Here is a 56,971-nt window from a genome sequence, read left to right as displayed (position 1 = left end):
ACCGGCGAGCAGCTGGGCGTGCTTCGGGGACTGGCCGCCGTTGCCGCCGACGTACAGGTTCCAGCCGTTCTCGGTGGCGATGACGCCGACGTCCTTGCCGCGTGCCTCGGCGCATTCGCGGGCGCAACCCGAGACACCGAACTTGAGCTTGTGCGGGGACCGCAGGCCCCGGTACCGGTTCTCCAGGTCGACCGCCATGCCGACGGAGTCCTGCACGCCGTACCGGCACCAGGTGGATCCGACGCAGCTCTTCACGGTGCGCAGCGACTTGCCGTAGGCCTGACCGGACTCCATGCCCGCGTCGACGAGTCGCTTCCAGATCGCGGGTAGCTGTTCGACGCGGGCGCCGAACAGGTCGATGCGCTGACCGCCGGTGACCTTGGTGTAGAGGCCGAAGTCGCGGGCCACCTCGCCGATGACGATGAGCTGTTCGGGCGTGCATTCGCCGCCGGGCATCCGCGGCACCACCGAGTAGGTGCCGTTCTTCTGGATGTTGGCGAGGAAGTGGTCGTTCGTGTCCTGCAGGCCCGCCTGGTTGCGGTGCAGGATGTGATCCGAGTCGGTGGACGCCAGGATCGATGCGACGACGGGCTTGCAGATGTCGCAGCCCGACCCCTTCCCGTACTTCGAGATGAGCGCGGAGAACGTGCGCGTGTCGGTGGCCTGCACGATCTCGAACAGTTCGGCGCGGGACTGCTCGAAGTGCTCGCACAGCGCCTTGGACATCACCACGCCGGACGACGCGAGGAGCTGCTTGATCGTCGGCAGGCAGCCGCCGCACGTCGTTCCGGCGTTGGTGCAGCTCTTGACCTGCGCGATGTCGCAGGCACCGTCGGCGATGGCCCCGCAGATGGAACCCTTGGTGACGCCGTTGCAGGAGCACACCTCGGCGTCGTCGGGCAGGGAGCCGGCGCCGGGCTTCTCCCCCGCCGGTGAGATGAGCGAGGCCGGATCGCCCGGCAGTTCACGGCCGACGAGCGGGCGCAGCGACGCGTATGCGGACGCGTCGCCGACGAGGATGCCGCCGAGCAGCGTCTTCGCGTCGTCGGACACCACCAGCTTGGCGTAGGTGCCCTTGGCGGCGTCGCTGAGGACCACCTCCAGGGCGCCTGGGGTCTGAGCGTGCGCGTCGCCGAAGCTGGCGACGTCCACACCCATCAGCTTGAGCTTGGTGGACAGGTCGGCGCCCGGGAACTCCGCCGCCCCGCCGAGCAACCGGTCCGCGACGATCTCCGCGGTGGTGTAGCCGGGTGCGACGAGGCCGTAGCACCGTCCCTCCACCGCGGCGCACTCGCCGACCGCGTAGATGTTCTCGTCCGACGTGCGGCAGCCGAGGTCCGTGATAATCCCGCCCCGCTCGCCGACCTCGAGTCCGGCGTCGCGGGCCAGCTGGTCCTGCGGCCGCACACCCGCGGAGAACACCAGCAGCGCGGCCTCGATCACCGAACCGTCGGACAGTTCGACGCTGATCCCGTCCGGACCCTCGGTGATGCCTGCGGTGCCGACACCCGTGTGGACGGTGAGACCCAGGTCGGTGACCAGGTTGGCGAGCAGCGCTCCACCGCCCTCGTCCACCTGCAGGGGCATCAGCCGGGGTGCGAACTCGACGACGTGCGGTGTCATGCCCATCAATTTGAGGGCGTTCGCGGCCTCGAGTCCGAGCAGACCACCGCCGACGACGACACCGACGGCGCCGGGACCGGCCGCGTCGGCCCGCTTCCGGATGCCGTCGAGGTCGTCGAGCGTGCGGTAGACGAAGCACTCCGGCCGGTCGTGCCCGGGGATCGGCGGCACGAACGGGTACGAACCGGTGGCCATCACGAGAGCGTCGTACGCGACGACCTCGCCCGAATCGGTGGTGACCTTGCGGGACTCCCGATCGATGGTCGCGGCCCGGCGGCCGATCCGGAGATCGACGAGAGCGTCGTCCGGGTAGTCGTTGCCCGCGAGCGCAAGCTCCTTGTGGTCCCACGCCCCCACGTAGGAGGACAGTCCCACCCGGTCGTACGCGGGGAGGGGCTCCTCGCAGAGCACCGTCACCGACCAGTCGTCCGACTCGTCGCGCGCACGCAACGCCTCGACGAATCGATGTCCGACCATTCCGTGTCCGATGACCACTGCTGACTTGCGGCTCATGCCGTCGCTCCTTCTAGCTGAATTACTCGAGTTCATGCGGTACTGCGTGAGGTCACGCCGAGACCGACACCTTTTCGTCGTCGCCGGAGACGGTGAGCCCACGGGTGACGGACGGGCGGCGCAGGAAGACGAACCAGGTGACGAAGATGCAGGCGATGTAGAAGGCGAGGAACACCCAGAACGCCATGGTCGCCGACTTCGCGGTGCCGCCGTAGGACGCGCGCAACACCAGGTTGATGCCGACGCCGCCGAGGCCACCGATGGCGCCCGCGAACCCGATGAGCGCGCCGGACATCGCCCGCGACCACGCCGCCTTGGCGTCCCGGCTCAATCCCTCGAGTCCCTGCGCCTTGGCCTCGAAGATCGACGGAATCATCTTGTAGACCGAGCCGTTGCCGATGCCCGCCAGCAGGATGAGGGTGATGAAGCCGAACACGAACGCCACCAGCACTCCGGCCGTGGCCGCGCCGGGCGTGCCGTCGTCGATGGTCCCCGCGGTGACCAGCACTGCGGCGGCGAGCGCCATGGCGACGAACGTGTACAGCGTGATCTTGCCGCCGCCGATGCGGTCGGCGAGCTTGCCGCCCATCGGCCGCGCGATGGAGCCGAGCAGCGGTCCGATGAAGGCGATCTGCGCGGCGTGCAGCGCAGCCGCGGCGGGGGTGGCGCCGCCGGCGAGGAAGTTGATCTGCAGCACCTGGCCGAACGCGAAGCTGAAGCCGATGAACGAGCCGAACGTGCCGATGTAGAGGAAGCTGATGACCCACGAGTCGGAGAACTTCAGCGCCTTGGCCATCGACCGGAGATCGGACTTCTGGTTGCCGAGGTTGTCCATGAACAGGGCGGCGCCGACCGCGGCGACGGCGATGAAGACCAGGTAGACGGCGCAGACGATCCACGGCTCCGTGTTACCCAGGGTGGCGATCACGAGCAGGCCGATCACCTGGATCATCGGGACGCCGATGTTGCCGCCGCCTGCGTTGAGGCCGAGCGCCCAGCCCTTGAGGCGCTGCGGGTAGAACGCGTTGATGTTGGTCATCGACGAGGCGAAGTTGCCGCCGCCGACGCCGGCGAGGGCGGCCACGAGGATGAACGTCGTGTACGACGCGCCGGGGTTCATCATCAGGTACAGCGTGAACAGCGTCGGCACGAGCAGGACGAGGGCACTGAAGACGGTCCAGTTGCGGCCGCCGAAGCGGGCCGTCGCCACCGTGTACGGGATCCGCAGAATCGAGCCGACGAGGGTCGGGACCGCGACGAGGAAGAACTTGCCCGCCGCGTCGATGCCGTAGATGTCGGTCGGCATGAACAGGACCATGACGGACCAGATCGACCAGACGGAGAAGCCGACGTGCTCAGCGACTACCGACCAGATCAGGTTCCGCTTGGCGATGTCCTTGCCGCCCGCCTCCCAGGCGTCGACGTCTTCCGCGTCCCAGTGCTCGATGTAGTGCTTCTTCACCCGGGCCTCCTCGTTGTGTGGGAGACCCAAAGGTAGAAAACCGGTGTTGCGGCGGTGCTGCGGTCGGTGACCGCAACGTCAACTGATCCTCACTTTTCAGCTGGGCCGATGTGAGGTTTCCTGCATGTTTCCTAGACGTGTCGAAGAGCGTCCTGCGGCTCCGAATCGACGTGCCAGCTGTCCTCGAGCATGCGCGGCTTGCATGCCTGGAACGCTGCGATGAGGAGGATCACCACGCCGCACGTCAAGAATCCGAACGACAGGGTCCACCCGCCGGAGGCATCGTGGAACACGCCGAACAGTAACGGACCGAGGCACGCGACGGCGTAACCCACACCCTGGGTGAAACCGGACAGCGTCGCCGAGCCGAGATGGCTGCGCGTGCGGAGATTGATCAGTGTCAGCGACATCGGGAAGGTGCTGGGCCCGAGCCCGAGCAGCACGATCCACAGGATCGGCGCGCTCATCGGGGCGAGCAGGAGTCCGCTGAAGGAGACGAGGTAGCAGACCGCGCACCCGATCACGATCGGGAACGGGTTGCGCATACGCGCGCACAGCGTGGGGGCGCCGAACGCCGCGACGAGGCCCATGAACGAGAACAGTCCCACCATGGCACCGCCGAACGCCTCACTCGCACCGGCGTCGGACAGGATGTCGGGAATCCAGGTGAACATCGAGTACGTGATCATCGACGTCATCCCGAACATGCCGGCCATTCCCCAGCCGACGGGCGATCGCCAGGCCTTCCCGTGGGGACGCTCGGCCGGAACGTCCGCCGGCGGCTGCGCCGTCACGACCACGGCGCGACGTCGTTCGCGGGCGAGGAGGAAGATCCACGGGACCGCCGCGGCGAAGCCGAGGAGCGCCCACACGCCGATCGAGAACCGCCAGCCGAATGCCTCGGCGAGCGGGACGGCCACGAAGGCGGGCGCGATGGTGCCGATCTGCACGCCGACGATGTACACCGAGCTCATCACGGCCAGCCGGTCGGAGAAGTAACGCTTGACGAGCGGCGGAATCACCACGTTGCCGATTCCCATGCCTGCCAGCGCGAGCGCCGACAGTGCCAGCAACGACCAGGTGTCGCTCATCAGGGCTCTCGTGAGCATGCCGACCGCGGCCATCAGCATCGCGACGAGGGCGGTCCGTTCCAGGCCCCACCGCTTGGCGATGAGCGGCGTCCCCAGTCCGAACAGCGCGAACATCGCCGTCGGCACCATTCCGAACACCCCGACGACCGTCGGCGAGAATCCGATGTCCTCCCGGATCTGCGAGGCAAGCGGGGTGAACGAGGTGACCGCCAGCCTCAGCACGAGAGCAGACATGGCGATCGCGCAGAAGACGAGGAGGCGGCCGCGTAGAAGAGTCACAAGAGAAATCATAGGATGACAGGATGACCTTTGGAAAACCAGTGCGCCGCTCGAGTCTGATCTCACAGGTCACCGAGCAGCTGCGCGACGAGATCTGCAGTGGTCGGTGGGCGGTCGGCGCGAAGATCCCCACCGAGACCGCGCTGTCCGAACTCACCGGAACGGGACGCAACACCGTCCGCGAGGCGGTGCAGGCCCTCGTCCACACCGGCCTGCTCGAACGGCGGCAGGGATCCGGCACGTACGTCGTCGCCACCTCCGACGTCGGGGGCACACTCGGCAAGTACTTCGCCGGCGCACACGAGCGCGACGTCACGGAACTGCGGCAGGCGCTCGACGTCACCGCCGCCGCGCTCGCCGCCCGGCGCCGCACCCCGGACGACGTCGCACGCCTGCAGAGCCTCCTCGACGAACGCTCCCGGTGCTGGGCCGAATCCGACACGGAGGCCGCCGTCGCGGCGGACGTCAGCCTGCACCGCGCGATCGTCGAAGCGAGCCACAACGCCGTGTACCTGGAGTTCTACGACTCGCTACTGCCCTCGATCGCCCAGACCGTCGACCGGCACGTCCACGCGACCGGTGCCGGGTTCCACGACGAGCACGGGCGTCTGATCCAGGCGGTGGTCGACGGGGACGAGGCTGCCGCGACCACGGCCGCCCGCGATCTGTTCGCGGAGCTGCTCACCTAGAGCAGGAGGCGTACCACGTCGGCCGTGCGGGCAAGTCCGGGAAACGCCTCCGCGGTCGAGCGTGGGTGCAGCACGTGGACGGCGAGCCTGAACAGCACCGCACGCAGGAGCATTTGCGGCCATTCGGGCAGATCTTCCCAACGGCCGATGAGGGCCTCGTCGGCTCCACCCCAGGAAATGGCATCCACCACGGCCACCGCCGCCGCCCACGACGCGGGACGCCAGTACGGAGTGATGTCGGTGATCCCGGGCGCGAGGGCACCGGCGAACAGGACGGTGCCGAACAGGTCTCCGTGCACCAGCTGGTCCGGGCCCGTGACGGGCTTGCGCAGCGTCGCGAGTCCGGTGATCAGTTCCAGGCTCTTGCGACCGTCGGGGGACGGCGTCTCGAGCTGTTCCGCACCCTTCGCGCTGCGCAGCGGGATCTTCTCCCAGGCGGCGCGATCCGCAGCCACGAACACGTCGACCTCGGCCCACGGCGCAACCGGGGGCTGCACGAGGAACCGGGGACGGTCGAGCTGCGAGGTGGCGGCGTGAAGCCGCCCCGACATCGACACGACCTCGTCGTGACGCGGTTCGGGCGTGCCCTCGATGAACGTGTCGGCCCGCCACCCGGACACCACATACCGGCCGTCGGTGGACCGCACAGGACGCGCGAGCCGCACCCCGTCCACCTCCAGCGTCTCGCGGATCTTGGCGGACCACGCGGCGCGCGCGTGGTCGGCGACGGCTGACAGGACTACGTCTCCACAGAGCCACCCGCCGTCCCAGTCCGCACCGAGTGGGATGGGCTCGACTTCCCGGAGGCCGAACGTGGAGCACACGTGTTGAGGGGGTTGGCCTGTGCTCACGGACTCAACGCTACCGCCGGGTGGGCCGGTGACACTGCAAGGCGCGCTGGCCCGGGCACGGGCAATCACGCCACGACGAAGGTCAGTAGACGGGCAGGCTGGTGTCCACCTGTTTCGCCCACGCGATCACGCCGCCCTGCAGATGTGTGGCGTCGGAGAAGCCGGCCTTCTTCAGCGCGGCCAGCGCTTCCGCCGAGCGGACGCCGGTCTTGCAGTGCAGCACGATCGGCTTGTTCTGCGGAAGCTCCGACAGCGCCTCCCCCGACAGGATCCGGTCCTTGGGGATCAGCACGGCACCGGGCAGGTGGACGATGTCCCACTCGACCGGCTCGCGCACGTCGATCAGTTCGATCTCCTTGCCGGAGTCGAGGAGATCACGCAGCTCCGTGGCCGTGATGGTCGAACCGGCCGCCGCCGCCTGACCCTCGTCGGACACCACGCCGCAGAACGCGTCGTAGTCGATCAGTTCGGTGACCGGGGTCCGCGCCGGATCCCGGCGCAACGTGATGGTGCGGTAGGTCATGTCCAGTGCGTCGTAGACCATCAGCCGTCCGAGCAGCGACTCCCCGATGCCGGTGATCAACTTGACCGCCTCGGTGGCCATGATCGAACCGATCGACGCGCAGAGCACACCGAGCACACCGCCCTCGGCGCACGACGGCACCATGCCCGGCGGGGGCGCCTCCGGGTACAGGTCCCGGTAGTTGAGTCCGCGACCGTTCGGCGCATCCTCCCAGAACACGGACGCCTGGCCCTCGAATCGGTAGATCGAGCCCCACACGTACGGCTTGTGCGCGAGGACGGCGGCGTCGTTGACGAGATACCGGGTGGCGAAGTTGTCGGTGCCGTCGAGGATCAGGTCGTACTGCTCGAACAGTTCCACGGCGTTGTCGGGCTCGAGCCGGAACTCGTGCAACCGGACGTCGACGTTGTCGTTGATCTCGCGGATCGAGTCGCGCGCACTCTCGGCCTTCGGACGGCCCACGTCGGACCGGCCGTGGATCACCTGCCGCTGCAGGTTCGACATGTCGACCTCGTCGAACTCGACGATGCCGAGCGTCCCCACACCCGCCGCCGCCAGGTACAGCAGGGCGGGTGACCCGAGGCCGCCCGCGCCGATGACGAGGACCTTCGCGTTCTTCAGACGTTTCTGCCCCGCCATACCGACATCCGGGATGATCAGGTGCCTGCTGTACCGCGCCACCTCGTCGCGGGAAAGTTCGGCGTCCGGTTCCACCAGCGGCGGCAGTGCCTCGGTGGTCTTCACAGAACGGTCAAGCGACACGGCCCACTCCTGACGTTGCGCGACAGCTTCCGATGCGTCGGACAGCATTGACTTCAACGCTCCGACAGGGTCCATTCTTCCCCTCCCGCCGGCAGTCGCGCGGGGCGGCCCCTGCTCACGCCCTCGGGAACGGCCACGGATTGAAATGGCAGGTCAGACCGTTCATCGGGACGATACCCTCGGGGTCGAGCTGCGCGATGTCGTTGTTGGCCGTGCCGAACGTCTGCTGCATCATCACCGGCGCGAGGCCGCCCTCGGTCTCGCACGGCTGGTGGTCCTGGTAGCCGATGGCGTGCCCGACCTCGTGGTTGATCTGGTACTGCCGGTACGACCCGATGTCGCCCTGGAACGCGATGGCTCCCCGCACCCAGCGCGGCTCGTTGAGGACGACGCGATCGATGCCGGGGTTGTAGCAGGACACCTCCAGCTGGATGTCGTAGCCGCACGCCTCACGGATGGTCATCTGCGACGTCAGCGACACCCGGAAGTCGGGGTCGCCCTGGTCGACGCGGCGGAACGCGAACCGCGGGTCCTTCGTCCAGCTCTTCGGATTCGACAGCGTCTGGTCGACCATCCGGCCGAACGACTCGTCGCCGCCGAACCCGGACGTGTCGACCCCGTCCTCGATCTCGACGCTGTACGTGAATTCGCGTTCGGTGCCCTGCCCGATCTTGGTTCCGCTTCCGGGAACCACGTGCCAGGTGCCTGCGCCGACCGCCGTGAACGGACCTCCCTCGGGCAGCGCGCCCGAGGGAAGTTCGGCGGCGAAGTTACCGTCGGCCTCCGGCGGGATCCCGATGACGCTCGAACCGTCGGTGTCGCGGGACAGGGTGCCGAATCCGGGGGTGTCGGTCTCGGCCGTCGTCTCGCTGCCGCCGCCGGTGTCCCGGACCGCGTCGACCACCACGAGAACGGTGACCACCAGCAGGATCGGGATCGCGTAGGCCCGCCAGCCGTAGGTGGAGACGAACCGGCCGATGCGGCTCTGCTTCCGCGCCTGCCGCTCGGGGCGCGGGTTCCGGGGCCTGCCGACGTCGCGGCTGGTCGGGTCCCATTGCGCACGGAGCGGTTGATGCGACTGTGGTGCCGACTGCGAAGTGTGGGGACGGACGTCACGCTGGTCGATGCTGCGCGATCGTCGCTCCCCGTCCTCGGAGCTCTGGGGAGCCCGGCCGCGAACACGCGGTCCTCCTCGGTCAGTCACGCAGCCCAGAATCTCACAGTCCGGCACCGCCTCGTCCCAGCGCACCGTCCGCAGGTCATTCGGCGTGTCACGCAGAGGCGATCCGCAACGTCGCGGCTACCCGGGCGACCAGGCGCACCCGACCGCCGCAGGGTCCCAGTTACCGGTCAGGCAATATCCTTGACCGGGCGAGTCCAGCGAGTCCACCATGAACGGTTCACTACGCGCGGGTATCGTTCACACAGTTACACAGAATGTGACGCGGAATACTTGTGCAGATTGGAAGCGCTATGACTGAACTCGCGGATCGGACGAACTCCGATCGCGATGCCACCCCCGGAAAGGGCACCGGGGCCCGTCGCAGCACGCGACTCCCCCGTGACGCCCGGCGACTGCAGCTACTCGCCGCAGCCAGCGAGGTCTTCGTCACACGCGGATACCACGCTGCCGGTATGGACGAGATCGCCGAGTGCGCCGGTGTGAGCAAGCCCGTCCTCTACCAGCACTTCCCCGGCAAGCTCGAGCTGTACGTGGCGGTGTTGCAGAGCTATGTCGACAGCCTGATCTCCGGCGTCCGGCAGGCACTGCGCTCGACCACGGACAACAAGCAGCGTGTCCGCGCCGCGGTGCAGGCGTTCTTCGACTTCGTCGACAACGACTCGCAGGGTTTCCGGCTCGTGTTCGAGTCGGACCTCATGGGTGAGCCCCAGGTGCAGAGCCGCGTCGAGCAGGCCACCGAGGCGTGCGTGGACGCCGTGTTCGACCTCGTCAGCCACGACTCCGGTCTCGATCCCTACCGCGCCCGCATCCTCGCTGTCGGCCTCGTCGGCGCCAGCCAGTTCACCGCGCGGTACTGGCTCGAGGCGTCGCGCCCGATCCCGAAGGAAGAAGCGGTCGACACGACGGTCACGCTCGCGTGGGGCGGTCTGTCCCGCGTGCCGCTGCATCCCGAACAGCGCTGACACCGTGCACGAGAAAGGGCCCGCAGTCGAGTCGACTGCGGGCCCTTTCTCGTGTGTTCACTTGGTCGGAGCGAATCCGACCTTGCGGATATCGGACGGGCCGATCTCCACGTAGGCGATCTTGCTGGACTGCACGAGGTACTTGCGTCCCTTGTCGTCCTGCAGAGACAAGATCCCGTCGCCACCGGTGAGGGCGTCCGAGACCAATGTCTCGACCTCGTCCGGGGTCTGCTCGCTGCTGACGATGAGCTCACGCGGGCTGTCGATTACACCGATCTTGACCTCCACGGTCAACCTCCGAACTCTCCGAGAAACATCAGCTGTCCTGGCAAGGCTAATGCAGTGGCCGCCGCCGGTGCGCGTCCGTGGGCTGTGCCCTGAGCGAACATGCCGTCACACCTCACACAAGCCCGAGCACGGCCATGCGTTCGGCGTGCATCTCCTGCATGCGGTCGAACAGTGCGACGACGCCGTTGAGGTCGCCGGACGCGGAGATGACGAGTTCGGTGAGCGCCTCCCGCTGCGCGAGGACGAACTGTGCCTGGGTGATGGCCTCGCCGAGCAGTCGCCTGCCCCAGAGCATGAGGCGGTCCTTGTCGCGGTTGCTGGCCTTGATCGCCTGCTGCACCTCGTGGACGACGAACTCCGAGTGGCCGGTCTGCGAGAGCACCTCCTCGACCGTCCGCGAGACCTCGGCGGGCAGCGAGTGCCCGATCTCGCGGTAGAAGTCGGCGGCGATCCCGTCACCGACGTAGGCCTTCACCAATGCCTCGAGCCACGTCGACGGTGTGGTGGACGCGTGGTAGTTGTTCAGGGGGCGGACGAACGGATCCATCGCCTCGAAGATGTCGAACCCACGCGCGGTCAGCGCCTTCTCGAGCATCTCGAAGTGGCCCATCTCGGCGGCGGCCATGCTTGCGAGCGCCACTTTGCCCTGCAGGGTCCGCGCCATCTGCGCGTCCTCGGACAGCCGGTAGAACGCGGAGATCTCGCCGTACGCGAGGACCGCGAAGAGTTCACTGACGCCGGGGTGATCAGCGGGAATGGTGGAATCAGAGGATGCAGGCGTGTTGGGCTCCATGGCGCCACAGCCTAGTGGGTCACCCAGTGATGTTTGCCATGCGTAACCGGTTGTGGGGCGTTCTCCGGCTACAATGATCATGGGCAACCGCTCGTCACCACGTTCGCCTCCACGGAGAACGCGGTTTGAGTGATGATCGATCACGATCCGATCAGCGGTTCCCACCGATAATGTGCGCGCACCTGATCGACGGTCCCAGCCGCGCCTCGCCGAAATCTTCGATTTCAGCGCTGAGGCAGTGGCAGGATCGACTCGGAAGAGGACATCGACGAGCGTCGACTGGGAAATCGGGCCGACCAGCGGCCTGGCCCTTACCTCGTGCGTGCGTGCAGCTACGAGGAAGGCCAGTCCCCTGAGCAAGATCACTGTCGACCATGAAGACGACGCAACCGAGACCACGCTGTCGGCGCAACTCGACTCCACGCACGTCGCCCCCACTTTCGCCGAGCTCGGAGTGCGTGACGAGATCGTCCGCGCTCTCGACGAGATCGGCATCGAGCGGACGTTCGCGATCCAGGAGCTGACGCTCCCCCTCGCCCTCGCCGGCGACGACCTGATCGGTCAGGCCCGCACGGGCATGGGCAAGACGTTCGGTTTCGGCGTCCCGCTGCTCCACCGCATCTCCAGTGGCACCACCGGGACGGCCGCACTCGACGGCACTCCCCGCGCGCTGGTCATCGTGCCCACCCGCGAGCTGTGCATCCAGGTCACCAAGGACCTCGAGGGCGCAGCGAAGTACCTGAAGGGCGAGAAGAACAAGCTCGAGGTCCTCGCCATCTACGGTGGCCGCCCGTACGAGACGCAGATCGCGACGCTCCAGAAGGGCGCCGACGTCGTCGTGGGCACCCCGGGTCGTCTGCTCGACCTCGCCAACCAGGGTCATCTGATCCTGGGCAAGGTCGAGGTCCTCGTTCTCGACGAGGCCGACGAGATGCTCGACCTGGGCTTCCTGCCCGACATCGAGCGCATCCTCGGAATGGTGCCGGACAAGCGCCAGACGATGCTGTTCTCGGCGACCATGCCGGGTCCGATCATCACGCTCGCCCGCACGTTCCTCACCCAGCCGACGCACATCCGCGCCGAGCAGGCCGACGACTCGGCGGTGCACGACCGGACCAGCCAGCACATCTACCGGGCGCACGCGCTCGACAAGGCGGAGATGGTGGCCCGCGTGCTGCAGGCCGACGGCCGCGGCGCGACGATGATCTTCACCCGCACCAAGCGCACCGCCCAGAAGGTCGCCGACGATCTCGCCGAGCGGGGTTTCTCCGTCGGCTCCGTCCACGGCGACCTCAATCAGGTTGCTCGCGAGAAGGCGCTGAAGGCGTTCCGCACGGGCAAGATCGACGTGCTGGTCGCAACGGACGTCGCGGCCCGCGGCATCGATATCGACGATGTCACCCACGTCATCAACTACCAGTGCCCCGAGGACGAGAAGACGTACGTCCACCGGATCGGCCGCACCGGGCGGGCGGGCCGCACCGGCATCGCCGTGACGCTGGTGGACTGGGACGACATCCCCCGCTGGCAGCTCATCGACAAGGCTCTCGGCCTCGGCATCCCCGATCCGGCGGAGACGTACTCCAGCTCCCCGCACCTGTTCGAGGAGCTGTCGATCCCGGCCGGCGCGACCGGCACGATCAAGCGCCCCCGGGTGGAGAAGGCCGAGAAGGTCGCATCCGAGCGGAGCGAGAACACGGGCGCCGAGCGGAGCGAGAACACGGGCGCCGAGCGGAGCGAGAGCTCCGATATCGAGCAGGGCGAGAAGGCCGAGCGCACGGAGCGTCCGGCACGCACCCGCACCCGCCGCCGCACCCGTGGTGGCCGCCCCGCGGACTCCGTGGGCCCCAAGTCCGTGTCGCCGGAGCCGACGGCACCCGAATCCGCTGCTTCGAGCGGGGACACCGACGGCGAGGGTGCCTCCAAGCCCCGCCGGCGTCGTCGCCGCCGGACCACGAAGGTCGGCGCCGCCGCGACGAACGCGGAGTAAACAACCACCGTGCTCGCACCTGAGCGGCGCTCGCGCGCCGATCTCGTCGTCGCTGCCGGAATCGCCGTCGCGGTCGTGGTCGCCCTCACCGTGGTGTGGTTCCGTAGCGATGCCCGGGGCACCACCTCGGTCACCGCCGCCGAGCCGCCGCCTGCGCTCATCACGGCCCTGACGGTTCCTGAGACGCTGAGCCCGATCTGGGACGCCGCCAGTTCCGCCACCTCCGCACCCCTCGTCGTCGCTGGTGCGGTCGTCACCGCCGACAGCGGGGACGTCGTGGGACGGGACCGGATGTCGGGTACCGAGCTGTGGCGGTACGAGCGTGATCTCGACCTGTGCGGTGTGACGGCGTCGTGGGAGAAGGTCGTGGCCGTCTACCTCGACGACCGCGGCTGCTCCCAGGCCACCGAACTCGACGGCGGTACCGGTGAGCGTCTGGCCCAGCGGAGCAGCGACGCCGATTCCGAGGTGACGCTGAAGGCCGACGGTACGTATGTGGCATCTCTCGGCGACCGCCGGCTGGAATTGTGGCGCTCCGACCTCGTCCGCACCGTCGAGTACGGCCGGGTGGACGCGCCCGTGAACCCCAGGAGGCAGCCACGCAGCGGATGCACGCTGATCGACGTCGGTTCGAGTAGCAGCAGGCTGTCCGTTCTCGAGCGCTGTCCCGGCGAGGTAGCCGATCGTCTGACGGTCATGAACCCGTCGCCGAAGGACAATCAGGAACCCGAGGAGTACGGGTCGAGCGTCCTGGCGGGGGTGGATGCCGGCGTCGAGGGCGCTCGCATCCTCGGGGTGTCCGGCGAGACCACGGCCGTCTACCTCCCCGCCGGCCCGTCGTACGGACCGCGGATCGGCCTGTTCGACGGCACCGGCAACGCCGTGTCCGAATACGCGCTCACCGCCCGGGTCGGCCCGGACCCCGTCACGTCGACAGGCAGTTCGGCGGTCACCTGGTGGACCGGTTCGGACGTGGTGTCACTCGGCGCCTCCGATCTCGTACCGCGCTGGATCTTCCCGGGCGCTCTCGGCCCGGGAGCGGTGATGGCCGGAAACCTACTGGTTCCGGTGGAATCCGGCATCGCCGTGCTCGACTTGTCGACCGGCGCGTTGCTTCGCACGATCCCGGTTGCGCGTGACGCCGCGGCGGGGCCGATCCTCACGACGGTGGCCGGCGACGTCGTCCTCGAACAGCGCGGCGATGCTGTCGTGGCGCTGCGCTGAGATCGCCCGTCACGCCGGTTCGGCGAACACCACGAGATAGCCGTCGAGGTCGCGGATCCAGATCTCGCGATGTCCCGCATTGGGATTGACGTGCACGTCCGTGACCACGTCGGCACCCGCCTCCCGCACCCTCGCAACGGTGCCGTCGAAGTCGGGGGTCTCGAACCAGATCGCCACCCCGTTTCCCCGCGGGAGCGAAGGATCGCCGAGGGGGCCGTGGTGGTGGCCCTCGTCGAGCCGGTGCAGTTGCAGGATCATGTGCCCGTCGACGAGGAGTTGCTCGTAGTCCCGTCCACCGTGGCCGCTGCGCGCGTCCAGGACCTTCCGGTACCACTCGCCTGCGCGTTCGACGTCGTCGACGGCGAGAAGCGGCTGAGCCCGCATCGTCAGGGTGTTGTTTCGAGGCGTGTCCGAGACTGTCATGGCCTCGACGTTAGCGCCGCGCACTCCCCCGCACTTGGACGAATGAGCATGCCGTCAACGGAAAGTGGCGCGGTACGCGGACGGTGAGACGCCGACCGTGCGCGAGAGGTGTTGTCGCAGCGACGTCGCGGTGCCGAATCCCGCGGCCGCCGCCACGTCGTCCACCGGCAGGTCGGTGTTCTCGAGCAGTTCGCGGGCGCGGATGATCCGCTGTTCGAGAACCCACTGCGTCGGCGACATCCCCGTCTCGGCCCGGAATCGCCGGGTGAACGTGCGCACGCTCATCGACTCCCACGCGGCCAGCTCCCGCAGCGACAGCGGTTGATCGAGATGCGACAGCGCCCGCGCCCGCGCTCGCGCCGTGGACGCACCGTCGGCGTCCGGGACGGGCTCGGTGATGAACTGCGCCTGACCACCGCTGCGATGAGGCGGCACGACCGTTCCCCGCGCCACCTCGTTGGCCACCGACGCACCGTGGTCGAGACGAATCATGTACAGGCACAGATCGATTCCGGACGCGACGCCGGCGGCGGTGAGCACGCCGCCGTCGTGCGTGTAGAGCACGCCGGGGTCCAGGTGCACGTCCGGGTAACGCCGCCGGAACGCGTCCGCCGACTTCCAGTGCGTCGTGGCACGCCGGTTCTCGAGAAGCCCTGCCGCGGCGAGGACGAACGAGCCCGTGCAGATCGATGCCACCCGCGTGCCCGGGCGAATGTGCGCGAGGGCGTCCGCGAGGTGGCGGGGCAGGCGCCCGTCCTCCGGCGGGTCGTAGTCCTGATCGGACGCCGGGATCACGACGGTGTCGGCCGTGCCGAGAAGTGCCGGGCCGTGCTCGACGGTGATCGTCACGTCGGTGTCGGTACGGACGGCGCCGGGTGTGAGGGTGCACGTGAGGACCTCGTACAGCGGTTCGCCCTCCCGCGATCGCGCCTCACCGAACAATCGGTGGACGATTCCGAACTCGATCGGGAGCAGACCGTCGCGCACGAACACGACCACGCGATGGCGACGCACGGTCCGCTTACCTCTCGAATCGGACATGGCCCGATTATTTCACATATCGTCCCACCGGCCACTGTCGCGGCCACCGCCGCGCGTCCATGATCGGAGAGGTCAGGACGACCGAGCGGAAGGCGAACCATGAAGATCCTGTGGGTATCGGCACATCCCGAACCGAAGTCCCTGAACGCGGCACTCCGCAGCGACGCCCTCTCGGCACTGCGCGGCGCCGACCACGACATCCGGACCTCGGACCTGTACGCGATGCGATGGAACCCGGTGGTGACGGCAGACGATTTCGGACACGACCCCCACCACCGCCTCCTCGTCGGCGCGCGGTCGGGTCAGGCCCTGACCGAGGGCACCCTGGCCCCCGACATCCGCGCCGAGCAGCGCAAACTCGCGTGGGCCGACGCGGTGATCGTGCAGTTCCCGCTGTGGTGGTACGGCATGCCCGCGATCCTCAAGGGCTGGTTCGACCGGGTCTTCGTCGAGGGGTACGGCTACGGACTGCGCCGCGAGGACGGCTCCACCCGGCGGTACGGCGACGGAACCCTGGCCGGCAAGCGGGCGATGACGGTCGTCAGTTTCGGCGGCAGCGCCGACAGCGCGGGCGCACGTGGGATCAACGGCCAGATGGACGAACTCCTGTTCCCGATCCACCACGGAATCTTCTGGTACACGGGGATGTCCGTACTGCCCCCGGTCCTGATCGACAGCGCGGACCGGTTGCCCGCCGAGCACTACCCGGGTGTCGCGGCCCGGTTGATCGATCGCCTGTCCGGCCTGTTCACCGACGCGCCGTTGCCTTTCCGCTCCCAGAACGGCGGCGACTACGACGCCCGGTTCGTGCTGCACGAGGACCGGGCGCCCGGCGTCACGGGACTGCGCGCCCACTACGCCGACGCGGAGTCCGGAACGCGTGAATCGGAGTCCGAAGTCCGCACCACCGCGATCTGTAACGTGTTCTAATTCACGGCATGGCAACCTACGTGATCACCGGCGCCGCCTCGGGCATCGGGGCGGCGAGCCGCCGCACGCTCGAGTCCGGCGGTCATACCGTCATCGGAGTCGACCTCGCACACACCGACGTGACCGCCGACCTGTCGACCCCCGGCGGACGAACCGCGGCGGCCGACGCCGTGTCCGAGGCAAGCGGCGGAGTCGTGGACGGTCTCGTCTGTTGCGCAGGACTCGGCTCGCTGTCGCACGTCCCGGGCGGCAGGCTCGTCGCGGTCAACTACTTCGGGGCCGTGGAACTCGTGACGGCCCTGAAGCCCGCCCTCGAGCGCGCGGACGGCGCCTCGGTGGTGGTGATCTCGTCGAGCAGCACCACCACACAGCCGGGGATTCCCGAGAATCTGGTGACCGCGTGCCTCGACGGCGACGAGGCGGAGGCGGTGCGCATCGGCGACCAGGTGACCGCCATCCCGGCATACCCCGCGTCCAAGCTCGCATTGGCCTGGTGGATTCGGCGCGAAGCGGTACGGCCCGAGTGGATCGGCAACGGCATACGACTCAACGCGATCGCGCCGGGCATGATCGACACACCGATGACCAGCGGGGACGACCTCGACCCCGAACTGGCGAAGGCGCTGGACTTCTATCCGGTGCCGCTGGGCAGGCGCGGACGCCCGGACGAGATCGCCGCGCTCGTCGAGTTCCTGCTCGGACCGGGGTCGACACTGTTCTGCGGCAGCATCGTCTTCGCCGACGGGGGCACGGACGCCCAGTTACGCCAACAGGATTGGCCTGCCGCGTGGAATCCGACGCCGGAAGAACTTACTCGGCACTTCCAGGCGAAAACGTAGCCAGCTCGGATCCCGCCCAGTGCTTGGCGAGGTTCTCGGCCAGGTCCCGGTACGCCTGGGCACCCTTGTTCTTGCGCCCCGCCAGCACCGTGGCACCCGACGCCGTCGCCTCCGCGAATCGCACCGTCCGCGGGATCGGCGGCGCGAGGACCGGCAGGTTGTAGCGATCGGACACGTCGGAGAGCACGTCCCGGCTGTGCGTCGTGCGGGCGTCGTACAGCGTCGGCAGCGCTCCGAGCAGCACCAGGTCGGGGTTGGTGATCTGCTGCACCTCGGTGACCGTCCGCAGCAACTGCCCCACACCGCGGTGGGCGAGCGTCTCGCACTGCAACGGCACCAGTACCGACTGCGCCGCCGTGAGCCCGTTGAGCGTGAGCACACCGAGCGACGGCGGGCAGTCGAGGATGATCGTGTCGTAGTCGTCCAGCAACGGCGCCAGAGCGCGCTTGAGGGCGAACTCACGACCGGGACGCATGAGCAGCAACGCTTCCGCGCCCGCGAGGTCGATCGTCGCGGGCAGAAGGGCGACACCGTCCTCGGTGTCGATCACGGCCTCCTCCGCCGCCAGATCACCCGTCAGCACCTCGTGGACGGAGGCGTCCAGGCGGTCCGGGTTGTGCCCGAGGGAGAACGTCAGACATCCCTGCGGGTCGAGATCCACCACCAGGACCTTCTGGCCCAGCCCGACGAGGGCTGCGCCGAGAGAAGCGACCGTGGTGGTCTTCGCGACCCCACCCTTCTGATTTGCCACTGCTAGAACCGTTGTCACGGCTCGATCCTTACCTACTTCGTCCCCGGAGGCGAGCCATACACGCAGATTGACTGACATGATGGATGGATGCCACCCAGTGATTCGCCGCGCGGCCGTCGGATCGTCCTCCTCCGACACGGCGAAACGGAATGGGCCCGTTGGGGTAAACACACCGGTCGGACCGACGTCCACCTCACCGAACTGGGTGAAGCCCAGGCGCGGCGGGTGGGTCCGGCGATGGACGCCCTCGAACTGCGCGACCCCCTCGTCATCGTCAGCCCGCGGCAACGCGCCCGGGAGACGGCGGAGCTGGCGGGATTGAAGATCCAGCGCACCTGGGACGCGCTCGCCGAATGGGATTACGGGATCTACGAGGGCATGACGACCCCCGAGATCAGGCAGCAGGTGCCGGACTGGACCGTGTGGACGCACCCGTGCCCTCGCGGCGAACAGGCCGAGCAGGTGCACACCCGGTGCGACCTCGTACTGTCTGTCGCTCATTCGCAACTCGTCGACCGTGACGTGATCCTCGTCGGGCACGGTCACTTCTCGCGCGGGCTCATCGCCCGCTGGGCGGAGCTTCCCATCAGTGAGGGACGACGGTTCGCGATGTCGCCGGGCGCGTACTCCGTCCTCGGCTTCGAGCACGGGGCGCAACAGGTGGTCAGCCACAACGTGACAGGCGAGGAAGGTGCCCGATGATCAGACGCGCAGTACCCGAGGACGTCTCCGCGATCACCGCCATGATCTACGAACTCGCCGAACACCAGCGGGCCCGTGACGAGTGCACCGTCACCGCCGACCAGATCGACGACGCCCTGTTCGGTCCGCAGCCGTCGACCTTCGCCCACGTCGCGACGAACGACGACGACCGGGTCGTCGGGATCGCGGTGTGGTTCCGGAACTTCTCCACCTGGGACGGAACGCACGGCATCTACCTCGAGGACCTGTTCGTCAGCCCGTCGGAGCGCGGTTCCGGGCACGGCAAGGCCCTGCTCGCCACACTCGCGAAGGAGTGCGTCGACAACGGCTACACGCGACTGTCGTGGTCGGTGGTCAACTGGAACAAGCCGTCGATCGCGTTCTACGAGTCGCTGGACGCGCACCCGCAGGACGAATGGACCACGTACCGGCTCACCGGGGATCCGCTCGGCCGCCTCGCGTCCGAGGTGAGCTAGCGGTCCGATGGGTTGTCGGCGTCGGCCTCCTGGCCGTACTCGGCAGCCATCCACTTCGACGTGGGACTGCTGAACAGGCACCCGAGGGCCGCCACGACGACGACGCCGAGCAGCACACCGAAGAACGGCTGGTGCGAATCGGTGAGCAGCGACCACGCCACCGGGAGCAGGAGAAGTTGGGCGACGATCGCGATCGCCCGCCCCCAGCGCCGGCCGAAGATCAGCGCGAGCCCGGCGGCGAGCACGGCGCCCCCGAGAATCGCAAACCAGGCCGCGGTGCCGTATCCGCTGCTGACGCTCTGGTCGTGCCCGAGCAGTCCCCGGATGACCAGCACCACGGCGACACCGACCGCCACCGCGCCCTCGAGCGACACCAGGGCGCCCGCCGCGCGGACCGTGGTGGGCGTGGACTTGCTGAGAGACGGCTTCGGCACGTCGGCCAGCCTAGAACACCCCGTCGCCGGCAGCCTCGGACGGTGACACGTCCCGCCCCCGCTAGGCTTGGGCCCCGTGCGCGCGCTGCTGATCGTCAACCCCAATGCCACATCGACGACTCCGGCCGGGCGTGATCTCCTCGCCCACGCGCTGTCGAGCCGGGTGCGGTTGACGGTCGCGCACACGACACACCGCGGTCACGCCGCCGAACTTGCGCAGCAGGCCTGTGTGGACGGGATGGGCCTGATCATCGTCCACGGCGGAGACGGCACCGTGAACGAGGTGGTCAACGGACTGCTCGGCACCCCGGTACCGAAGTCGATGAGCGCGGTGACGGTGGGGCCGATTCCCCCGATCGCCGTCGTCCCCGGTGGGTCGGCGAACGTGTTCGCCCGCTCGCTCGGCATCGCGCCCGACCCGGTGGACGCCACCAACCAGCTCATCGATCTCCTCGCCCGCAGGCAGCGGCGCCGGATCGGGCTCGCGCACTGCGACAACCGCTGGTTCACGTTCAACGCCGGTCTCGGCTGGGACGCCCAGGTGTGTGAGGCGGTCGACATGCACCGCAAGAACGGGCGGCCGGCCACACCGGCGCAGTATGTCCGCGCGGCGGTGCGGGTGTTCTTCCGGTCGAAATACGCCGAGCCGACGCTCACCGTCGAGGTTCCCGATCACGATCCGGTCGAGGGCGTTCACTACGCATTCGTGTCGAACGCGAGTCCCTGGACGTATCTGAACAAGCGGGAAGTGCACACGAATCCCGACACCACCTACGACACCGGCCTCGGCGTCTTCGCGATGCGGTCCACCGCGATCCTCACCACGCTGCGGGTGGCCCGCCAGCTGCTGACCCCCGGAACCCGTCCGAAGGCGAAGAAGCTGGTCCGGGTCGACGACGTGCCGTCCGTGCGGATCTCCGCGTCGGAACCCATCGGACTGCAGATGGACGGCGACTACATCGGACTGCGCAAAGTCGTCGAGTTCGTGTCGGTGCCCGAGGCGCTGGATGTGGTCGCGCCGGCGCGACCCTGAGCAATTCTCGAGAATCGCCGTTTTCACCTAGCGGGAAGTGCCTGCACCGGGTACAAAGGACGGCGCACCTCGAAGGGCAGCCTAAGTACGTGAGCTCCCCCACGGTGCGGCGGTTTTCTATTGACATCCCGCCAGTTCGTGAAAGCATTCACAAGCAACAGTGCGGAAACATTCTCTACGCACACATGAACTCATGAAGACGAAACGGTGCATTTAGCACCCAGTTAAGGAGCAGAAGGATGGACTGGCGCCACAAGGCAATCTGTCGCGACGAAGACCCCGAGTTGTTCTTCCCTGTGGGCAACAGCGGTCCGGCTCTCGCGCAGATTGCTGATGCCAAGGTTGTCTGCAACCGCTGCCCGGTGACCGCCGAATGCCTCTCGTGGGCACTCGAGTCGGGCCAGGACGCCGGTGTGTGGGGCGGCATGAGCGAAGACGAGCGACGCGCACTCAAGCGCCGCAACGCTCGGACGCGTGCCCGCACCACCGTCTGATACTTCAGAAGAAGACGGGCCCGGCACCACATGGTGCCGGGCCTTTTGCTTGCCCCCCGATCAGTACCGCGGCCCACGACGGCCCAGCGGTACGCGTAACACGGCATCCGTTCCACCCTCCGGCCCGGGATGCAGCCCGAGGGAGCCGTTCAGCTCGGCGGCCACCAGAGTCCGGACGATCTGCAGACCGAGACGGTCGGACCGCTCGAGGCTGAAACCGGGCGGCAATCCCCTGCCGTCGTCGTGGATCACGACGTCCAGCCACCGCGCAGAACGCTCGGCCCTCATGGTGACCGTGCCCGGAGCGCCGGGTTCGAAGGCGTGCTCGATCGCGTTCTGCACGAGTTCGGTCAGCACCATCACCAGCGGCGTGGCCCGCTCCGCGGAGAACACCCCGAAGCTGCCCTCCCGGCGGACCTTGATCGGCGTACTCACCGTCGCCACGTCGGACAGGATCGGCACCAGACGGTCGACGACCTCGTCGAGGTTCACTTCCTCGTCCACCGACATCGACAACGTGTCGTGCACGAGGGCTATCGACGTGACACGGCGCACCGATTCGCTCAGCGCCTGCCGGGCTTCCTCGTTGTTGGTGCGGCGGGCCTGCAGTCGCAGGAGCGCCGCCACGGTCTGCAGATTGTTCTTCACCCGGTGATGGATCTCGCGGATCGTCGCGTCCTTGCTGAGCAGCGCGCGATCCCGCCTCTTCACCTCGGTGACGTCCCGCACGACGACGGCGGCGCCGACGCGCTTCCCGCCGGGTTTGAGGACCAGCGCCCGGAGCAGGACGGTCGCTCCCCTGGCCTCGATCTCCATGCGGCGGCCCGGCTTGTCGGCGATGGTGTCGCGGATGTATCCGGCGACCTCCTGCGACTCGAACGGATCCGTCACGAGCGACCGCGTGGTGGCGGCCAGGTTCTGGCCGATCAGGTCCGAGCTGAGACCCATCCGGTGATAGGCCGACAGCGCATTGGGACTCGCGTAGACCACGCTGCCGTCGGTGTCGAGGCGGATGAAGCCGTCGCCGGCGCGGGGACTCGAGTTGGTGTCCGACCGGGCCTCCCGGATCGGGAAGGTTCCGTCGCTGATCATCTGGCACAGATCATCGGCGCAGTCGAGATACGCGACCTCGAGCGGGCTCTGCGCCCGCTGGTGCGACAGGTTGGTGTCCCGGCTCAGGACCGCGATCACTTCGCCGTTCCACCGCACCGGGACCGCTTCCCCGCGCGGCGGCAGACCGGCGTGCCCGCCGCCGTCCTCGGGGCGCACGACGCGGCCCTCGAGCAGCGCCTGCAGCACCTGCGGGTGTTCCGACTCCGACACGACCGTCCCGACGACATCCTCCGGGAAGGCGGTCGACGCGGTGGTGGGCCTGCAGTGCGCGACGCAGATCACGGTGCCGGTCGAGTTGGTGGCCGCGGAATCCGTTCCGACCCAGAGCAGAACGTCCGCGAAGGAGAGGTCGGCGAGCAACTGCCACTCACCGACGACTCGCTGGAGGTGATCGACGGCCTCGCCGGGCAGGTCGGTGTGTTCGGCGAGCAGGTCACTCAGTGTGGACATCGTCGGTGGGTGTCAGCTCAGGAGATCACTGCGATCAGGTCGCCCTGCTGGATCACGTCGCCGACCTTGACGTCCACGGAGGTGACCGTGCCGGGCTCTTCGGCGATGACGGGGATCTCCATCTTCATCGACTCGAGGATGACGAGGGTGTCGCCCTCCTTCACCTCGTCACCCGCGCTCACCACAACCTGATACACCGTCGAAACCATTTCGGCGCGCACGTCTTCTGCCATTGTGATCCTTCACTCCCGGGTGTCGAGAAAGCCCTGTTGCAAGGACACCCAACCACACGTGGAAGACTGTGGTGAAAAGAAGGGAGATCTACTCATGGGTAAGCGTGGTCGTAAGAAGCGCAGTCGCAAGGGCAACGCCGCAAACCACGGCAAGCGTCCCAACGCCTGACGCGCCGTAGAACGCACCAGGGGCCGGAAAGCAGCGATGCTTTCCGGCCCCTGATTGCTGTTCTGACGAGTTATGCGTCGGGTTCGGTATTCGTAATGAGGATCGTCCGCCGCAACTCGATGGAGAGCCTCTGACGGAGGCTTTCCGGTGCGTGCTCCCCGCCGCACTTGCGGTTCACGAGGGACTTCACCTTCTCCTCGATGCCGTACGCCTCGAGGCACGACCCACACTCGTCGAGGTGCCTCTGCAGCCGCGCCCGCGACGCCTCATCGCATTCACGGTCCAGCATCAGCCAGACGTCCGCGATGACGGCGGAGCAGTCGAGCTGCTCGAATTCGTCCTGCTCGCTCACCGAGAAACCTCCTGCTCCGCGCTCACTGCACTGTCGCCGGGCACGTCGTCGGTGCCCCCACGGTTGAATCCACGTTCGCGTGCGACGTCGGCGAGCAGACCTCGGAGCTGCTTGCGCCCACGGTGCAGTCGCGACATCACGGTCCCGATCGGGGTGCCCATGATCTCGGCGATCTCCTTGTAGGGGAACCCCTCGACGTCGGCGTAGTAGACGGCCATCCGGAACTCCTCCGGCAGGGCCTGGAGGGCTTCCTTGATGTCGTCGTCGGGCAACGCGTCCAGAGCCTCGACCTCGGCGGACCGCAGACCGGTCGACGAATGTTCCGCCGTCGCCGCCAGCTGCCAGTCGGTGATCTCGTCGGTGGGGTACTGCGCGGGCTGGCGCTGCTTCTTGCGGTACGAGTTGATGTACGTGTTCGTGAGAATCCGGTACAGCCACGCCTTGAGGTTGGTGCCCTCGCGGAACGAACGGAACGCCGTGTAGGCCTTCACGTACGTCTCCTGCACGAGGTCCTCGGCGTCCGCCGGGTTTCTGGTCATCCTCAGAGCAGCGCCGTACAGCTGATCCAGAAGTGGGAGCGCGTCCCTTTCGAAACGCGCGATCAACTCGTCCTGTGGCTCGGCCTGGTCTGCCGTCGGACGGTCATGTTCCTGCACGCTGATCCCTTCGGTCGCCGTGGGCGTCAACGTTACCGCCAACTGCAGACGCGACGTGGGCTCCATCACCGAGGACATCACGATACGGACCACTCCCTTCGATGCACTGTTGTTCTGCAGGTACCAACACGCCTCCCGTCCGGTGTGTTCCCGACCGCGTGGCAGAGTGTCTGTCCATGGCCGGAACTGCCACTCCCGCGACGAAGCTGCTCGTGAAACACCGCGTCGACCACGCCGTGCACAGCTACGCGCACGATGCGCGGGCGGAGTCGTACGGTTCGGAGGCCGTCGACGCTCTGGGCGACACGGTCGGCGTCACCGCCCATCAGGTGTTCAAGACGCTGGTGATCAAACTCGACACCGGCAAGCTGGCTGTGGCGGTCGTGCCGGTGCCGGAGAAATTGTCGCTGAAGGCGGCGGCCGCGGCGCTGGGCGCGGGCAAGGCCGTGATGGCGGACCGTACCGAGGCGGAGCGCTCCACCGGGTACGTCTTCGGGGGCATCTCACCGCTCGGACAGCGCAAGGCACTCCCGACGGTCGTCGACGCGTCGGCGCTCGACTGGGACCGGGTGCTGTGCAGCGCCGGCAGGCGCGGACTCGAGATCGAACTCGCCCCCGCCGACCTGGTGCGGCTCAGCGGAGCCGTCACCGCTGCGGTCACAGCAGGCTGATCTGCTCCCCCACCTGCGCCTCGTCACGACCGGTTGCATCGGGGTCGAGGAGTTCCGGTCCGTTGTTCTTCACGCTGTTGACCAGCGTGGACACCCGCCGGACGGTGATGTCGGCGATGGCGTCGGGTAACACGTCGAGCAGATCCGTCGACGCGGGATGCTCGGGATCGAGCCACGCGGACCAGCGCTCGCGGGGCATCACCAGCGGCATCCGGTCGTGCACGTTCTCGAGCTGGGCGGCTGAGTCGACCGTGATGATGCTGCAGCTCAGGACCGGGGGCGACTCCGCGACCGCGGGATCGTGCCAGACCGACCACAGTCCGGCCATGTACAGGCGGGAGCCGTCCTCCGGCGACATGTAGTACGGGATCTTCTTGGCCTTACCCGACTTCTTCCCGGCGGCCGCCGCATCGACCTCGGTCTGCCACTCGTACCAGCCGTCCATCGGAACGAGGCAGCGCTTGTATGTGAACGCGTTCCGGAAGGCCGGTTTGTTGTCGACCGAATCCGCTCGCGCGTTGAACAGCACCGGCCCCTTGCCGAGCTCCTTCGTCCACGACGGCACGAGCCCCCACCGCATCCGCCGGATCCGCCGGGCGTCGTGGCGATCGACCACTGTCAGGACCTGCGTGGTGGGCGCCACGTTGAAGTCGGGCGGACTCTCCTCCTCGCCCGCCTCGTTGATCGCATCGAGGTCGGCCGCGAGTGTCGCCGGATTCGCAGTGGTCGCATACCTGCCGCACATGCCCACCAGAGTGGCACGAACCACCGACACCCGCGACACGCCGCCCAGCCCGCCCGGCGACCCGCCCGATAGGCGAAGATGGAGACCGTGAGCCTGAGCCTGTGGAACGCCCCCCGTGCCGAAGCGCCCGTCGTCGCGACGGTCGCCCTTCCCGGATCGAAGTCGATCACCAATCGCGCGCTGATCCTCGCCGCACTCGCGGACGGTCCGTCCACCCTCACCGGGGCACTGCGCAGCCGGGACACCGACCTCATGATCGATGCCCTCCGCACGCTCGGCATCAGCATCGAGACGGTCGATGCCGACACGACGCTGCGGGTCACGCCCGCACAGCTCCAGGGTGGTGCGGTCGACTGCGGCCTGGCCGGGACCGTCATGCGGTTCCTCCCTCCGGTCGCGGCGCTCGCGAGCGGAACGGTTCACTTCGACGGGGACGAGCAGGCGCGGACCCGGCCCCTCGACACGATCCTCGGCGCGCTGCGCGGTCTCGGCGCGGACATCGACGGCGACTCCCTCCCGTTCACGGTCCGCGGTGCGGGTTCGCTGCGCGGTGGACGGGTCACCATCGACGCGTCCGGCTCGTCACAGTTCGTCTCCGGGCTGCTGCTGTCGGCGGCCGCGTTCGACGAGGGCGTCACCGTGCATCACGACGGCAAGACGGTCCCGTCCATGCCGCACATCGACATGACGGTCGAGATGCTGCGCGAGTCGGGCGTCGAGGTCACGACCCCGGCGACGGGCGGGGAGGCCGACACGTGGCGGGTGAGCCCCGGCGTCGTCCGGGCCGTCGACCGGGCGATCGAACCCGACCTGTCCAATGCCACCGCCTTCCTGGCCGCCGCCGCCGTCACCGGCGGCGAGGTGACCGTTCCCCTGTGGCCGAGCAGGACGACGCAACCCGGAGACGCGATCCGCGAGATCCTCCTGGCGATGGGCGCGGACGTCCGGCTGGACGGCGCGAATCTCACCGTCCGCGGTCCGCAGCAGCTGACCGGCATCGACATCGACCTACACGACGTGGGCGAACTCACCCCGACCGTCGCGGCGCTCGCCGCACTCGCGGACGGGCCGTCGCACCTGCGGGGCATCGCGCACCTGCGCGGCCACGAGACCGACCGGCTGGCCGCACTCGCACACGAGATCAACTCGCTGGGCGGAAACGTCACCGAGACCGAGGACGGCCTCACGATCGTCCCGGCAGCCCTGCACGGTGGAACGTGGCGCTCCTACGCCGACCATCGGATGGCGACCGCGGGCGCCATCGTCGGACTGCGGGTCGACGGCATCCAGGTCGAGGACGTCGGCACCACCGCCAAGACCCTGCCCGGCTTCGAGAACCTGTGGGCCACAATGCTGTCCGCAGCCGCGGGCACCGAGCGGAAGGCGAGCTTCTGAGTCGCAGGCAGTACGACGAGTCCGACGTCCGGGTGCGCCCGGGCCGAGGAACGCGCCCGCGCACGAAGACCCGGCCGGAACACCTCGCCGCGGAGTCGGCGATGGTCGTCTCGGTCGACCGCGGCCGGTGGGGTTGCGTGCTGGGCGGCGACCCCGAGCGTCCCCTCGTCACCATGCGCGCCCGGGAACTGGGTCGCACGCCCATCGTAGTGGGCGACGAGGTGAGCGTCGTCGGTGACCTGTCCGGCAAGCCCGACACCCTGGCGCGGATCGTGCGGGTCGCCGAACGCTCCACGGTGCTGCGACGCACCGCCGACGACACCGATCCGTACGAGCGGATCGTCGTGGCCAACGCCCAGCAGCTGCTGATCGTCGTGGCGCTCGCGGACCCGCCGCCACGGACGGGATTCGTCGAACGTGCGCTCGTCGCCGCGTACGCGGGCGGGTTGAGTCCCATCGTGTGCCTGACGAAGAGCGATCTCGAGCCCCCCGAGGAGTTCGCGAGCGCGTTCGCCGACCTCGACGTTCCCGTCGTGGTGGCCGGTCGCGACGATCCGGTCGACGAGGTGCTGTCGATGCTGTCGGGCCGGCTCACCGCGCTGATCGGCCATTCGGGGGTCGGGAAGTCGACTCTCGTCAACCGCCTAGTGCCCGACGCCGATCGGGCCGTGGGCGTGGTCTCGGGCGTCGGCAAGGGCAGGCACACGTCCACGCAATCGGTCGCACTGCCGCTTCCGACGGGCGGCTGGGCGATCGACACTCCCGGCATCCGGTCGTTCGGACTGGCCCACATCTCCCCGGAGAACGTGGTGGCCGCGTTTTCCGATCTGGCCGCGGCCATCGAGGACTGCCCGAGAGGGTGTACCCACCTCGGCCCGCCCGCGGACCCGGAATGCGCGCTCGACCAGCTGGAGGGCAAGGCCGCCAAACGCGTCGACGCGGTCCGTCACCTCCTCACGGCCATCGCGTCCAACGAAGCCTGGTGAGGGACGAACCGCGTCTGTAGCGGAACTTTCCAGCGGAACTTTCTAGCGGGACAGCAGCGCGCGGAGACCGCGGCGCTTGCGGGTGCGCTTGATCGCGGTACTCAGCCCCTGACGGCGGCCGGTCACGGGATCGATTGTCGCCGTGGTGTTTCCACCGAACTTGCGCTCCGATGCCGTCTCCGGTGCGTCGTCCGCGGTCGCCTTGAGATACTTGTTCGGCAGCGACAGCTTGGCGATGGTGCGCCACGACTTCCCGTACTGCACGAGGAAGGGCCCGGTCGTGTACGGCAGGTCGTACTTGTCGCACAGTTCCCGCACCCGCACAGCGATCTCCGCGTAGCGGTTGCTCGGCAGGTCGGGGAACAGGTGGTGCTCGATCTGGTAGCTGAGGTTGCCGGACATGAAGTCCATCAGCTTGCCGCCCTCGATGTTCGCGCTACCGAGCATCTGCCGCAGGTACCACTGGGGCTGCGTTTCCTTGTCGATGTCCGCCTTGGTGAACTTCTCGGCGCCGTCCGGGAAGTGCCCGCAGAAGATGATCGCGTTGGTCCACACGTTGCGGATCATGTTCGCGGCGATGTTGGCGGTGAGCGTGCTCTTCCACGCGGGACCCGTGACCGCGGGGTGGATGACGTAGTCCTTGAGGATCTGCTTGCCGACCTTCTCGCCGACCTCGCGGAGCTTGCGCTGGGTCTCCTCGCTCGGCACGCGCCCCTTGGCGACCTTGCCGAGTTCGAGATGCTGCGCCGCGATTCCGTACTCGAAGAACAGCGCGAGCAGCGTGTTGTACAGGAGATTGCCGGTGTTGAACGGCTTCCACCGCTGGTCGCGCGTGACGCGCAGCAGTCCGTATCCCACGTCGTCGTCCATGCCGAGGACGTTGGTGTACTTGTGGTGAATGTAGTTGTGCGTCTGCTTCCAGTGAGCGGACGGACCCGTCACGTCCCACTCCCACGAGGTGGAGTGGATCTCGGGATCGTTCATCCAGTCCCACTGGCCGTGCATCACGTTGTGGCCGAGTTCCATGTTCTCGATGATCTTCGACAGCGAAAGCATGGCCGTGCCCGCCAGCCAAGCGGGACGCCGCTTGCTCGCGAAGAGAACGGCTCGGCCACCGATTTCGAGGGAACGCTGCAGTCTGATCGTGTTTCGCACGTACCGCGCGTCACGCTCCCCGCGGGACTCTTCGATATCGCGCCGGATCGCATCGAGCTCGCGTCCGAGCGACTCGATGTCGGCTTCGGTGAGATGTGCGTATTCCTTGACGTCTGCAATCGCCATGGGGGACCTCCTCCTGGCTGGGTCGACAGTTCACACCCGTGGGCGCTGACTCGACCTACCGTACCGTAAGTTACGACACCGTAGGTTACCTGAGTGTAGGTGTGAGTGAAATCACCGTCGGCGTCGCGGAATCCTGGCCTCCGCGCGGGCGCGCAACGCCGACAGCAGACCCCGCCGCTGCCCCGTGACGGGATCCGTACGCAACGTCTCGACCATGGCGGCACCCGCATCACGGGCGTCACGGAACTTGCGTTCGGAGGACGTCTCCGGGGCGTCGTCCGCCGTCGCCCGCAGGAACCGGTCGGGCAGCGCGAGTTTGTGGATCGTGCGCAGAGCCAGCAGGTACTGCTTGGCGAGCGAACCCGTGGTGTACGGCAGGTCGTACTTCTCGCACAGCGCCCGGACCTTCACCGCGATCTCCGGGTACCGGTTGCTCGGCAGGTCCGGGAACAGGTGATGCTCGATCTGGTAGCTGAGGTTCCCGCTCATGAAACCCATGACCTTGCCGGAATCGAAATTCGCGCTGCCGAGCATCTGCCGGAGATACCACTCGTGCCGGGTCTCGTTCTCGTATTCGTCCACCGTGAACTTCTCGGCACCGTCCGGGAAGTGCCCGCAGAAGATCACCACATAGGCCCACAGATTCCGCACGAGATTGGCGGTGGCATTGGCCGTGAGCGTCGACTTCCACGCCGGCCCCGCGAGCACCGGGAACAGGAGGAAGTCCTTGCCGACCTGGCGGAAGATCTTGCGACCGAAATCCTTGTTGGCCTGGGAATTGAGCTGCCCCTTCTCCGCACCCTCGAGCTCGGCGGCGAACGTGAGGTCGTGGAGCGCAATCCCCCACTCGAACGTGGCGGCCAGGATGATGTTGGCGAAGGGCTGCAGCAGATTGATCGGCCGCCACTCCTCGTCGCGGGTCATCCTGAGGATGCCGAACCCCACATCGGAATCCATTCCCACGATGTTGGTGAACGTGTGGTGGGAGTAGTTGTGCGCCCGCTTCCAATGCTCCGAGGGGCCCGTCTGATCCCACTCCCACGACATGGAGTGGATCTCCGGATCGTTCATCCAGTCCCACTGGCCGTGCATCACGTTGTGGCCGAGTTCCATGTTCTCGATGATCTTCGAGAGGGACAGCATCGCGGTGCCCGCGAGCCACGCCGGGCGGTAGCGGCTTCCGAACAACGCAAGCCGGCCACCGAGCTCCAACAGCCGTTGCGCCCTGATGGCCCGGCGGATGTAGCGGGCGTCGCGAACGCCCCGCGAATCCTCCACGTCGAGCCGGATCGCATCCAACTCACGCCCGAGCGATTCGATGTCCGCTTCGGTCAGATGCGCGAACTCTTTGATGTCGGTGATCGCCACCGTGCTCCTCCGTCTGGTGAGAGTCCGAGAATAGCGGAGTCAGGTGAACAACACGCTCACGCTTACGCGTCGAGCGTGCAGTCCCCTGCCGCCGCGGAGATACAGGTCTGGACTCGGTCACCTTCGGCGTGCTGCTTGCCCGACCTCAGGTCGATGGCATGCCCAGCGAGAATCGGCACGACACAGGTCTGGCAGATACCCATCCGGCAGCCGAACGGCATCAGTGCCCCGACCTTCTCACCGGCCTCGAGGAGAGTGGTCGCACCGTCGATCGACACGGTCTTGTCGGCCTTGGCGAACGTCACGGTCCCGCCCTCGCCGGACGTGTCCGCGCGGGAGACGGCGAACCGCTCGAGGTGCAACTTGTTCTCGATGCCCTCGTCGCGCCACAGCGTCTCGATCTCGTCGAGCATCGGCAGCGGGCCGCAGGCCCACGTCTGCCGTTCACGCCAGTCCGGGCACACCTCGTCGAGCGAGGACAACGCGAACTTGCCCTGACTGCGGGTGAGCTGGATCTTGCACCGGAAGTCGTCGTGCTCCTCGTGGAGCTGGGTGAGCTCGTCGGCGAACATCACGTCGGCGTCGGTGGGCGCCGAGTGGACGTGGAAGACGTCGGGAAGCTGACCGCGCCGGTTCATCGTGCGCAGCATCGCCATCACGGGCGTGATGCCACTGCCCGCGGTGAGGAACAGGATCCGCTCCGGCGGCGGGTCGGGCAGCGCGAAGTTGCCCGTGGGGGTCGCGAGCCGCACGATCGTCCCCGAGGGCACACCGTTGACGAGGTGACTCGACAGGAATCCCTCGGGCATCGCCTTGACGGCGATGGAGATGAGCTTGTCGTCCCAGTTCGGCGGCGAGGTGAGCGAGTACGAGCGCCAGTGCCAGCGTCCGTCGATGTGCAGACCGATACCGATGTACTGGCCGGGCTCGTAGTCGAAATCGAATCCCCAGCCCGGCTTGATGACGATCGTGGCCGAGTCCGCGGTCTCCGCGCGCACCTCCACGATCTGTCCACGCAGTTCGCGAGCCGACCACAGCGGGTTGGCCAGGTGCAGGTAGTCGTCGGGCAGCAACGGCGTCGTGAGCCGTGCCGCCGCGCCACGCAACCAATTGAGCTTGGACCGCTTGGCGGGCACGACCGCTGCTGCGGGCGCCTCGATCCAATCCTTCAGACCCATCCGACCTCCACCTTTTCCGTCATGACCTACGCTACCGTAGGTTATCAAGTTACGGTACCGTAGGTTACCCCAAGGTAAGAGGACGTACCGGTCAGAGTAGTTCGAGCAGGAACGGAAGCTCCTGAGTGGCGTACCACGCCAGCACATGATCCTCCGCGTCACCGAGAACGAACTCTGCGTCGGGGTCCCCGAGATCCGCCTCGTCGATCGCCGACACGGCCCGCTCGATGTCCGGCTCCGCCTCCGCCAGATCCACGTGCACGGACGCGACCGTGCCGATCGTCACCGGACCGGGCAACCGGACCACGGCGTCGTCGAGGTCCGGCCGCGGCGTCACGTCGTCCACGTCCGCGGCGACCACGGCGCGACGGAACCGAACCCCGTCGCTCCCGCTCTCCCCCACCCGGCCCGCGATCAGTCGCAGCGAGGCCCGGGCGGCCTCGGCCATCGCGACCTCGGCCAGTTCTTCGTCATCGCCCGACGAGTACGCCTCGCGGAGGGTGGGGGTGACGGCGAAGGCGGTACGGCTCATCGGATCGAACTCCCGGTCGGCGACGAGCCGCTGGAGAATCTCGATCGTCGCGGGAACGTACACCCTCGTCATGCGGCACCCGTCTTTCGCACCGCGGACTTCTCACCGGCTGGCATCCAACAACTCCTCGAGAGATTCGTACAGCAGCGCCGCCACCACGTCCACGTCGGCCATGGCGTCACGGTCTGCATTCAAACCGTAGTAGACGTTGCCGTCGTAGGACGTCAGGCCGATGCTCAAAGTCTGGTTTTTCAGCAGCGGCGACACCGGATACATCTCGAGCATCCGCGCTCCCCCGACGTACAGCGGCAGCTGCGGTCCCGGCGCGTTGGTGATCATCAGATTGAACATTCGCTGCGAGAAACTGCTCGCGACACGGGCACTCATCGCGTGCAGCGTGGCCGGCGCGAATCCCGACAAACGCACCAGGGTCTCCGCGGTGACCCGCTGACTCTGCTTGGCGTGCGCCTCCATCGCATGCGCCACGTGCGACAGCCGCACCACGGCATTCGGTTCCCCGACCGGCAGGTCGATGAGGAACGACGACACCATGCTCCGCGGATCCGCCCACTCGTCGCGGCGTGACGCCTCGTCGTCGGCCTCGGGATCCGTCGCGTACACGGACATCGGGACCATGGCCCGGACCGTGGTCGACTCGGCCACCGGCTCGCCGCGGGAGAGCAGCCAGTATCGCATCGCACCCGACACGACCGCGAGGATGACGTCGTTGACCTCACACCCGTACTGCGCGCGGATCTTCCGGTAGTCACCCAGTTCGGTCTTGACCACCGCGAAGCGCCGATTGCGGGAAATGGTCGCGTTCAGCGGACTCGCCGGCGCCACCTGCGTGGCGGTGCGCACGACGGCGGCCACCTTGCCGACGGCGCGCACTGTCTCGCCGAGCGCAGACGCCATGTCACCCAACGTCATCCGCAGCGCCGCCAGCCCTTCGCCCGGCCGCGCCACCATCTCCGCCAGCGCCCCGGCGATGAGGGTGGACTCACTGGGGGCGGGGCTCGGCATCCACAGTTCCTCGGCCATGGGCCGCCGGGTCTTCGCCGGGTCCAGGATCACCTGGCCGATCTCGAGCGCCGTCTCGCCGTCGACCAGCGAGGAATGGGACTTCGTGAAGATGGCGAAGCGATTGTTCGACAACCCCTCCACCAGGTACATCTCCCACAGCGGTCGCGTGTTGTCGAGCGGCCGCGACGTGAGCCGCGCGACCAGATCGTGCAACTGAGCATCCGATCCCGGCTTCGGCAGCGCCGACCGCCGGACGTGGTACTCGATGTCGAAGTCCTGGTCGTCCACCCACACCGGCCGCGACAGTCCCAGCGCCACCTCCCGCACCTTCTGCCGGTAGCGGGGCACCAGGCTCAGCCGTTCCTCGACGAGGCTCAGTAATTCCTCGTAGGACAACCCGTTTCGCGGCTTGCGGAAGATCGCGAGCGACCCCACGTGCATCGGCGTGCTGCTCGCCTCGAGAAAGTAGAACGACGCGTCCTGCGTAGTCAGTCTCGTCACCATGTCGGCGCCTGTCCCCCTTGCATCCCGTCTCGATCGACCTCGAGAAGTATCGCTATCTCGTCCGCGGTGGCGCCGCCATCGACGTGGTGGACACCCACCATCCCGACGGCCACCGCACCCCGGACATTGACCGACAGGTCGTCGACGAAGATACAGTCCCCCGGGGCCAGACCGAGCGCGTCGGCCGTCAGCCGGTAGATCCGCGGATCAGGTTTGGCCACACCGACATCCCCGGACAGTACGACCTGATCGACCAGCCGGCCGTCACCGAGTTCCCGCAGCCACTGCGCGCCGGGACCACCGGGATCGTTGCTGAGGATCGCGGTACGCACCCCACGAGTCCGGGCACCGGCAAGGACGGACGACAGGCCGTCCATGTCCGAACCGGGACCCGCGAGAACTCCTCCGAAGTCCAATATCAATCCCCGCACGTCCCCACCCTAGGGTCCGCTCACCGGTTCGGCGACACGACGACGGGATCCGTGCGAGTATGACCGCTACGACGGCCGTCTCATGCCGAAACCGGGGGGTAAGAAATGAGTGAGTCCTACACGTTCCTGTCACGGGTGCCGCGCTTCGAGCCGGCCGCCGGTGACGTTCCCGCACCACCTCTGCCGGGGCGTTCGGCGGTGCCGTCGGGCGGGCGGCACGCGGCCGGGCGCGGCAGGCACCGCTCGTCGCCCCACTCGGGGGCGTCGCCACGCAACGCCACGACGCAGACGGGAACGCTGCCTCTTCCCCCGCCGGACGTCCAGCGGTTCACGGAACAGGCGTTCCGGCTGGTCCTCGAAGTGCTGGATCGGCGCCGCAACGTACGGCAATTGCGGCCGCTGGTGACGCCGTCGCTCGTCGACGTCGTGCGCACGCTCGCGCTGTCGGAGTCGCCTGCCCGGCGACTCGGTGTCGCGACGCTCGTCCGCGTGCACCTGCGCGCGGTGGAGCCGTGCGCGTTCGAGGCCTTCGGCACCTACGGCCGGGGACCGCGTATCTTCGTGATCGCAGCCCGTGTCGAACAGCAGTCCGACACGGGCTGGACCGTCACCTCGCTGGTGATCGGCTGATCGACTCCCGCGGTCAGCGCTTGCGCTTGGTCCGCGGGGCCTTCTTGCCCTTCGACTGCGACCGCGCGGCCTCCCGCCGCTGACGACGGGTTCCGGCGTCGGCGGCATCGTCCGACTCGGCCGCTCCGCGGCGGCTGAGCTGGGCGTTGCCGTCCTCGGCAGGCCCGGAGTACGTGAGCCCGCGGGGCTCGCCGTCGTCCAGCCCCTTCGCGCGGAGGGCGGACGGTGCCGCTGTGCCCTGCGCCTGCTGCGCCGCCTCCTGGGTCGGCAGTGGCCGCGGCGCGGCCGGAGCGGGCGAGGCCGACGCCGTCGCCGCTGCGGAAGCCGCGGTGACGCTGACGCCCGGGGCCTGCGCCGCCTGCGGGGCGGCCGCCTCGACCTGAAGGTTGAACAGGAATCCGACCGACTCCTCCTTCAGGCCCTCGAGCATGCCGCCGAACATGTCGAAGCCTTCGCGCTGGTACTCGACGAGCGGATCACGCTGGGCCATCGCCCGCAGGCCGATGCCTTCCTTGAGGTAGTCCATCTCGTAGAGGTGCTCGCGCCACTTGCGGTCGAGCACGCTCAGCAGGACGCGGCGCTCCAGTTCGCGCATCGATCCCTCGCCGGCGACACCGTCGATCTCGGCCTCTCGCCGGGCGTAGGCGTCGTGTGCGTCCTTCAGCAGGGTCTCGCGCAGCTCGTCGGCGGTGATGTCGTTGGTCTCACCGTCGTCGCTGTCGCCGACCAGTTCCTTGTAGTCGAGTCCGACCGGGTACAGCGTCTTGAGGGCCGTCCACAGTTGTTCGAGATCCCAGTCCTCGACGTATCCCTCGGCGGTGGCGCCGTCGACGTAGGCGGTGACCACGTCGGTGATCATCTTCTCGACCTGGCCCTCCATGTCCTTGCCTTCGAGGATCTGGCGGCGCTCGTTGTAGATGACCGTGCGCTGCTGGTTCATCACCTCGTCGTACTTGAGGACGTTCTTGCGGATCTCGAAGTTCTGCTGCTCGACCTGCGTCTGGGCGCTCTTGATGGCCTTCGAGACCATCTTCGCCTCGATGGGAACGTCGTCGGGCAGGTTGAGCCGGGTCATGATCGACTCGAGGGCCGCGCCGTTGAACCGTCGCATCAACTCGTCGCCGAGCGACAGGTAGAACCGCGACTCACCCGGATCGCCCTGACGGCCGGAGCGGCCGCGCAACTGGTTGTCGATACGCCGGGACTCGTGCCGCTCGGTGCCCAGGACGTACAGTCCGCCCGCCTCACGAACCTTGTCCGCGTCGGCCTTCACCTCGGCCTTGACCTGGTCGAGGACGTCGTCCCACGCCGCCTCGTAGTCGTCGGGCGTGTGGACGGGGTCGAGTCCCTGCTTGCGGAGCGCGATGTCCGCGATGATGTCGGGGTTGCCGCCGAGCACGACGTCGGTACCACGACCGGCCATGTTGGTCGCCACGGTGACGGCGCCCGACCTGCCGGCCTCGGCGATGATCTGGGCTTCCTGCTCGTGGAACTTCGCGTTCAGCACATTGTGCGCCACGCCGCGCTTGGTGAACTGCTTCGACAGGTACTCGGACCGCTCGACGCTGGTGGTACCGATCAGAACGGGCTGGCCCTTCTCGTGCCGCTCCACCACGTCGTCGACGACGGCGTCGAACTTGGCTTCCTCGGTCTTGTAGATCAGATCGCCGTTGTCGACGCGGACCATCGGCCGGTTGGTGGGAATCGGGATGACGCCGAGGTTGTAGATCTGGTGCAGCTCGGCGGCCTCGGTCTCGGCCGTACCCGTCATGCCCGACAGCTTGTCGTAGAGACGGAAGTAGTTCTGGAGTGTGATCGTGGCGAGGGTCTGGTTCTCGGCCTTGATCTCGACCTTCTCCTTGGCCTCGATCGCCTGGTGCATGCCCTCGTTGTACCGGCGGCCGACGAGGACGCGGCCGGTGAACTCGTCGACGATGATCACTTCGCCGTCGCGGACGATGTAGTCCTTGTCCTTGGTGTAGAGCTCCTTGGCCTTGATGGCGTTGTTCAGGTAGCTCACGAGCGGCGAGTTGGCGGCCTCGTACAGGTTGTCGATGCCGAGCTGGTCCTCGACGAGCTCGACGCCGGCCTCGTGGACGCCGATGGTGCGCTTGCGGATGTCGACCTCGTAGTGCACGTCACGCTTGAGCAGCGGCGCGATGCGCGCGAATTCCGCGTACCACTTGCTCGAGGCGTCGGCGGGGCCGGAGATGATGAGGGGGGTCCGGGCCTCGTCGATGAGGATGGAGTCGACCTCGTCGACGACGGCGAAGCTGTGACCGCGCTGGACGAGATCGTCCAGGGAGTGCGTCATGTTGTCGCGCAGGTAGTCGAACCCGAACTCGTTGTTGGTGCCGTATGTGATGTCGGCCGCATAGGCTGCGCGACGCTCGCCGGGCGACATGCCGGACAGGATCACGCTGGTGTCGAGGCCGAGGAAGCGGTGGACACGGCCCATCCACTCGGAGTCGCGCTTGGCGAGGTAGTCGTTGACCGTGACGACGTGCACGCCGTCACCGGCGATCGCATTGAGGTATGCGGGCAACACACAGGTCAGGGTCTTGCCCTCACCCGTCTTCATCTCGGCGATGTTGCCGAAGTGGAGGGCGGCGCCGCCCATGATCTGCACGTGGAAGTGCCGCTGGTCGATCACGCGCCAGGACGCCTCGCGGGCGACCGCGAACGCCTCGGGCAGCAGTTCGTCGAGCGTCTCGCCGTCGCGGTAGCGGGCGCGGAACTCCTCGGTCTTCGCGCGGAGTTGCTCGTCGGTCAGGTCTTCGACCTCGGGCGACAGCGAGGAAACGTGGTCGGCGATGTGCTTGAGCCGCTTGACCATGCGACCTTCACCAACACGGAGCAGCTTCGATAGCGACAGCGACGGCACAGTCTTGTTCGTCCTCAATCTTCGGCAGTGGATGGGTGACACACAAAATCCGGCCGGAGGTCCGAGAACCCCGGCCGGATTCCATGGTAGGCGCTTCCGCGATCGGACGAGTAGACCGACCGCTCGGATCGTCAGGCGGAACGGGAGTACATCACGCCAGACGGATCAATCCGTAGTCGAACGCGTGCCGCCGGTAGACGACGGTCGCCTTGTCCGACTCCTTGTCGTGGAACAGGAAGAAATCGTGTCCTACCAGCTCCATCTCGTACAAAGCATCGTCGACGGTCATCGGCGTGGCCTTGTGTTCCTTGGTACGCACGACATGACCCGGTGTGTGCTCGTCCGGCATCTGACCGTCCAGGGAGATGTCGGGACTGATGCCGAGACTGTCGTCCTCGGCGAGTGCGGCGGTGGCCTCCGCCACCGACACCGGGGTCTTTTCCCCGTAGTGGACCTTTTTGCGGTCCTTGGTGCGGCGGAGCCTGCTCTCGAGCTTGGCGGTCACCGACTCGAATGCTGCATAGAAGCTGTCGGCGCATGCCTCGGCTCGGGCTACCGGCCCCTTGCCTCGGGCAGTGATCTCGACGCGCTGGCAGTTTTTCCTCTGGCGTCGATTGGGTTCGTGGTGAAGTTCGACATCGAACAGAAATATGGAGGGATCGAAGCGCTCGAGGCGCGACAGCTTCTCGGAGACGTACACGCGGAAGTGGTCGGGTACCTCGACGTTGCGTCCCTTGACGACGATCTCGGCGTTGGGGGTATCCGTCTTCTCTTGTGCATCCGTTGTGCGGTCGTCGACGAAAACCGAGGCTTGCGAAGGGGTCGTCACTCGTACCTCCCGATTACGGCCCCGCCCCGTGATGGGCGGCGGCGAGTTTGAGCAATGCCGGAAGGGGGTCCGCCCGGCACCAGGTTCGAAGTTCCACCTCCTACCTGTGTTTTCGGGTGTGTCCGCGACGCTAGTACGTAACGCGCGCGAGTGCCACTGTTCGGCAGAATTTCATCTGACACCCGCCACGACGACCACCGCGCTCACTCGGATACCCACTCGCGACAGCACCCGGACCGACTCGGCGGCGGTCGCCCCGGTGGTCGACACGTCGTCCAGCAGTACCACCGAGATGCGTTGCAGTGCATCCGGTTCCGACAAGAGATGCCGTGCGAATCCGCGACCGCTGCGCGTCAACCGGACGCCACCCTCGAGGTTTACTCGACGTTGATCTGCGCTCAGTCCGACCGAATCGCGCACGGCGTGTCGCATCACGAGCGCGGGGCACACGCGTCTGCCGCCCACCGCGGCGACGGCGATCCGGGTGACGGGGTCACCGCCGCGTGCACGGGCGGCCCGGGGACGCGTCGGAGCCGGCACCAGAACCACCGGGGCCACGTCCGGCGGGTCGAGTTCACCCCACTGCTGCAGACGGCACAGGGCGCCTGCGACGGCGGATCCGAGGGGCGCAGCGAGATCACGCCGCCCGCGTTCCTTCGCGGCGATCACGGCCCGACGGCGGGCACCCGAGTACGGCCCGAGGGCCCACACCCCGACCCCGGGATCCACGCGGGGCCGGAGCAGCACGGGATCGTCGGCCAACTCCGTGGCGCAGCGGGCACACCACTGAGTGCCCGGCACCCCGCACCCGCCGCATTCGGCGGGCAGGATCAGGTCGAGCAGGCTTTGGAGGCCGGGCAGGGCGCGCATGCGGGCAGTATCGGCGACCGCACCGACAGCCTCAGCCCGGCAGGACCGGGATCGCCTTCACACCCGTCAATCCGGGGACCTCCCGCCAGTACCGGTCGCCCGCCGGATCGTTGTTGTTCAACTGGAACACCGCGCGGGAGTCGGCGACGAACTCCGTGGTCGTGGACGCGTCCACGGCCACCACCGGCGCGGTCAGGTTGCGGCTCGGCAGCGCGTCCATCCGCGAGCCGTCGACGGCCACCTGCACCACCGGGATGTCCGAGGCCGCGCGCGCGACGACGATCGTGTCGCTCGTGCTCCAGTCCAGCGACAGCGCCGGGCTGCCCAGACCGATCGCGACCGCACGGGGATTCGTCAACGCGTACTCACCGCCCGGCATCTGGGTGACGATCGCGAGGTAGACCTTGCCGTCGACGATCAGCGCCGCGCGCACCCCGTCGCGGGACAGCCGCAACTCGGTGATCGTGGCACCCAGCGCGGTGACGGCGCCGGCATCGACGTTGACCACCGACGTCCGGCCGGTTCCGGGCTCGCGCAACACCCGAATCACCGTGTTGCCGTTGACCGCTGCCCAGATCGCCGAATTGTCGGGTGCCCATGTCGGGCGGGTGATCGCGCCGCCTTCGAGCACCGACGCGGCACCGTCCTCGTATGCGCCGACCATCAGCGAACTCGCGGGTTCCGGGGCGGGACGCCCGGTGTCCGCGACCGCGGCGACCAGCTTTCCGTCCTGCGACAGCGCGAGCGAACGCATGTTGCGGGCCGAACCGAAGTACCCGGGCACCGGGGTGACGCCGGTCTCGGTGACGCTCACCATCGACCCCTCGCGCAGCGCGTGCAGCCCCACGGTGGCACTCGAGGTCGCGAACGGATTCATCGACGCGACGTCCGCGGTGGTCCACCCGTTCGGGAACCGCTCGTCGAAGGGCTCGCCGTCGGCGAGCAGCACATACGGGCCCGAGATCTCCGCGTTGGCCAGCGTCCAGATCACTTGCGCCGCGAACAGCTGCTTCGCCTGCGCGTCCATCGGCGGCACGCCGGCGAAATCGATCCGGATGCCGCCGAGCCCCACCCCCACCTGCGCGGTGCGGCCGTCGGCCTTCGTGATCGGGCCCCGCACCGACACGCCGTCACCGAGCTCGTTGCGCACGGCCGGGGCGAGGGCGGCCTTCGGCCCGTCGATCAGCAGGCCGATCAGCTGCGACGCCATCTGGTCCTGGGCGCCCGACACCCAGCGCGGATCCGGCACGACCGTTGTCCCGGCCGGATCCAGGAAGTACAGCGATTTGCGCTGATAGGTGTTCAGGAACTGTGCCCGGTCCAGGATCACGCCGGCGGGGAGCTCGGAGATCCTCCACTCACCGTCGAGTAGCTCGAGGCTGATCTTCGTCTCGAAGCTTCCCTCCTCCGCCACGTACAGTCCGCCGGGCTCGAGCTGCCCCACCTTGTTGGCGCGGATCGTGTACGTCGCCTTGTCGGCGGACCGGGTCTCCGGCAGCACGTCGACCTTGTCGACGATGGTCGCGCTGGCCGCGTCGTCCCAGCTGCCGGACACCCCGGCGGTGAGGAATTGGCGGGCCGCCAGATGCCGGTCGGTCGGGTCCGTGCTGGCCTTGAAGAAGTCGCGGAGCAGCAGGTCGGGTTCACGCCCCGGCGCGGGGGCCGCGACACTCGATCCCGGCGAGTCACGGTTGATCGTGCCGATCGCCTGCGGTGTGGAGGAATCCGGGAGGCTCGCGCACCCACTGACCGTCACGAGCACCGCCAGGACGATCGCTCCGCACACCGACCGCGACAGCAGGGCGGATCGCCGGCCGGGCGTCACAGGTCCTGCTCCGGAAGGTGCGAACCGTCTCGGTCACCGACGTGTGCTCGCTCGCGCTTCCGGGGAACCGTGCGGGACTCGTCGGCCACCGTCTCCGGACTCTCGTTGCGCACCGGCAACGTGGTGTCGCCCGGGACGGGCTGCCCTTGAACGTATTTCGCGGTTCCCGGTTTCAACGGCAGCGGGCTCGACACGACCTTGCGGCCCCGCACCCGCGGCAGCGTCAGCCGGAAGCAGGCGCCTTGGCCGGGTTCGCCCCACGCCTCGAGCCTGCCGTCGTGGAGATTCGCGTCCTCCACACTGATCGCGAGTCCGAGGCCGGTACCGCCCGACCGTCGCACACGCGACGGGTCGGACCGCCAGAACCTGTTGAACACCAGCTTCTCCTCGCCCGGCCGCAGCCCCACGCCCTGGTCGCGCACGATGAACGCCGCAGCGCTGTCGTCGGCGCGCAGGCGCAGCAGCACCGGTTTGCCTTCTCCGTGATCGATCGCGTTCGCGAGGAGGTTCCGCAGAATGCGTTCCACGCGACGCGGGTCCACCTCGGCCATGACTGCCTGATCGGGCAGGTCAACGATCAGTTCGGTCCCGCTCTCGCGCGCGAGGTGACGGACCGTCGAGATCGCCGCACGCGCACACATCCGGACGTCGAGTTGCTCGGCGGCCAGTTCCGCGACACCGGCGTCGTGCCTGCTGATCTCGAGGAGGTCGGCCAGCAACCCCTCGAACCGGTCGAGTTCGGCGACCAGCAATTCCGACGACCGCCGGAGCACGGGGTCGAGGTCGTCGCTGCCGTCGTGGATGAGGTCGGCCGCCATGCGCACGGTCGTCAGCGGGGTCCGCAGCTCGTGGCTCACGTCGGAGGTGAATCTCTTCTGGAGATTTCCGAACTCCTCGAGCTGGGTGATCTGTTTCGAGAGGCTCTCGGCCATCTCGTTGAAGGACATCGCCAGCCGGGCCATGTCGTCCTCGCCGCGCACCGGCATGCGTTCCTTCAGCCGGCCGTCGGCGAAGCGCACCGCGATCCGGGACGCCGACCGGATGGGCAGAACCACCTGCCGGGCGACGAGAAGCGCGATGGCCGCGAGCAGCACGGCGAGCACCGCACCACCCACCAGCAGCGTGCCGCGAACCAGCGACAGGCTGCGGTCCTCACTGGCCAGCGGGAACACGAGGTACAGCTCGAGCGTGGAGATCGCGGACGCGGTCGGGCTCCCGACGATCAGCGCCGGCCCCGAATAGCCTTCGGGATCGTTCACGGTGGCGAACTGATAGGCAACCTGACCGGCCTGGACGAACGCCCGCAACGATTCCGGGATCTGGTCCGCCGGACCGCTGGACGTCGGGGCCCGGGGGCCGTCACCGGGCACGATCAGCACGGGATCGAACGTTCCCGCCGACCCCGACGCCTGACCGGCGTCGGGCTCCCGGTTCGTCAGCGCGGCCCGGGCACCGTCGAGCTGGGTGGTGGGCGAACTACTGTCGTCCGCGCCGGCCAACTGCCCCTCGACCGTGCTGCGGGCACGGTCCATCTCCTCGGTCGCCGCGTTGATCTTCGTTTCGAGCAGACGGTCGGTGATCTGACTCGTCAGCACGACGCCGAGCACGACGATGACGATGAGCGACAACGTCAACGTCGAGACGACGACCCTCAGCTGCAGCGAACGACGCCACGTGTGCGCGAGGGTATTGCTCAGTGAGTGACCCCACCGAAGGATCGGCGAAACGCGTCGGTTGACACGACGCCGCCATCGGGAAACACCTGTCACGGCGGTCCGGCCTTGTAGCCGACCCCCCTGACCGTCAAAACCACTTCGGGATTTTCGGGATCAGTCTCGACCTTGGCCCGCAGACGCTGAACGTGCACGTTGACCAGTCGGGTGTCGGCTGCATGTCGGTAACCCCACACCTGCTCGAGCAGGACCTCACGGGTGAACACCTGTCGCGGCTTGCGCGCCAGAGCCACCAGGAGGTCGAACTCGAGGGGGGTGAGGGAGATCAGTTCTTCGCCCCGGCTCACCTTGTGGGCGGGGACGTCGATGACGATGTCGGCGATGCTGAGGAGCTCGGCCGGCTCGTCCTCGGTCCGGCGAAGCCGTGCCCGAACCCGCGCCACCAGCTCCTTCGGCTTGAACGGCTTCATGATGTAGTCGTCCGCGCCGGATTCCAATCCGAGGACCACGTCGACGGTGTCCGTCTTCGCGGTCAGCATCACGATGGGCACACCGGAATCGGCCCGCAGGACGCGGCACACGTCGATGCCGTTCATGCCGGGCAGCATCAGGTCGAGCAGCACGAGGTCCGGGCGTGTCTCCCGGACCGCGGTGAGCGCCTGGGTCCCGTCCCCCACCACATACGGATCGAATCCTTCGCCGCGGAGGACGATCGTGAGCATCTCCGCGAGCGCAGTGTCGTCGTCGACAACCAGAATCCTTGGCTTCATGTCCCTATCGTTGCATCTTCGGAGGCCGTAACAGCCCGTTCGCCGTTACGGCGTGCCGTGTTCTTTCTCGTCACGGCGTGCCGTGTCGTCACTCAAGAGTGCCAGGTTTTCGGCGAGCGTGACCGGATCGGTGTCCGGGGTGAGCACCCACCACGGCGAAATCCAGTCCTTCACGGCCAGCTCGCGGTACACCTCGCCGGTGCGTTCCTGCAGTCCACGGTCGCGTTCGTAGGCGTCCAGCGACCGGCTCGCATCCGCCGATTCGCGGCCGCGGGCGCGTTGCGCGGCGAGTGCCACGGGGACGTCGAGATACAGCTGCAGGTCGGGCCGGGGCAGCCCCAGCCGCTCGAATTCGAGGTTCTGCACCCAGCCCACGAACTCCCCGTCCGCCCCCTGATGTAACCGGGCCGCACCGTACGCGGCGTTGGACGCCACATAGCGGTCGAGGATCACCAGGTCGTATCCGGCGAGCAGCTCTGCGAGCTCCCCGACGGCACCGGACCGGTCCAGCGCGAACAACACGGCCATCGCGTGCACGGAGTCGCTGAGGTCGCCGTGCGCGCCCTTGAGGGCCTCGGACGCCAGATCCGCGTGCACGGACCTGCCGTACCGCGGAAAGTCGAGGGTGCCGACCGTCACGCCCTGTTCGGTGAGGCGTGCCACCACTGCGCCGACGAGTGTTCGCTTGCCGGCGCCGTCCAGGCCTTCCAGCGCAATCAGTTTTCCCACGAGGTAGAAGGCTATCCCCCGGCCCACACGTGACGGGCCGGGGGACGCCGCGGCCTCTAGTAGCGGTAGTGCTCGGGCTTGAACGGGCCCTCGACGTCGACGCCGATGTACTCCGCCTGCTCCTTCGTGAGCTTGGTGAGCGTGCCACCAAGCGCCTCGACGTGGATCTTCGCGACCTTCTCGTCGAGGTGCTTCGGGAGGCGGTACACCTCGTTGTCGTACTCCTCCGGCTTCGTCCACAGTTCGATCTGCGCGATCACCTGGTTGGAGAAGCTGTTGCTCATCACGAACGAGGGGTGGCCGGTGGCGTTGCCGAGGTTCAGCAGGCGGCCCTCGGACAGCACGATGATCGAGTGGCCGTCCTTGAACCGGAACTCGTCCACCTGCGGCTTGATGTTGATGCGGGTGACCTCGCCGGAACGCTCGAGGCCCGCCATGTCGATCTCGTTGTCGAAGTGGCCGATGTTGCCCAGGATGGCCTGGTGCTTCATCTGCTTCATGTGCTCGAACGTGATGATGTCCTTGTTGCCCGTGGACGTGATGACGATGTCGGCCCAGCCGATGGCCTGCTCGACCGTCTTCACCTCGAAGCCGTCCATCAGCGCCTGGAGGGCGTTGATGGGGTCGACCTCGGTGACCGCGACGCGGGCACCCTGTCCGCGCAGAGCCTCCGCGCAACCCTTGCCGACGTCGCCGTAACCGCAGACGAGCGCGGCCTTGCCGCCGATCAGCACGTCGGTGCCGCGGTTGATGCCGTCGAGCAGCGAGTGCCGGGTGCCGTACTTGTTGTCGAACTTGCTCTTGGTGACCGAGTCGTTGACGTTGATGGCAGGGAACGTGAGTTCACCGGCGGCCGCGACCTGGTAGAGACGCAGGACACCGGTCGTGGTCTCCTCGGTGACGCCCTGGACCGACTCCGCAACCTTGGTCCACTTGGTCTTGTCCGCTTCGAGGGACTGACGCAGCAGGGCGAGGAACACCTTGTACTCGTCGGAATCCTGCTCGTCGTCGGTGGGCGGCACGACGCCGGCCTTCTCGAACTGCGCGCCCTTGAGGACGAGCATCGTGGCGTCGCCGCCGTCGTCGAGGATCATGTTCGCGGGCTTGTCGGCGTCCGGCCAGGTGAGCATCTGCTCGGCGGCCCACCAGTACTCCTCGAGCGTCTCGCCCTTCCATGCGAAGACCGGGGTGCCCTGCGGCTCCTCGGGCGTGCCGTGCGGGCCGACGACGATCGCGGCGGCGGCGTGATCCTGCGTCGAGAAGATGTTGCACGAGGCCCAGCGGACCTCGGCGCCCAGAGCGACGAGCGTTTCGATGAGGACGGCCGTCTGGATGGTCATGTGCAGCGAACCGGAAATGCGAGCGCCCTTGAGCGGCAGTACCTCTGCGTACTCGCGGCGAAGCGCCATCAGTCCCGGCATCTCGTGCTCGGCGAGCCGGATCTCCTTGCGGCCGAACTCGGCGAGCGAAAGGTCCGCCACCTTGAAATCGATCCCGTTTCGGCTCTCGGCCACGGGCGTGGTTGAAACTGAGGTCGTCATCTGCCTCTCCTGTTTGACTGCTGTTTCGGTCAAGGCTATCGGTACTGCGGCCCGAGGGTCACACTCACGTGAGGCTGCGCCGCGGGGCGGTCACTCCCGATCGGCCCCGTCGACCGCCTCGTCCACGAAAGGCCCCAGAAGAGCACCCAGATCCTCGGCGACGTTGGCCTCGGATTCGGGTGGCATCGAGATGTAGCTCATAGCGAGGCGCACGATGGCGCGGCTGAGAATCCCCGCGTCCGACGGGCTCGCCCGCACCCAGCACCGCTGGAAGACGTCGGCGAGCCGCGTGGACGCCCGCTCGATGATCGGCGCGCTCTCGGTCGTGATCAGACGCAGCAGATCGGGCTTGGTCTCACCGCGCAGAAGTGACTGTACGAGCGGGTCGGACAGGCTGGCCGCGAAGAACGCGGTGAACCCGGAGAGCAGCGCGGCCCGACCTTCCCCGACGTTCGCCACGAGCGCCTCGTCGACGGCGTCGACCAGTTCGTCGGCCAGCCGGAGGGCGTACGCCTCCGCCAGCCCCTGCCGGGACTTGAACTCGTTGTAGAGCGTCTGCCTGCTCACCCCGGCGCCGGCCGCGACATCCGACATCGTGATGTCCGACCAGTCCTTCTCGAACAGGAGATCCCGCATCGCATCGAGCACCGACTGACGCAGCAGAAGGCGCGCAGCCTCCTGATAGGGCACCCGGACACGCGACGAAGTCATGGCCAAGACATTAGTGCCCGCCATCTCCGGGGTACTCGCCCGGTACTGCCGCTCCGGCACGCGGACGTCGAAACCCGTTGCGTGTCAGACCTCGCCGCGGCTTCGTCTCTCCATCATCGAGTGGCGGCGGCTGTAGGCGAAGTAGATGATCACGCCGAGCGCCATCCACACGATGAACCGGATCCACGTCTCGACGGACAGATTCACCATCAACCACAGGCAGGCGAGGACGGCGAGGACGGGCACCCACGGCACCAGTGGGACACGGAATCCGCGGGGCAGGTCCGGTCGCGTCCGGCGCAGCACGATCACGCCGACCGACACGAGGACGAACGCGAACAGCGTTCCGATGTTGACCATCTCCTCGAGGGTGCCGATCGGGAAGATCCCCGCGAGCACCGCCACCACGACTCCGACGAGCACGGTGATCCGAACGGGTGTGCCGTGCTTGCCGGTCGGCGCGAGCCGCCTCGGCATCAGTCCGTCCCGGGACATGGCGAACAGCACCCGGGTCTGCCCGAGCATCAGCACCATCACCACGGTGGTGAGGCCCGCGAGCGCACCGAACGAGATCAGATTCTTCGCCCACGTGATCCCGTGGATGCCGAACGCGGTGGCCAGATTGGAACTGTCCCCAGCCAATTCGTGGTAGTCGACCATGCCGGTGAGCACCAGCGTCACCGCTACGTACAGGACTGTCACGATCAGCAGCGATCCCAGAATTCCGCGGGGCAGCGCCTTCTGCGGATCCTTCGTCTCCTCGGCGGTGGTGGCGACGATGTCGAAACCGATGAACGCGAAGAACACCAGGCTCGCCGCCGCCAGCAGTCCGTACCAGCCGAACGTGCTGCCGCCTGCGCCCGTGACGTAGGAGAACAGGGACTGGTGGATGCCCTCGCCCGTGCTGCCCGCCTCGGACGGGGGAATGTACGGCGAGTAGTTGTCGGTGTCGATGTAGAACGCGCCGACGACCACCACCACGAGCACCACGGCCACCTTGATCGAGGTGATCACGAGGGAGACCCGCGACGACAGCTTGGTGCCCGTCGCCAGCACGACGGTGATGATCGCGACGATGAGTACCGCACCCCAGTCGAACGTGACCGAGCCGATCTGCGCCACCGGCGTGTGGTTGCCGATCACCTCACCGAGATAGAGCGACCAGCCTTTCGCCACGACCGACGCGGCGAGCGCGAATTCGAGGATGAGGTCCCAGCCGATGATCCACGCGATCAGTTCACCGAACGTCGCGTAGGAGAACGTGTACGCGCTGCCCGCGACCGGAACGGTCGAGGCGAACTCGGCGTAGCAGAGCGCGGCGAGCCCGCACGCGATGGCGGCGATCACGAACGCCGCCGACACCGAGGGCCCGGCGACGTTGCCTGCAGTGCGCGCGGTGAGCGTGAAGATGCCTGCACCGATGACGACGGCGACACCGAAGACGGTCAGGTCCCACGCCGTCAGATCCTTGCGGAGTTTGGTTTCCGGTTCGTCCGTGTCTCGGATCGACTGCTCGATCGACTTGGTGCGGAACAACCCGGTCGGCCTGCCGCCGAGGTGCGGTTTTCCGCTGCCTTTGTCCTGGATGGCCACATCAGCCTCCTCAATCGAAAGTTGCCGTTCAGCCTATGCCTTCGGTTGCCCGGAACAGGTCGGGTTCGATGTAGATGCGGCGAGCCGCGGGGACGGCGCCACGCACTCGCGCCTCGGCCTCGTCGATGGCGTCGGCGACCGCACTGATATCCGATCCGGCGGCCACGGCCACTTTCGCGGCCACGAGGATTTCCTCGGGTCCGAGGTACTGCGTCTTGCAATGGATGACGCGCTCGATCTTCTCGCCGTCGACGAGGGCGGCGAGAATGCGCGACTCCTCGTCGGCGGTGGCCCCTTCACCGATCAGCAGGCTCTGCATCTCGACGATGAGGATGATCGCGATGATTCCGAGCAGGGCGCCGATGCAGAGGGTGCCGACACCGTCCCACACCGGATCCCCGGTGAGCATCGTCAGTCCGACACCGCCGAGCGCGAGAACCAGACCGACCAGTGCGCCGGTGTCCTCGAGCAGCACGACGGGAAGCTCCGGGCTGCGCGACGTGCGAATGAATCCCCACCAGCTCGTGTTCCCCTTGAGGGGGCGCGACTCCCGCACGGCGGTGAGGAAGCTGAACGTCTCGAGTCCGATGGCGATCACCAGGATGACCACCGCCACGAGGGGCGACGTGAGTTCCTCGGGATGCTGGATCTTGTGGATGCCCTCGTAGATCGCGAACAGCGAACCGAGGCTGAACAACACGAGCGCGACGACGAACGAGTAGAAGTAGCGGCTACGCCCGTACCCGAACTGGTGCAGGTCGTCGGCGGCGCGTTCGGCCTTCTTCTGGCCGAGCAGGAGCAGGCCCTGGTTGGAGGTGTCGGCCACCGAGTGCACGGATTCCGCAAGCATGGATGACGAGCCGGTGATCAGGAAGCCGGCGAACTTGGCCACCGCGATACCGGCATTGGCGCCGAGCGCGGCGAGAATCGCCTTCTTCCCACCATGAGCCGACAACTGACTTCTCCTCTCGGTCGCACACGACCCTCGCGACGGGCCGCGGAGCCCCTCCCGGATCAGGGCGGGTACAGGCTACGCGATCGGCGGGCCGACCCTCGCACTGAACAACTGGGCGCACTCGGTGCCCGCGGTCACCAGCACTTCGGGGTCCTCAGCCGCGATCCAGACGGCGTTGCCCTGGGACAGTTCGAGGGCATCGGTTCCGCACCGCAACTCCACCGAACCCGAAGTGCACAGCAGAATGTGCGGTCCCTCCGAGTCGAGCCGGTGCTCCGTGGGGCCGTCCGGTGTCAGGTCGATCCGCGCGAGAACGAATTCCGGCGCCGGCGTGGAGTACACGAATTCGCCACTGCCCGGGCGCTCTTGCGCCTCCAGTATCGGAATGTCGACGGTGTCGAAGTCGAGGACGCGCAGCAACTCCGGAACGTCCACGTGCTTGGGCGTGAGTCCCCCGCGCAGCACGTTGTCGGAGTTGGCCATGATCTCGACGGCCATCCCGTGCAGGTAGGCGTGGAGGTTGCCCGCGTCGAGGTACAGGCCCTGCCCCGGTTCGAGGGTGACCCGGTTCAGGAGGAGCGCGGCCAGCACACCCGCGTCTCCCGGGTACACCTCACTCAATTCGAGGGCCGTGCGGATCTCCGCCGCGAACTCGCCGTCCCTGGTGTTCGACAGATAGGCGACGCATCCGTCGAGCACCCTCGGCATCAGCGCGCCGAGCACGGGTTGCGGCAACGTGATCCACGTGGTGAACAGCGCGCGGAGACCGTCCGAGTCGGGTTGTCCGGCAATCAGCCCGACGTAGGGCTGCAGCTCCGGAACCGCGATCGCCTCGAGCAGCTTGACCGTCCGCTGAGGGTCCCGGAAACCGGCGAGCGCGTGGAACCGGCTGAGGGCCACGACGAGTTCGGGTTTGTGGCTGGCGTCCTTGTAGTTGCGCACCGAGGACTCGAGCGGGATTCCCGCTTCGTTCTCCCGGGCGAACCCCTCCCACGCCTGCTCGGCGCTCGGATGGGCCTGCAACGACAGTGGTTCCTCCGACGCGAGCAACTTCAACAGGAACGGGAGGCGATCGCCGAACGTCTCCACACTCCGCTTGCCGAGCTGACGTTCGGGTTCCGAGTGCACCAGGTCCAGAAGGGACCGGGGCCCCTCCTCGGTGAGAACGCGGGCGGGATCACCCGGGTGCGCGCCCAACCACAGTTCCGCCTCCGGATGCGCCGTGGGAACCGGAAGTCCACGCAGCTGCGCGATGGCTGTGCGCGATCCCCACGCGTAGGACCGCAGCGCACCTTCGAGTCGGTGCACTAGATACCGCCGATCAACTGGAGATACGCGGCAGTCATGTCGAGCCTGCCGACGAGAACCGCCGCCTGTTCCAGCTCGGGACGCTGCGACGGAACCTGACCCTCGTCCGAGGACGCGACGACGAGGTCGACGTCGCCCAGGGCGGCGATCCTGCGTTCGACGAGCATCCGATCGGCGTCGGCGGACAACACGAACGTGCGCACCGGGCTCGCCGACGGCGGACCGTCCAACTCGGGATCGTGGAATATCGAGTCGTGCGCGGAGAGCGCCTGGTCGACACGGAACGTGCCCGCCGCGCTCAGAACGTCCGGAAGTTCCGACGCGGTCGCCACACGACCCGCGTGCAGCAGCGCCTCGGCGCCGTGCCGGGCCAGTTCCACCGTGCTCTCCGTGTCACCCGTCAGCACGATGCGGCGTCCCTGCATGCGGGAGGCCAACGATTTCGCCGGATTGTGGAACACCTCGCTGTTCGGCCTATCACGCAGCGCCTCACCGTCGACGGCGTCGGCGATCTGCTCGAGGTCGGGAACCTCGTCGCCCCAGCGTTCCGAACCGACCACGCGGAGGACGGCCAGCAGTACGGCGAAGTACCGCAGCAGACCGTGCCGGGTGAGTGCCCGCACCCGCGGCGCGAACATGACGACGCGTCCGGCCGCCGCGGCCTGCAAGGGTCCCTCGTCCGGCGCCGCCACCACGACTTCGGCGCCGCGGCGCACCGCTGCGTCGATGGCCTGCACGAGCCGGGGGTCGCCTGCGTCGTCGCCGGCCACCACCACCACGTCCAGCGGGCCCACCCACACGGGGGTCCGGGTGGCGCGCACCAGCGGGAAACCGATCCGTTCGGCGAGGACCGCCGTCAGGATCGCCGCCCCGCGGCTGGCACGCCCCGCGCCGGTCACCACCACCACGCTGCGCGGACGCAGCCCCTGCAGTCGTTCGAGAGCCCCCTCCTCGACCGCGGACCGGGTGGCCCGGATCTGGGCACCCCCCATGGCGGCGGAACGCAACACACCCTCGGTGTCCGCCGCGACCAGTGCGTCCCCGTCGTCCAGATCGAACAGGGGCGTCGGCGCTGTCATGACACCGCACCCCCTTTCTTCATCAGTGCAAGCCACATTCGCAACACGAGCAGAACCTGTAGTTCCAACTATGGCAGTCAGGCTCGGACGATGCCCAGTATCTCGGTAACGAGTGCATCTACCTCGGCCGCCGTCGCCGCCTCCACGTTCAGTCGCAGGAGCGGCTCGGTGTTGGAGGCCCGCACGTTGAACCACGCGCCGTCCGCCAGTTCGACCGTGACACCGTCGAGCCGGTCCACGACCGTGGTGCGGTCCGCGAACGCCGACAGCACCGCGTCGGTCCGCTCGGCGGCGTCCGCGACGGTCGAGTTGATCTCCCCCGACGCCGCGTACCGCTCGTACTTCGCCATCAGCTCGGACAGCGGACGATCCTGCTCCCCCAGCGCCGCGAGAACGTGCAGTCCGGCGAGCATCCCGGAGTCGGCGCCCCAGAAGTCGCGGAAGTAGTAATGCGCGGAGTGCTCGCCGCCGAAGATCGCGCCCGTCTCTGCCATCTGCTGCTTGATGAACGAATGCCCCACCCGGGTGCGGACCGGGTGTCCGCCCAGCTCCGTCACCAGCTCCGGCACCGCGCGGGACGTGATGAGGTTGTGGATGACGGTCGCGCCGGGCTCCTTGGCCAGCTCCCGCTCCGCGACCAGGGCGGTGACGGCGGACGGCGACACCGGGTTGCCGAGCTCGTCGACCACGAAGCAGCGGTCCGCGTCGCCGTCGAAGGCCAGACCGATGTCGGCACCGGTCTCACGGACGTACCGTTGCAGATCCACGAGGTTCGCCGGGTCGAGCGGATTCGCCTCGTGGTTCGGGAACGTGCCGTCGAGCTCGAAGTACAGCGGCTCCAGCTTCACCGGCATCGGCTCGAACACCGCGGGAACGGTGTGCCCGCCCATGCCGTTGCCCGCGTCGACGGCGACCGTCAGCGGGCGGAGGTCGGAGAGGTTCACCAGTCCGCGGACGAAGCTCGCGTACTGCTCGAGCACGTCCTCCTCGGACACCGTGCCGGGAGCGCCGTCGAACGCGGGGACCCCGTCGACGACCTCGGCCGCGATCGTGGAAAGGCCCGTCTCCTGCCCCACCGGCTTCGCGCCTGCGCGGCACAGCTTGATGCCGTTGTACTTCGCCGGGTTGTGGCTCGCCGTGAACATCGCACCCGGGCAGTCGAACAGCCCCGACGCGAAATACAGCTGATCGGTGGACGCGAGACCGATGAGGACTACGTCCAGGCCCTGGGCGGTGACGCCGTCGGCGAATGCACGGGCCAGGTCCGGGGAAGACGCGCGCATGTCGTAGCCGATCACGACCTTCGTGGCGCCGTCCTCGCGAACGAGTCGTGCGAATGCGCCACCCACGTCCTGCACGAACGCGGCGTCGATGTGTTCACCGACGACACCCCGCACGTCGTAAGCCTTGATCACGGCATGTACGGACTCGGCTGATCGCGCCACTTCTTGTTTCTCCTTTACGAGCACCAGTGCTGGCGCAAGCCTAATGCCTGCCCGTCGCGGGCACGGCACGCCGCGGACCGCAGGCCCCGAAGCAGGCCGGGACGTCAGTTGGAAGGGTCGGGAAGTACCCGCAGATGGCCGCGACGACCGGTGCGTGCCGGGCCGGGCTGGGTGCCGGTCTCCGCGCGATCCTCGGTGGACAGGGTCCGTTCGGACCGCCCGCGATCGCCGAGGCCCGCCTCCCGCACGGCCTCCGCCAGCGCGGTCAGGTCGTCCTCGTCCGGGGTGCTCGACGAGAACCCACCTTCGTACCGAACCAGTTCCCAGCCCTTGGGTGCGGTAATCCTCGACGCGTGCGTTTCGCACAGATCCCACGAGTGCGGTTCGTCGACCGTGGCGAGCGGGCCGACGACGGCGGTGGAGTCGGAGTAGACGTACGTGAGCGTCGCGACAGCGGGGTTCTTGCACCCGGGGCGGCAGCATCGACGCAGAGATCTCACAGCTAGGGAGCCTAGCCCCACGAAGGCCCGGCACCTACTCGGACACACCGAGAGTGTGCGGCTGTCGTAATGTCCACACCATGTCCAGAGCACGACGCAGGCGTCCCGTGACCACCCGATCCGTCGACCGACGGGGACGGGGAATCCGCGGGTCCGTGTTCCCTCCGGACGCGCCGGCACGACGGAGCCGCGCAGAGAAGTTCGATCTAGTGGTGCTCGAGGCGTTCGCGCCGATCGACGCGCGCTGGCGCGAACGCCTGACGAAGCTGGACATCGCCGTCGACGAGGTCCCGAAAATTCATGCGCTCGACCCGGATTCGGTCAACTGGCCCGCCGAGGTCGTGGCGGACGGGCCCGTGCCACTGTCCCGACTGATCCCGGCCGGCATCGACCGGCACGGATCCACGACGCGGGCGCGAGTCGTCCTGTTCCGGCGACCGCTCGAACAGCGCGCCAAGGACCCGGACGACCTCACCGACCTGGTGCACGACGTGCTCGTACAGCAGGTGAGTACGTACCTCGGAGTCGAACCCGAGGTCATCGACCCGGATTTGCCGGGCGACGAAGACTGAACTAGACGATCCCCCGCTTCAGGCGCCGGCGCTCACGCTCCGACAGACCACCCCAGATACCGAACCGCTCGTCGTTGGCCAGTGCGTAGTCGAGGCATTCGTCCCGCACCTCACAGCCCAGGCAGATGCGCTTCGCTTCCCTGGTGGAGCCTCCCTTTTCGGGGAAGAAGGCCTCAGGGTCGGTCTGCGCACAGAGCGCGCGTTCCTGCCACTGATCCTCGATGGTCTCGAACAATTCGTCGAAACCGGTCACCAGACTCAACGCCGGGCGGGGGCCCGTCGTCTCGACTTCCTGTGCGACGAGTTCCGGCACAGGAATTTCTTTCACACTGCCTTCTTGCACACAGACTTCTTGAACACAGACGCCGTCCGCTGCGCCTGCTTCGGAATTGGTCTGCGGTTCGTCGCTTACTGTGCTCCAGCGAGTCTCCGACTCGATCTGCTCATTGGGCATCGTTCCGCCTCCTCACCTGTGATAGCGCAGAAAATTTCGATCGATCATGTACCCCGAACCGAACACCCCTGCCACCCGTTCGAACAACCGTTCGAATTGATCCCCGCTGCAAGTGATTCCACGCCCACAACGTCGGAATGACATATTTGTGATTAGACACGCCCAGCGTGTCGCGGTCAAGCTAACCGTCGAAAGTCGATTACTATTTCGCGCTCTCGATTCGCTCCGGGGAAGCAGCACACAGGAGGCGGGCGGCCACCGCCTAGGCTTGCACCGTGAACGTGACTGTATTGGTTGGCGGGGTGGGTGGGGCCCGGTTCCTGCAAGGTGTGCGGAGACTTCTGGGGGCCGATTCGGGCCATGTCGTTACGGCGGTGGTCAATGTCGGTGACGATGTGTGGATGCACGGGTTGCGGATCTGCCCGGACCTGGATACCTGCATGTATACCCTCGGCGGCGGTATCGACACCGAGCGTGGGTGGGGGCATGCCGGGGAAACCTGGAACGCGAAGGAAGAACTCGCCGCATATGGTGCGAAACCGGATTGGTTCGGGCTCGGGGACCGGGACATCGCCACGCATCTGATCCGCACCCAGATGCTGCGGACGGGGTATCCGTTGTCGGCGGTGACCGAGGCGTTGTGCAACCGGTGGCAACCGGGTGTGACCTTGCTGCCGGTGACCGATGATCGTAGTGAAACTCACGTCGTGATCACCGATCCCGAGGACGGGGAGCAGCGGGCGATCCACTTCCAGGAGTGGTGGGTGCGGTACCGCGCCCAGGTGCCGACGCACAGCTTCGCGCACATCGGCGCCGAGCAGGCCGCCCCGGCGCCGGGGGTGCTCGAGGCGATCGAGGCCGCCGACATCGTGTTGCTGGCACCGTCGAATCCGGTGGTCAGTGTGGGGGCGATCCTAGCGGTGCCCGGGATCCGGGGTGGTCTGCGCACCACCGCGGCGAAGGTGGTCGGGATCTCGCCGATCGTCGGCGGAAAACCGTTGCGGGGCATGGCCGACGAATGCCTCGACGTGATCGGGGTGGACACCTCGGCGGAGGCGATCGGCCGGTGGTACGGGGCACGGTCCGGGACCGGGATCCTCGACGGCTGGCTGGTCCACGACACCGACACCGCCGAGATCCCCGGTGTGGAGGTGGCCCGGGTGCCGCTGATCATGACCGACCCCGACGCCACCGCGGCGATGGTGCGGGCGGCGCTGGACGTGGCGGGGGTGACGTTGTGAGCGACCCTGCGGGTGCGTCCGGGCTCGATCACGCCCCGGGCGGGGCGATCGAGATCCGCCCGGTGACCGGTCTGCCCGAGTTCCGGCCCGGCGACGACCTGGCGGCGGCGATCGTCGCGGCCGCACCGTGGCTCGCCGAAGGGGACGTGCTGGTGGTCACCAGCAAGGTGTTCTCGAAGGTCGAGGGCCGGATCGTGTCCTCGCCCTCCGACCCGGAGGAACGCGACGCCGCCCGACGGCGCCTGGTCGAGCAGGAAGCGGTGCGGATCGTGGCCCGCAAGGGCCGGACCCTGATCACCGAGAACCGGCTCGGGGTCGTGCAGGCCGCGTCGGGGATCGACGGCTCGAACGTGGAGGGCTCCGAACTCGCATTGCTGCCGGAGGATCCCGACGCCAGCGCCCGCGCCCTGCGCGATGCGATCGAGGTGGCGCTGGGGGTGCGGGTGGCGGTGGTGGTCACCGACACCATGGGCCGGGCGTGGCGCAACGGTCAGATCGACGCCGCGATCGGCGCGGTCGGGCTGCCGGTGCTGCACGGCTACGCCGGGTCCCGCGACAGTCAGGGCAACGAACTGGTGGTGACGGAGGTGGCGGTCGCCGACGAGATCGCCGCCGCGGGGGATCTGGTCAAGGGCAAACTCGGTGGGGTACCGGTCGCGGTCGTGCGGGGCCTGGATCTGGTCGACGACGGTTCGCGGGCACAGGATCTGATCCGCCGCGGCGCCGAGGACCTGTTCTGGCTCGGCACCGCCGAATCCGTCGAGCTGGGCCGGGCGGAGGCGGTGCTGCTGCGCCGCTCGGTCCGCCACTTCGCGACCGACCCGGTCGACCCGGATGCGGTGCGGGCGTCGATCGCGGACGCCCTGACCGCACCCGCACCGCACCACACCCGACCGGTCCGCTTCGTCTGGGTCCGCAC

57 protein-coding genes (1 of these 57 cut by a window edge) are annotated in these 56,971 nt (G+C 67.8%); 18 read left to right on the top strand and 39 right to left on the bottom strand.

Annotation, left to right across the window (positions count from 1 at the left end; genetic code table 11):
- The 3 genes from nirB to ACNJ7E_RS35345 form a co-directional block, all read right to left on the bottom strand.
- Nucleotides 1–2,136 carry the 5' portion of a nitrite reductase large subunit NirB gene (nirB, locus tag ACNJ7E_RS35355; RefSeq protein WP_418342074.1) on the bottom strand. Its footprint begins 375 nt before the window's first position, so 2,136 of the gene's 2,511 nt are visible here — the first part of the coding sequence; the start codon lies at nt 2,134–2,136; the stop codon falls past the left edge of the window.
- Between the two features lie 52 nt (nt 2,137–2,188).
- Entirely contained in the window at nt 2,189–3,598 is a 1,410-nt protein-coding gene (locus tag ACNJ7E_RS35350; protein ID WP_283335227.1) for an MFS transporter, read from the bottom strand.
- Between the two features lie 131 nt (nt 3,599–3,729).
- Complete coding sequence (locus ACNJ7E_RS35345) at nt 3,730–4,980, bottom strand: CynX/NimT family MFS transporter (protein ID WP_418342073.1); 1,251 nt, start codon at nt 4,978–4,980, stop codon at nt 3,730–3,732.
- Between the two features lie 11 nt (nt 4,981–4,991).
- Here ACNJ7E_RS35345 and ACNJ7E_RS35340 point away from each other — a divergent pair, with 11 nt between their 5' ends.
- Nucleotides 4,992–5,657: a FadR/GntR family transcriptional regulator gene (locus ACNJ7E_RS35340; RefSeq protein WP_418342072.1), complete on the top strand. Its 666-nt coding sequence runs from the start codon at nt 4,992–4,994 to the stop codon at nt 5,655–5,657.
- On the opposite strand, the gene ACNJ7E_RS35335 is transcribed toward ACNJ7E_RS35340, so the two are convergent.
- The 3 genes from ACNJ7E_RS35335 to ACNJ7E_RS35325 all read right to left on the bottom strand — a co-directional run bounded on the left by ACNJ7E_RS35335 (nt 5,654) and on the right by ACNJ7E_RS35325 (nt 9,042).
- A complete protein-coding gene (locus ACNJ7E_RS35335; RefSeq protein ID WP_280781650.1) occupies nt 5,654–6,508 on the bottom strand; it encodes a TIGR02569 family protein in 855 nt (284 codons plus the stop codon). The genes ACNJ7E_RS35340 and ACNJ7E_RS35335 overlap by 4 nt on opposite strands.
- Before the next feature lie 82 nt (nt 6,509–6,590).
- Nucleotides 6,591–7,775, bottom strand: coding sequence for an adenylyltransferase/sulfurtransferase MoeZ (moeZ, locus tag ACNJ7E_RS35330; RefSeq protein WP_016883159.1), 1,185 nt, complete (start codon nt 7,773–7,775; stop codon nt 6,591–6,593).
- 133 nt (nt 7,776–7,908) lie between these two features.
- Entirely contained in the window at nt 7,909–9,042 is a 1,134-nt protein-coding gene (locus ACNJ7E_RS35325) for a DUF3152 domain-containing protein (protein WP_280781649.1), read from the bottom strand.
- A 224-nt stretch (nt 9,043–9,266) separates the two neighbouring features.
- Between ACNJ7E_RS35325 and fasR the strand changes: the two genes are divergently transcribed.
- On the top strand, nt 9,267–9,938 hold the full coding sequence (gene fasR / locus ACNJ7E_RS35320; protein ID WP_009479561.1) for an HTH-type transcriptional activator FasR: 672 nt from the start codon (nt 9,267–9,269) through the stop codon (nt 9,936–9,938).
- A 57-nt stretch (nt 9,939–9,995) separates the two neighbouring features.
- Here the strand turns inward: fasR and ACNJ7E_RS35315 are convergent, their stop codons facing one another.
- Nucleotides 9,996–10,226 carry a DUF3107 domain-containing protein gene (locus tag ACNJ7E_RS35315; RefSeq protein ID WP_005259708.1) on the bottom strand — a complete coding sequence of 77 codons (231 nt, stop codon included), beginning with the start codon at nt 10,224–10,226 and terminating at the stop codon, nt 9,996–9,998.
- A 112-nt stretch (nt 10,227–10,338) separates the two neighbouring features.
- Nucleotides 10,339–11,019, bottom strand: coding sequence for a ferritin-like fold-containing protein (locus ACNJ7E_RS35310; RefSeq protein ID WP_009479559.1), 681 nt, complete (start codon nt 11,017–11,019; stop codon nt 10,339–10,341).
- A 322-nt stretch (nt 11,020–11,341) separates the two neighbouring features.
- On the opposite strand from ACNJ7E_RS35310, the gene ACNJ7E_RS35305 reads away from it, so the two are divergent.
- On the top strand, nt 11,342–13,009 hold the full coding sequence (locus ACNJ7E_RS35305) for a DEAD/DEAH box helicase (protein ID WP_418342071.1): 1,668 nt from the start codon (nt 11,342–11,344) through the stop codon (nt 13,007–13,009).
- Between the two features lie 9 nt (nt 13,010–13,018).
- Nucleotides 13,019–14,233, top strand: coding sequence for an Rv3212 family protein (locus ACNJ7E_RS35300; protein WP_418342070.1), 1,215 nt, complete (start codon nt 13,019–13,021; stop codon nt 14,231–14,233).
- Nucleotides 14,234–14,242: 9 nt separating this feature from the next.
- Here the strand turns inward: ACNJ7E_RS35300 and ACNJ7E_RS35295 are convergent, their stop codons facing one another.
- Both ACNJ7E_RS35295 and ACNJ7E_RS35290 read right to left on the bottom strand, forming a co-directional pair.
- Complete coding sequence (locus ACNJ7E_RS35295; RefSeq protein ID WP_280781646.1) at nt 14,243–14,656, bottom strand: VOC family protein; 414 nt, start codon at nt 14,654–14,656, stop codon at nt 14,243–14,245.
- A 54-nt stretch (nt 14,657–14,710) separates the two neighbouring features.
- The gene (locus ACNJ7E_RS35290) at nt 14,711–15,697 is read right to left on the bottom strand and encodes a GlxA family transcriptional regulator (RefSeq protein WP_280781645.1); all 987 of its coding nucleotides are present in this window, start codon (nt 15,695–15,697) and stop codon (nt 14,711–14,713) included.
- A gap of 99 nt (nt 15,698–15,796) precedes the next feature.
- On the opposite strand from ACNJ7E_RS35290, the gene ACNJ7E_RS35285 reads away from it, so the two are divergent.
- Together ACNJ7E_RS35285 and ACNJ7E_RS35280 are read left to right on the top strand one after the other, a co-directional pair.
- The gene (locus ACNJ7E_RS35285) at nt 15,797–16,627 is read left to right on the top strand and encodes an NAD(P)H-dependent oxidoreductase (protein WP_418342069.1); all 831 of its coding nucleotides are present in this window, start codon (nt 15,797–15,799) and stop codon (nt 16,625–16,627) included.
- Nucleotides 16,628–16,635: 8 nt separating this feature from the next.
- Nucleotides 16,636–17,466 carry an SDR family oxidoreductase gene (locus ACNJ7E_RS35280; protein ID WP_280781643.1) on the top strand — a complete coding sequence of 277 codons (831 nt, stop codon included), beginning with the start codon at nt 16,636–16,638 and terminating at the stop codon, nt 17,464–17,466.
- On the opposite strand, the gene ACNJ7E_RS35275 is transcribed toward ACNJ7E_RS35280, so the two are convergent.
- A complete protein-coding gene (locus ACNJ7E_RS35275; RefSeq protein ID WP_418342068.1) occupies nt 17,438–18,235 on the bottom strand; it encodes a ParA family protein in 798 nt (265 codons plus the stop codon). The genes ACNJ7E_RS35280 and ACNJ7E_RS35275 overlap by 29 nt on opposite strands.
- Nucleotides 18,236–18,304: 69 nt before the next feature.
- On the opposite strand from ACNJ7E_RS35275, the gene ACNJ7E_RS35270 reads away from it, so the two are divergent.
- A complete protein-coding gene (locus ACNJ7E_RS35270; RefSeq protein WP_280781642.1) occupies nt 18,305–18,919 on the top strand; it encodes an acid phosphatase in 615 nt (204 codons plus the stop codon).
- Entirely contained in the window at nt 18,916–19,395 is a 480-nt protein-coding gene (locus tag ACNJ7E_RS35265; protein WP_280781641.1) for a GNAT family N-acetyltransferase, read from the top strand. The genes ACNJ7E_RS35270 and ACNJ7E_RS35265 overlap by 4 nt, the downstream gene beginning before the upstream one ends.
- Here the strand turns inward: ACNJ7E_RS35265 and ACNJ7E_RS35260 are convergent.
- Nucleotides 19,392–19,829 (bottom strand): hypothetical protein, encoded by a 438-nt coding sequence (locus tag ACNJ7E_RS35260; protein WP_005240102.1) that lies wholly within the window; start codon nt 19,827–19,829, stop codon nt 19,392–19,394. The two genes, ACNJ7E_RS35265 and ACNJ7E_RS35260, sit on opposite strands and share 4 nt — an antisense overlap.
- 76 nt (nt 19,830–19,905) lie before the next feature.
- On the opposite strand from ACNJ7E_RS35260, the gene ACNJ7E_RS35255 reads away from it, so the two are divergent.
- Both ACNJ7E_RS35255 and ACNJ7E_RS35250 read left to right on the top strand, forming a co-directional pair.
- Complete coding sequence (locus ACNJ7E_RS35255; RefSeq protein WP_105413159.1) at nt 19,906–20,862, top strand: diacylglycerol/lipid kinase family protein; 957 nt, start codon at nt 19,906–19,908, stop codon at nt 20,860–20,862.
- Nucleotides 20,863–21,101: 239 nt separating this feature from the next.
- Nucleotides 21,102–21,356 (top strand): WhiB family transcriptional regulator, encoded by a 255-nt coding sequence (locus ACNJ7E_RS35250; RefSeq protein ID WP_005240099.1) that lies wholly within the window; start codon nt 21,102–21,104, stop codon nt 21,354–21,356.
- Between the two features lie 60 nt (nt 21,357–21,416).
- Here the strand turns inward: ACNJ7E_RS35250 and ACNJ7E_RS35245 are convergent, their stop codons facing one another.
- The gene (locus ACNJ7E_RS35245) at nt 21,417–22,919 is read right to left on the bottom strand and encodes a sensor histidine kinase (protein ID WP_280781639.1); all 1,503 of its coding nucleotides are present in this window, start codon (nt 22,917–22,919) and stop codon (nt 21,417–21,419) included.
- Nucleotides 22,920–22,936: 17 nt separating this feature from the next.
- Entirely contained in the window at nt 22,937–23,152 is a 216-nt protein-coding gene (locus ACNJ7E_RS35240) for a biotin/lipoyl-binding carrier protein (RefSeq protein WP_005240095.1), read from the bottom strand.
- Between the two features lie 94 nt (nt 23,153–23,246).
- Between ACNJ7E_RS35240 and ACNJ7E_RS35235 the strand changes: the two genes are divergently transcribed.
- The gene (locus ACNJ7E_RS35235) at nt 23,247–23,321 is read left to right on the top strand and encodes a 50S ribosomal protein bL37 (protein WP_022597109.1); all 75 of its coding nucleotides are present in this window, start codon (nt 23,247–23,249) and stop codon (nt 23,319–23,321) included.
- 70 nt (nt 23,322–23,391) lie between these two features.
- On the opposite strand, the gene rsrA is transcribed toward ACNJ7E_RS35235, so the two are convergent.
- Both rsrA and ACNJ7E_RS35225 read right to left on the bottom strand, forming a co-directional pair.
- Nucleotides 23,392–23,673: a mycothiol system anti-sigma-R factor gene (gene rsrA, locus ACNJ7E_RS35230; RefSeq protein WP_005240092.1), complete on the bottom strand. Its 282-nt coding sequence runs from the start codon at nt 23,671–23,673 to the stop codon at nt 23,392–23,394.
- On the bottom strand, nt 23,670–24,407 hold the full coding sequence (locus tag ACNJ7E_RS35225) for a sigma-70 family RNA polymerase sigma factor (protein WP_280781772.1): 738 nt from the start codon (nt 24,405–24,407) through the stop codon (nt 23,670–23,672). The genes rsrA and ACNJ7E_RS35225 overlap by 4 nt, the downstream gene beginning before the upstream one ends.
- A gap of 98 nt (nt 24,408–24,505) precedes the next feature.
- Here ACNJ7E_RS35225 and ybaK point away from each other — a divergent pair, with 98 nt between their 5' ends.
- Nucleotides 24,506–25,000 (top strand): Cys-tRNA(Pro) deacylase, encoded by a 495-nt coding sequence (ybaK, locus tag ACNJ7E_RS35220; RefSeq protein ID WP_280781638.1) that lies wholly within the window; start codon nt 24,506–24,508, stop codon nt 24,998–25,000.
- Here ybaK and ACNJ7E_RS35215 read toward each other — a convergent pair.
- Nucleotides 24,987–25,745, bottom strand: a complete 759-nt coding sequence (locus tag ACNJ7E_RS35215; RefSeq protein WP_418342067.1) for an SOS response-associated peptidase — start codon at nt 25,743–25,745, stop codon at nt 24,987–24,989. The two genes, ybaK and ACNJ7E_RS35215, sit on opposite strands and share 14 nt — an antisense overlap.
- A 78-nt stretch (nt 25,746–25,823) precedes the next feature.
- On the opposite strand from ACNJ7E_RS35215, the gene aroA reads away from it, so the two are divergent.
- Nucleotides 25,824–27,140 carry a 3-phosphoshikimate 1-carboxyvinyltransferase gene (gene aroA, locus ACNJ7E_RS35210; RefSeq protein ID WP_280781636.1) on the top strand — a complete coding sequence of 439 codons (1,317 nt, stop codon included), beginning with the start codon at nt 25,824–25,826 and terminating at the stop codon, nt 27,138–27,140.
- Nucleotides 27,086–28,126 carry a ribosome small subunit-dependent GTPase A gene (gene rsgA, locus ACNJ7E_RS35205; RefSeq protein ID WP_280781635.1) on the top strand — a complete coding sequence of 347 codons (1,041 nt, stop codon included), beginning with the start codon at nt 27,086–27,088 and terminating at the stop codon, nt 28,124–28,126. The genes aroA and rsgA overlap by 55 nt, the downstream gene beginning before the upstream one ends.
- 42 nt (nt 28,127–28,168) lie before the next feature.
- Here the strand turns inward: rsgA and ACNJ7E_RS35200 are convergent, their stop codons facing one another.
- From ACNJ7E_RS35200 to ACNJ7E_RS35175, 6 genes are all read right to left on the bottom strand, one after another.
- Complete coding sequence (locus ACNJ7E_RS35200; RefSeq protein WP_105413163.1) at nt 28,169–29,407, bottom strand: fatty acid desaturase family protein; 1,239 nt, start codon at nt 29,405–29,407, stop codon at nt 28,169–28,171.
- A 111-nt stretch (nt 29,408–29,518) separates the two neighbouring features.
- A complete protein-coding gene (locus ACNJ7E_RS35195) occupies nt 29,519–30,775 on the bottom strand; it encodes a fatty acid desaturase family protein (protein ID WP_283335218.1) in 1,257 nt (418 codons plus the stop codon).
- Nucleotides 30,776–30,837: 62 nt separating this feature from the next.
- Nucleotides 30,838–31,953 carry a ferredoxin reductase gene (locus ACNJ7E_RS35190; protein WP_105413165.1) on the bottom strand — a complete coding sequence of 372 codons (1,116 nt, stop codon included), beginning with the start codon at nt 31,951–31,953 and terminating at the stop codon, nt 30,838–30,840.
- Between the two features lie 91 nt (nt 31,954–32,044).
- Nucleotides 32,045–32,557 (bottom strand): DUF6912 family protein, encoded by a 513-nt coding sequence (locus ACNJ7E_RS35185; protein ID WP_009479537.1) that lies wholly within the window; start codon nt 32,555–32,557, stop codon nt 32,045–32,047.
- Nucleotides 32,558–32,587: 30 nt separating this feature from the next.
- The gene (locus ACNJ7E_RS35180; RefSeq protein ID WP_280781633.1) at nt 32,588–34,012 is read right to left on the bottom strand and encodes a WS/DGAT/MGAT family O-acyltransferase; all 1,425 of its coding nucleotides are present in this window, start codon (nt 34,010–34,012) and stop codon (nt 32,588–32,590) included.
- A complete protein-coding gene (locus ACNJ7E_RS35175) occupies nt 34,006–34,443 on the bottom strand; it encodes an HAD-IA family hydrolase (RefSeq protein ID WP_011598265.1) in 438 nt (145 codons plus the stop codon). The genes ACNJ7E_RS35180 and ACNJ7E_RS35175 overlap by 7 nt, the downstream gene beginning before the upstream one ends.
- A 105-nt stretch (nt 34,444–34,548) precedes the next feature.
- On the opposite strand from ACNJ7E_RS35175, the gene ACNJ7E_RS35170 reads away from it, so the two are divergent.
- Nucleotides 34,549–35,073, top strand: coding sequence for an Rv3235 family protein (locus ACNJ7E_RS35170; protein WP_418342066.1), 525 nt, complete (start codon nt 34,549–34,551; stop codon nt 35,071–35,073).
- Between the two features lie 13 nt (nt 35,074–35,086).
- Here ACNJ7E_RS35170 and secA read toward each other — a convergent pair whose 3' ends face one another.
- From secA to ACNJ7E_RS35095, 15 genes are all read right to left on the bottom strand, one after another.
- A complete protein-coding gene (gene secA, locus ACNJ7E_RS35165) occupies nt 35,087–37,957 on the bottom strand; it encodes a preprotein translocase subunit SecA (RefSeq protein ID WP_418342087.1) in 2,871 nt (956 codons plus the stop codon).
- A 151-nt stretch (nt 37,958–38,108) separates the two neighbouring features.
- On the bottom strand, nt 38,109–38,786 hold the full coding sequence (hpf, locus tag ACNJ7E_RS35160) for a ribosome hibernation-promoting factor, HPF/YfiA family (protein ID WP_005259747.1): 678 nt from the start codon (nt 38,784–38,786) through the stop codon (nt 38,109–38,111).
- Between the two features lie 171 nt (nt 38,787–38,957).
- The gene (locus tag ACNJ7E_RS35155) at nt 38,958–39,656 is read right to left on the bottom strand and encodes a ComF family protein (RefSeq protein ID WP_418342065.1); all 699 of its coding nucleotides are present in this window, start codon (nt 39,654–39,656) and stop codon (nt 38,958–38,960) included.
- A 31-nt stretch (nt 39,657–39,687) separates the two neighbouring features.
- A complete protein-coding gene (lpqB, locus tag ACNJ7E_RS35150; protein WP_280781629.1) occupies nt 39,688–41,481 on the bottom strand; it encodes an MtrAB system accessory lipoprotein LpqB in 1,794 nt (597 codons plus the stop codon).
- Nucleotides 41,478–43,250, bottom strand: a complete 1,773-nt coding sequence (gene mtrB, locus ACNJ7E_RS35145; RefSeq protein WP_283353761.1) for an MtrAB system histidine kinase MtrB — start codon at nt 43,248–43,250, stop codon at nt 41,478–41,480. The genes lpqB and mtrB overlap by 4 nt, the downstream gene beginning before the upstream one ends.
- Nucleotides 43,247–43,924, bottom strand: coding sequence for an MtrAB system response regulator MtrA (mtrA, locus tag ACNJ7E_RS35140; RefSeq protein ID WP_005240059.1), 678 nt, complete (start codon nt 43,922–43,924; stop codon nt 43,247–43,249). Before mtrA ends, mtrB begins: the two co-directional genes overlap by 4 nt.
- A gap of 45 nt (nt 43,925–43,969) precedes the next feature.
- The gene (locus ACNJ7E_RS35135) at nt 43,970–44,653 is read right to left on the bottom strand and encodes a dTMP kinase (protein WP_418342064.1); all 684 of its coding nucleotides are present in this window, start codon (nt 44,651–44,653) and stop codon (nt 43,970–43,972) included.
- Nucleotides 44,654–44,709: 56 nt separating this feature from the next.
- Complete coding sequence (ahcY, locus tag ACNJ7E_RS35130; protein ID WP_105413171.1) at nt 44,710–46,194, bottom strand: adenosylhomocysteinase; 1,485 nt, start codon at nt 46,192–46,194, stop codon at nt 44,710–44,712.
- Between the two features lie 90 nt (nt 46,195–46,284).
- Nucleotides 46,285–46,905, bottom strand: coding sequence for a TetR/AcrR family transcriptional regulator (locus tag ACNJ7E_RS35125; RefSeq protein WP_283335211.1), 621 nt, complete (start codon nt 46,903–46,905; stop codon nt 46,285–46,287).
- An 84-nt stretch (nt 46,906–46,989) separates the two neighbouring features.
- Nucleotides 46,990–48,498, bottom strand: coding sequence for an amino acid permease (locus ACNJ7E_RS35120; protein WP_280781626.1), 1,509 nt, complete (start codon nt 48,496–48,498; stop codon nt 46,990–46,992).
- A 28-nt stretch (nt 48,499–48,526) separates the two neighbouring features.
- A complete protein-coding gene (locus ACNJ7E_RS35115; RefSeq protein WP_418342063.1) occupies nt 48,527–49,453 on the bottom strand; it encodes a cation diffusion facilitator family transporter in 927 nt (308 codons plus the stop codon).
- Between the two features lie 75 nt (nt 49,454–49,528).
- Entirely contained in the window at nt 49,529–50,761 is a 1,233-nt protein-coding gene (gene manA, locus ACNJ7E_RS35110) for a mannose-6-phosphate isomerase, class I (RefSeq protein ID WP_418342062.1), read from the bottom strand.
- Nucleotides 50,761–51,840: a hypothetical protein gene (locus ACNJ7E_RS35105; RefSeq protein ID WP_009479522.1), complete on the bottom strand. Its 1,080-nt coding sequence runs from the start codon at nt 51,838–51,840 to the stop codon at nt 50,761–50,763. The genes manA and ACNJ7E_RS35105 overlap by 1 nt, the downstream gene beginning before the upstream one ends.
- A 77-nt stretch (nt 51,841–51,917) precedes the next feature.
- Nucleotides 51,918–53,285, bottom strand: a complete 1,368-nt coding sequence (locus ACNJ7E_RS35100) for a phosphomannomutase/phosphoglucomutase (RefSeq protein WP_280781623.1) — start codon at nt 53,283–53,285, stop codon at nt 51,918–51,920.
- A gap of 104 nt (nt 53,286–53,389) precedes the next feature.
- On the bottom strand, nt 53,390–53,785 hold the full coding sequence (locus ACNJ7E_RS35095) for a DUF3499 domain-containing protein (RefSeq protein ID WP_280781622.1): 396 nt from the start codon (nt 53,783–53,785) through the stop codon (nt 53,390–53,392).
- A gap of 80 nt (nt 53,786–53,865) precedes the next feature.
- Between ACNJ7E_RS35095 and ACNJ7E_RS35090 the strand changes: the two genes are divergently transcribed.
- On the top strand, nt 53,866–54,357 hold the full coding sequence (locus tag ACNJ7E_RS35090; RefSeq protein ID WP_029539455.1) for a metallopeptidase family protein: 492 nt from the start codon (nt 53,866–53,868) through the stop codon (nt 54,355–54,357).
- A gap of 1 nt (nt 54,358) precedes the next feature.
- Here the strand turns inward: ACNJ7E_RS35090 and ACNJ7E_RS35085 are convergent, their stop codons facing one another.
- The gene (locus tag ACNJ7E_RS35085) at nt 54,359–54,619 is read right to left on the bottom strand and encodes a WhiB family transcriptional regulator (protein WP_166680705.1); all 261 of its coding nucleotides are present in this window, start codon (nt 54,617–54,619) and stop codon (nt 54,359–54,361) included.
- 467 nt (nt 54,620–55,086) lie between these two features.
- Between ACNJ7E_RS35085 and cofD the strand changes: the two genes are divergently transcribed.
- Together cofD and ACNJ7E_RS35075 are read left to right on the top strand one after the other, a co-directional pair.
- On the top strand, nt 55,087–56,052 hold the full coding sequence (gene cofD, locus ACNJ7E_RS35080) for a 2-phospho-L-lactate transferase (RefSeq protein WP_283335207.1): 966 nt from the start codon (nt 55,087–55,089) through the stop codon (nt 56,050–56,052).
- The coding region (locus ACNJ7E_RS35075) for a coenzyme F420-0:L-glutamate ligase (RefSeq protein WP_418341998.1) at nt 56,049–56,971 on the top strand (923 nt) is incomplete at its 3' end. The genes cofD and ACNJ7E_RS35075, both read left to right, overlap by 4 nt.

Source organism: Rhodococcus mengyinensis, assembly GCF_048381435.1.
In the GTDB taxonomy this organism is placed as follows: domain Bacteria; phylum Actinomycetota; class Actinomycetes; order Mycobacteriales; family Mycobacteriaceae; genus Rhodococcus_F; species Rhodococcus_F opacus_D.
The sequence above is the reverse complement of the archived record's forward strand: the minus strand, read 5'-3'. Positions and strand labels throughout refer to the sequence as shown.

What these genes read in the sequence shown, in the direction of transcription:
- ACNJ7E_RS35345 (WP_418342073.1), bottom strand. Translation starts at nt 4,980, where the DNA reads ATGATTTCTCTTGTGACTCTTCTACGCGGCCGCCTCCTCGTCTTCTGC.
- ACNJ7E_RS35340 (WP_418342072.1), top strand. Translation starts at nt 4,992, where the DNA reads ATGACCTTTGGAAAACCAGTGCGCCGCTCGAGTCTGATCTCACAGGTC.
- fasR (WP_009479561.1), top strand. Translation starts at nt 9,267, where the DNA reads ATGACTGAACTCGCGGATCGGACGAACTCCGATCGCGATGCCACCCCC.
- ACNJ7E_RS35310 (WP_009479559.1), bottom strand. Translation starts at nt 11,019, where the DNA reads ATGGAGCCCAACACGCCTGCATCCTCTGATTCCACCATTCCCGCTGAT.
- ACNJ7E_RS35295 (WP_280781646.1), bottom strand. Translation starts at nt 14,656, where the DNA reads ATGACAGTCTCGGACACGCCTCGAAACAACACCCTGACGATGCGGGCT.
- ACNJ7E_RS35290 (WP_280781645.1), bottom strand. Translation starts at nt 15,697, where the DNA reads ATGTCCGATTCGAGAGGTAAGCGGACCGTGCGTCGCCATCGCGTGGTC.
- ACNJ7E_RS35285 (WP_418342069.1), top strand. Translation starts at nt 15,797, where the DNA reads ATGAAGATCCTGTGGGTATCGGCACATCCCGAACCGAAGTCCCTGAAC.
- ACNJ7E_RS35280 (WP_280781643.1), top strand. Translation starts at nt 16,636, where the DNA reads ATGGCAACCTACGTGATCACCGGCGCCGCCTCGGGCATCGGGGCGGCG.
- ACNJ7E_RS35270 (WP_280781642.1), top strand. Translation starts at nt 18,305, where the DNA reads ATGCCACCCAGTGATTCGCCGCGCGGCCGTCGGATCGTCCTCCTCCGA.
- ACNJ7E_RS35265 (WP_280781641.1), top strand. Translation starts at nt 18,916, where the DNA reads ATGATCAGACGCGCAGTACCCGAGGACGTCTCCGCGATCACCGCCATG.
- ACNJ7E_RS35250 (WP_005240099.1), top strand. Translation starts at nt 21,102, where the DNA reads ATGGACTGGCGCCACAAGGCAATCTGTCGCGACGAAGACCCCGAGTTG.
- ACNJ7E_RS35245 (WP_280781639.1), bottom strand. Translation starts at nt 22,919, where the DNA reads ATGTCCACACTGAGTGACCTGCTCGCCGAACACACCGACCTGCCCGGC.
- ACNJ7E_RS35240 (WP_005240095.1), bottom strand. Translation starts at nt 23,152, where the DNA reads ATGGCAGAAGACGTGCGCGCCGAAATGGTTTCGACGGTGTATCAGGTT.
- ACNJ7E_RS35225 (WP_280781772.1), bottom strand. Translation starts at nt 24,407, where the DNA reads ATGTCCTCGGTGATGGAGCCCACGTCGCGTCTGCAGTTGGCGGTAACG.
- ybaK (WP_280781638.1), top strand. Translation starts at nt 24,506, where the DNA reads ATGGCCGGAACTGCCACTCCCGCGACGAAGCTGCTCGTGAAACACCGC.
- ACNJ7E_RS35215 (WP_418342067.1), bottom strand. Translation starts at nt 25,745, where the DNA reads ATGTGCGGCAGGTATGCGACCACTGCGAATCCGGCGACACTCGCGGCC.
- aroA (WP_280781636.1), top strand. Translation starts at nt 25,824, where the DNA reads ATGGAGACCGTGAGCCTGAGCCTGTGGAACGCCCCCCGTGCCGAAGCG.
- ACNJ7E_RS35200 (WP_105413163.1), bottom strand. Translation starts at nt 29,407, where the DNA reads ATGGCGATTGCAGACGTCAAGGAATACGCACATCTCACCGAAGCCGAC.
- ACNJ7E_RS35190 (WP_105413165.1), bottom strand. Translation starts at nt 31,953, where the DNA reads ATGGGTCTGAAGGATTGGATCGAGGCGCCCGCAGCAGCGGTCGTGCCC.
- ACNJ7E_RS35185 (WP_009479537.1), bottom strand. Translation starts at nt 32,557, where the DNA reads ATGACGAGGGTGTACGTTCCCGCGACGATCGAGATTCTCCAGCGGCTC.
- ACNJ7E_RS35180 (WP_280781633.1), bottom strand. Translation starts at nt 34,012, where the DNA reads ATGGTGACGAGACTGACTACGCAGGACGCGTCGTTCTACTTTCTCGAG.
- ACNJ7E_RS35170 (WP_418342066.1), top strand. Translation starts at nt 34,549, where the DNA reads ATGAGTGAGTCCTACACGTTCCTGTCACGGGTGCCGCGCTTCGAGCCG.
- ACNJ7E_RS35155 (WP_418342065.1), bottom strand. Translation starts at nt 39,656, where the DNA reads ATGCGCGCCCTGCCCGGCCTCCAAAGCCTGCTCGACCTGATCCTGCCC.
- mtrA (WP_005240059.1), bottom strand. Translation starts at nt 43,924, where the DNA reads ATGAAGCCAAGGATTCTGGTTGTCGACGACGACACTGCGCTCGCGGAG.
- ahcY (WP_105413171.1), bottom strand. Translation starts at nt 46,194, where the DNA reads ATGACGACCTCAGTTTCAACCACGCCCGTGGCCGAGAGCCGAAACGGG.
- ACNJ7E_RS35125 (WP_283335211.1), bottom strand. Translation starts at nt 46,905, where the DNA reads ATGACTTCGTCGCGTGTCCGGGTGCCCTATCAGGAGGCTGCGCGCCTT.
- ACNJ7E_RS35105 (WP_009479522.1), bottom strand. Translation starts at nt 51,840, where the DNA reads ATGACAGCGCCGACGCCCCTGTTCGATCTGGACGACGGGGACGCACTG.
- ACNJ7E_RS35090 (WP_029539455.1), top strand. Translation starts at nt 53,866, where the DNA reads ATGTCCAGAGCACGACGCAGGCGTCCCGTGACCACCCGATCCGTCGAC.